This window comes from Prosthecobacter sp. (genome assembly GCF_034366625.1).
Lineage (GTDB): Bacteria > Verrucomicrobiota > Verrucomicrobiia > Verrucomicrobiales > Verrucomicrobiaceae > Prosthecobacter.
In genome coordinates, this window is the sequence record NZ_JAXMIH010000014.1 from 57,672 (window position 1) to 115,342 (window position 57,671).

General features: G+C 60.9%; 22 protein-coding genes and 1 tRNA gene (2 of these 23 cut by a window edge). 11 read left to right on the forward strand and 12 right to left on the reverse strand.

Annotated elements, in window-relative coordinates:
* The 3 genes from U1A53_RS16150 to U1A53_RS16160 all read left to right on the forward strand — a co-directional run.
* Positions 1 to 724, forward strand: the 3' portion of a protein-coding gene (locus U1A53_RS16150) for a phosphoenolpyruvate hydrolase family protein (RefSeq protein ID WP_322282516.1). It extends 140 nt beyond the left edge of the window; 724 of the gene's 864 nt are visible here — the last part of the coding sequence; its start codon lies beyond the left edge, outside the window; the stop codon is at positions 722 to 724.
* A 123-nt stretch (positions 725 to 847) separates the two neighbouring features.
* Complete coding sequence (ftsH, locus tag U1A53_RS16155) at positions 848 to 2,992, forward strand: ATP-dependent zinc metalloprotease FtsH (protein ID WP_322282517.1); 2,145 nt, start codon at positions 848 to 850, stop codon at positions 2,990 to 2,992.
* 157 nt (positions 2,993 to 3,149) lie between these two features.
* Entirely contained in the window at positions 3,150 to 4,241 is a 1,092-nt protein-coding gene (locus U1A53_RS16160) for a DUF3592 domain-containing protein (RefSeq protein WP_322282519.1), read from the forward strand.
* 69 nt (positions 4,242 to 4,310) lie between these two features.
* On the opposite strand, the gene U1A53_RS16165 is transcribed toward U1A53_RS16160, so the two are convergent.
* The gene (locus U1A53_RS16165; RefSeq protein ID WP_322282520.1) at positions 4,311 to 7,046 is read right to left on the reverse strand and encodes a helicase-related protein; all 2,736 of its coding nucleotides are present in this window, start codon (positions 7,044 to 7,046) and stop codon (positions 4,311 to 4,313) included.
* 12 nt (positions 7,047 to 7,058) lie between these two features.
* Positions 7,059 to 7,646 carry a hypothetical protein gene (locus tag U1A53_RS16170; protein ID WP_322282521.1) on the reverse strand — a complete coding sequence of 196 codons (588 nt, stop codon included), beginning with the start codon at positions 7,644 to 7,646 and terminating at the stop codon, positions 7,059 to 7,061.
* A gap of 83 nt (positions 7,647 to 7,729) precedes the next feature.
* Here U1A53_RS16170 and U1A53_RS16175 point away from each other — a divergent pair, with 83 nt between their 5' ends.
* The gene (locus tag U1A53_RS16175; protein ID WP_322282523.1) at positions 7,730 to 8,167 is read left to right on the forward strand and encodes a GAF domain-containing protein; all 438 of its coding nucleotides are present in this window, start codon (positions 7,730 to 7,732) and stop codon (positions 8,165 to 8,167) included.
* 72 nt (positions 8,168 to 8,239) lie between these two features.
* Here the strand turns inward: U1A53_RS16175 and U1A53_RS16180 are convergent, their stop codons facing one another.
* Positions 8,240 to 44,050 carry an autotransporter-associated beta strand repeat-containing protein gene (locus U1A53_RS16180; RefSeq protein ID WP_322282525.1) on the reverse strand — a complete coding sequence of 11,937 codons (35,811 nt, stop codon included), beginning with the start codon at positions 44,048 to 44,050 and terminating at the stop codon, positions 8,240 to 8,242.
* Positions 44,051 to 44,542: 492 nt separating this feature from the next.
* Positions 44,543 to 44,614: transfer RNA gene (locus U1A53_RS16185), tRNA-Arg, on the reverse strand.
* A gap of 134 nt (positions 44,615 to 44,748) precedes the next feature.
* Between U1A53_RS16185 and U1A53_RS16190 the strand changes: the two genes are divergently transcribed.
* Entirely contained in the window at positions 44,749 to 46,194 is a 1,446-nt protein-coding gene (locus U1A53_RS16190) for a Gfo/Idh/MocA family oxidoreductase (protein ID WP_322282526.1), read from the forward strand.
* 48 nt (positions 46,195 to 46,242) lie between these two features.
* On the opposite strand, the gene U1A53_RS16195 is transcribed toward U1A53_RS16190, so the two are convergent.
* A complete protein-coding gene (locus tag U1A53_RS16195; protein WP_322282528.1) occupies positions 46,243 to 47,016 on the reverse strand; it encodes a glucose 1-dehydrogenase in 774 nt (257 codons plus the stop codon).
* 33 nt (positions 47,017 to 47,049) lie between these two features.
* On the reverse strand, positions 47,050 to 48,381 hold the full coding sequence (hflX, locus tag U1A53_RS16200; RefSeq protein WP_322282530.1) for a GTPase HflX: 1,332 nt from the start codon (positions 48,379 to 48,381) through the stop codon (positions 47,050 to 47,052).
* A gap of 63 nt (positions 48,382 to 48,444) precedes the next feature.
* Between hflX and U1A53_RS16205 the strand changes: the two genes are divergently transcribed.
* Positions 48,445 to 48,933: a hypothetical protein gene (locus U1A53_RS16205; RefSeq protein WP_322282531.1), complete on the forward strand. Its 489-nt coding sequence runs from the start codon at positions 48,445 to 48,447 to the stop codon at positions 48,931 to 48,933.
* A 25-nt stretch (positions 48,934 to 48,958) separates the two neighbouring features.
* On the opposite strand, the gene U1A53_RS16210 is transcribed toward U1A53_RS16205, so the two are convergent.
* From U1A53_RS16210 to U1A53_RS16225, 4 genes are all read right to left on the reverse strand, one after another.
* The gene (locus U1A53_RS16210) at positions 48,959 to 49,492 is read right to left on the reverse strand and encodes a PH domain-containing protein (protein ID WP_322282533.1); all 534 of its coding nucleotides are present in this window, start codon (positions 49,490 to 49,492) and stop codon (positions 48,959 to 48,961) included.
* A gap of 39 nt (positions 49,493 to 49,531) precedes the next feature.
* Positions 49,532 to 50,497 carry a sugar phosphate isomerase/epimerase family protein gene (locus tag U1A53_RS16215; protein WP_322282535.1) on the reverse strand — a complete coding sequence of 322 codons (966 nt, stop codon included), beginning with the start codon at positions 50,495 to 50,497 and terminating at the stop codon, positions 49,532 to 49,534.
* Positions 50,498 to 50,575: 78 nt separating this feature from the next.
* Entirely contained in the window at positions 50,576 to 51,868 is a 1,293-nt protein-coding gene (gene clpX, locus U1A53_RS16220) for an ATP-dependent Clp protease ATP-binding subunit ClpX (protein WP_322282537.1), read from the reverse strand.
* A 47-nt stretch (positions 51,869 to 51,915) separates the two neighbouring features.
* Positions 51,916 to 52,554, reverse strand: coding sequence for a hypothetical protein (locus tag U1A53_RS16225; protein ID WP_322282538.1), 639 nt, complete (start codon positions 52,552 to 52,554; stop codon positions 51,916 to 51,918).
* Positions 52,555 to 52,636: 82 nt separating this feature from the next.
* On the opposite strand from U1A53_RS16225, the gene U1A53_RS16230 reads away from it, so the two are divergent.
* A complete protein-coding gene (locus U1A53_RS16230; RefSeq protein ID WP_322282540.1) occupies positions 52,637 to 53,065 on the forward strand; it encodes a hypothetical protein in 429 nt (142 codons plus the stop codon).
* Between the two features lie 5 nt (positions 53,066 to 53,070).
* On the opposite strand, the gene U1A53_RS16235 is transcribed toward U1A53_RS16230, so the two are convergent.
* Positions 53,071 to 53,847, reverse strand: a complete 777-nt coding sequence (locus U1A53_RS16235) for a hypothetical protein (protein WP_322282542.1) — start codon at positions 53,845 to 53,847, stop codon at positions 53,071 to 53,073.
* 120 nt (positions 53,848 to 53,967) lie between these two features.
* Here U1A53_RS16235 and U1A53_RS16240 point away from each other — a divergent pair, with 120 nt between their 5' ends.
* Both U1A53_RS16240 and U1A53_RS16245 read left to right on the forward strand, forming a co-directional pair.
* The gene (locus tag U1A53_RS16240) at positions 53,968 to 54,879 is read left to right on the forward strand and encodes a DUF2167 domain-containing protein (protein WP_322282543.1); all 912 of its coding nucleotides are present in this window, start codon (positions 53,968 to 53,970) and stop codon (positions 54,877 to 54,879) included.
* 3 nt (positions 54,880 to 54,882) lie between these two features.
* Positions 54,883 to 55,959 (forward strand): hypothetical protein, encoded by a 1,077-nt coding sequence (locus tag U1A53_RS16245; protein WP_322282544.1) that lies wholly within the window; start codon positions 54,883 to 54,885, stop codon positions 55,957 to 55,959.
* A 7-nt stretch (positions 55,960 to 55,966) separates the two neighbouring features.
* Here U1A53_RS16245 and U1A53_RS16250 read toward each other — a convergent pair whose 3' ends face one another.
* Positions 55,967 to 56,938 carry an alpha/beta fold hydrolase gene (locus tag U1A53_RS16250; protein WP_322282545.1) on the reverse strand — a complete coding sequence of 324 codons (972 nt, stop codon included), beginning with the start codon at positions 56,936 to 56,938 and terminating at the stop codon, positions 55,967 to 55,969.
* A gap of 62 nt (positions 56,939 to 57,000) precedes the next feature.
* Here U1A53_RS16250 and U1A53_RS16255 point away from each other — a divergent pair, with 62 nt between their 5' ends.
* Both U1A53_RS16255 and U1A53_RS16260 read left to right on the forward strand, forming a co-directional pair.
* Complete coding sequence (locus U1A53_RS16255) at positions 57,001 to 57,567, forward strand: septal ring lytic transglycosylase RlpA family protein (RefSeq protein WP_322282547.1); 567 nt, start codon at positions 57,001 to 57,003, stop codon at positions 57,565 to 57,567.
* 70 nt (positions 57,568 to 57,637) lie between these two features.
* Positions 57,638 to 57,671: the 5' end (the start) of an RNA polymerase sigma factor gene (locus U1A53_RS16260; RefSeq protein WP_322282548.1), read on the forward strand. 542 nt of this gene lie beyond the right edge of the window; 34 of the gene's 576 nt are visible here — the first part of the coding sequence; its start codon is at positions 57,638 to 57,640; its stop codon lies off the right edge, out of view.

Sequence of the window (57,671 nt, forward strand, 5' to 3'; positions counted from 1 at the left end):
GGGCGGTGCGGATTTGATCATCATTTACAACAGCGGTCGCTTCCGCATGATGGGGCACGGCAGCACCTGCGGCCTCATGGCTTATGGAGATGCGAACGCCATCGCCATGGAGATCGGCGAGTATGAAGTGCTGCCGGTGGTCAAAGAAATCCCGGTCATCTGCGGCGTGCATGCCACCGACCCCCGCCGCCGCATGTGGCACTGGCTGGGCAAGGTCAAGGAGATGGGCTTCAGCGGGGTGAACAACTTTCCCACTCACACCATCGTGGACGGTCACTTCCGTGGTGTGCTGGAAGAAACCGGCATGAGCGTGGAGAAGGAATTTGAGATGGTCGGCCTGGCCACACGCATGGACCTGTTCAGCATCGTCTATGTGGCGACGCCGGAAGAAGCGATCAAGATGGCCAAAAACGGCGCGGACGCGATCATCGCGCATGTCGGCACGACTGTCGGCGGCAGCATCGGCGTGACCAACGCCGTGGTAAGCTGGGATCACACGGTCAAAGTGACGCAGGACATCATTGATGCCGCGAAGAGCGTGAACCCGAATGTCTTCACCCTCACCCATGGCGGCCCCATCAACACGCCGAAGGACGCGGAATACATCCTCAGCAAGACCACCGCGGACGGCTTCGTCGGCGCCAGCAGCCTGGAGCGCATGGGCGTGGAGGATTCACTGACGAGTCTGACGCGGGAATTCAAGCGCGTGCCACTGGGTCGATGACCCCTTCCCTGTCGCTGTAAAGGCCGGTTTAAGGCTGCTTAGGCCCGCTGGAATCGCATTTTGCAAAAAAATTACCGGCATGTATGCTCGGACTCGCGTTACTAAGCTGTAACACCCCCGCTCATGTCCGACGACCCCTTCAACAACCGCCCCGAGGGCCCAAACCGCCGCAATCAAGATCCGCAGTTCAACTGGCGCGGTTTCATGCTCTTCGCGCTCGCGATCACCCTGCTGATCTCGGGCTTCATGATGAACAAGGGGATGGCCGGCAGCCGCAAAGTCTTCAACTACGCCGAATTCAAAATCGAGGTCGAAGCCGGCAATATTGACGCCAGCAAAAAACTCGAACTCGTCAATCTCGACACCACCTCCGAGCAGACCATCCGTGGTTATTATTTCCCGTCGCCTGCCATCAAGGCCTCGGCTGGCAAAGCGGGTGAACCCGAGGTTCCCGCGCCTGATTTGAGCAAACCGGTCCTTTCTGAACCCGTCAAGGACGCTACCGGCAAAACACCAGCCTTCGGCGCTGGTAAGGGCGATTCCAAGCCGTTCTCCGTCGCCGTGAACATCGAGTTCCAAAAAGAGGAGCTGCGGGATCTCCTCAAAGCGCACAACTTGGTGCTTATCCCGGTCTATGAAAACGAGATGTGGTCCTCACTGCTCGGCTTCCTGCTGCCACTGCTGATCATCCTCGCGTTCTTCTACTTCCTCGTGCGCCAGCAGCTCCGCAGCGCCGGTCGTGGGGCGATGAGCTTTGGCAAGAGCAAGGCCAAGATGCTCGCGCAAGATCGCAACAAGGTCACCTTCAAGGATGTGGCCGGTGTGGAAGAAGCGAAGGAAGAAGTGCAGGAAATCGTCGAGTTCCTCAAGGATCCGAAGAAGTTCCAGCGCCTCGGTGGCAAGATCCCCAAGGGCGTGCTCATGACCGGCCCTCCCGGCACCGGCAAGACTCTGCTGGCAAAAGCCATCGCTGGTGAGGCCGATGTGCCGTTCTTCAGCATCAGCGGTTCGGACTTCGTCGAAATGTTCGTCGGTGTCGGTGCCAGCCGCGTGCGCGACATGTTCGAGCAGGGCAAGAAAAACGCCCCCTGCCTAATCTTCATTGATGAAATCGACGCCGTCGGTCGTCATCGCGGTCACGGCATGGGCGGTGGTCACGATGAACGCGAACAGACGCTCAATGCGCTGCTCGTTGAGATGGATGGCTTCGACACTCAGGAAGGCATCATCATCATCGCCGCCACGAACCGTCCCGACGTGCTCGATCCCGCCTTGCTGCGCCCCGGTCGCTTCGACCGTCAGGTCACCGTCAATCTGCCCGACGTGAAAGGCCGCGAGGAAATCCTCCGCGTACATGCCAAGAAAGTGAAGCTGGCCGATAGCGCCGACCTTTCCAAGATCGCCCGTGGCACGCCCGGATTCTCCGGTGCAGAACTCGCCAACTTGCTCAACGAGGCCGCGCTGCTCGCCGCTCGCAAGAACATGAAGTCCATCACCAATCCCGAGTTGGAAGAAGCCCGTGACAAGGTGCGCTGGGGCCGCGAACGCCGCAGCATGGCCCTCAGCGAGAAGGAAAAGGAAAACACCGCTTATCATGAGGCCGGTCACGCCATCCTCATCGAGGTTCTTGAGCACACCGATCCGCTGCACAAAGTCACCATCATCCCCCGCGGCCCTTCACTCGGCTCCACCATGTGGTTGCCGGAGGAAGACAAGCACAACGACCGCAAAAGCGAACTCATCGACGACCTCGTTGTCGCCATGGGTGGTCGTGTGGCCGAGGAAATCCAGTTTGGCGACGTCACCAACGGCGCCAGCGGCGACATCCGCATGGCCTCCCGCATCGCCCGCAGCATGGTCTGCTCCTGGGGCATGAGCACGAAGCTCGGCATGATCGAATACGGTGAAAATGAAAGCACCGCCTTCATGGGCCGTGGCAGCAGCAACTACAGCCAGGACACCGCCAAGAAGATCGACGAGGAGGTGAAACGTCTCATCGACGAATCTTACGCCCAGGCCAAGGAGATACTCCTCAAGTACAAGGACAAGCTCGACGCCATCGCCCACGCGTTGCTCGAATATGAAACCCTCGACGGTGCCCACATCAAAGAAATCATGGAGCACGGCCGCCTCATCAATCCGCCCGAAAACAAGAGCAAGCCCCCGCCCCCGCCCCCCCTTCCCAAAGCTCCCGATCCACGTCCCGTGCAGCGCGAAGACGAGGATGAAGGCGGGCTGGCTCCCGGTTTGACCGGCGTGCCCGCTTAACGCTCCAATGATTCACCCAAGGCCGGAGTCGCAAGACTCCGGCTTTTTCATGCCTGCTCGGTCCGGTCTCTAGGCGAGGTGACGAAACAGCGCTTCCGTCCCGCTGAAGCGTCCTGCATCGCGGACAGCTTTTTCACGGCTGCCCGCAAAACTCCCCATGCAACGACCGACTGGCGTGCGATCTCTGAGCAGCCGCCACACGAGGGTCACTACCATGCAGCCGGACACCTCCGCATCGCCCCCGTCTCTCGCGCCTTGGCGACTGAAATTCGTGCGCTGTATTTTCGGCGTCGTGGGCCTGGGTGTAGGCATCCTGCTGGTCAGCGCTGGGTACTACCATCAGCGTGCCAAGCATGAAAAGGTGGACGCGTGGGTGAAGACGCCCTGTCGCATTGTGACGTGGAGCGTGGACATCTCGCGCAGCTCCTTCGGCGACCGCGTACAGCCCACGATGACGTATCAATACGACTTCGCCGGGAAGACCCACACCTCCTCCAACTACGACGAGGCCACCGACTGGATCGTGGACCTGCGCGACTTCGAGGAGGAAGGCGACGCCGCGCGCCGGGGGCCCGCATATTGTTACGTCAATCCTGCCGATCCCAGCGAGGCCTCATTTCGTGCCGCACGCCTGTGGTTTCCGTATTCGCTCATCGGAGGTGGTGGGCTGCTGGCGCTGGTGAGTTTTGTCTTCCTGGTGCGCACCTTTCTGCCGTCGCGCCGGTTGCGGAGCCTGTCCGTCCCAGAGCGTCAGCGTCTTTTCTTCCGCCATCTGCTGGTGGGCGCGGGAGTGGGGCTGCTGGCGCTGGGCGTCCACTTGATGCACGAGCAGCATGTGCTGGATGCCATCCACGGCCAGTTCATCCGCTCCCAGCTCATCGCGGTGCCTGCGCGGGTGGAGGCGAACGGCATCACCGAAGAACGCGGCTCGGGCAGGCGCAGCCACATGATCTACAACATGGTACATCTCGTATATTCCTACGAGCAGAACGGTCGCCGCTGGTTTTCCAACCGCTGGTACTTCGATGCCTCCAAGGTGGACGGCGGGATGAAGCAGGAGGCGCAGGCCCTGGTACGCGCCCATCCCATCGGCCATGAACTGACCGCCTGGATCCATCCGCAGAAGCCCTGGCTAGCCACGCTGGAAACCAGGTGGCAGTGGCATCATGTGTGGTTGCTGATTCCGATTTCGGTGTTGATGGGGGCACTGTGGATGGTGGCGGTGGGATTGAAGAGGCCGAGGGCGTAGGGAGTGTAAGGAGGACTGCCTGCACCTCTATCCAGCGTCTAGTACTGCGGCGGCAAGCTTGGCCGCCTCTCACTTCAGCCGCACTACCAGCCGCGCAGCGTCCAGCCTAAGCCCCGTCGAGGCAATCACAGTACCCAGAGCCTCGCGCTGCTCCTGCAACGCACGGATCTCCTCCGGCCGCACCTGGGGATTGCGCGACTGCAAATCCTCAAGCCGGGCAATCTCTTCATCGAGGTGTTTGCGCATGGCTTTGAGGCTCCGTTCCTTCAGTTCCTTGAGTTGCGCCTCCGCGAGCTGCTGCGCCTTGCAGAGCATCGTGGGCAGGAACTTGTGGCGGACGGTTTCGTTTTCGACGGTGCGAGTGGGATCGCCGGGAGTGAGTTTGGCGCGGGTGAAGGCCGGATCGGCGGTGAGATCACGGCCTTGATGATCGATGGCGATGCGAATCGGTGTGGCTGGCAGGAAGCGTGAGGCATGCAACGCGGGCGGGGCGATGCATTCGGCGATGAAACTGACTTGAAGCACCAAGCCTTCTCCACCAGAGGCTTTCCAGAAAGCGAAACCCGCGTTGCCATCATGGGAGCCGAGCAGGACATCAAGCGCACCACACACGAGCGGGTGATCCCAGGTGAGGAAGGCTTCGTGCTCGCGGGAGAGGGCGCGTTCGCGGTCGAAGGTGAAGGTGAGGCCTTCATCGGGCAGCGCGGGCAAGGCGTCGGTGATGAGGTTGTCGGGACGGATGAACCAGGTGCGGTTGGTCATCTCCTCGACGTGCATGCCGAAGTGATCGAGCAGGCGGATGAAGAAGCGCTCGAAGTCGAGACCGGCATCGACATCGCGGATTCGCTCAATCAGACGTGCGGCAAGACGTGGCTTGCAGGAGTTGAGTTCGAGGAGGCGGTTGTGGCCGCGTTCGAGCTTCTTCCGCACTTCGAGGCGCAGTTTGGCGGTGCGCTTGATGAGATCGTCGAGTTTGGCGGCGTCAAAGCTGGTGCAGAGGGCTTCTATTTCAGCGGCGAAGCTATGGAGGAGCTGCGTGGCCCCTTGCAGGCTGTGTTCAAAGGCATCGAGGCCTTCGTGATACCAGCGGGCGAGGATTTCGCCTTCGGAACCTGCAATGAAGGGCACATGGATGTTGATCGTGCCTTTCTGGCCGATGCGATCGAGGCGGCCGATGCGTTGTTCGAGGAGTTCAGGATCGCGCGGCAGATCAAACAACACGAGATGCTGGGCGAACTGGAAGTTGCGGCCTTCACTGCCGATTTCGGAGCATATGAGCAGGCGTGCGCCTTCAGGATCGGCAAAGGCGGCGGCGTGGCGGTCGCGCTGCATCAAATTCAGACCTTCGTGGAATAGAACGGCATGCACGTTGATCTCGCGCAGGAGGCGCTCGTGGATGTCTTCGGCGAGTTTGCGCGTGCGACAGATGAGCAGGACTTTGGCCTCGCCAAGTTCACGCAGAGTGGCAGCGAGCCAGCGAATGAGCGTATCTTCGGGAGTCGAATTTGGCTCGATGCCAAGCAGCCGGGTATGGCATTGGCGCGGCGGGAAGCCCTGGATGACGGCACGGGTGTTCCGAAACATGACGCGTCCGGTGCCAAATTCGTCGAGGAGATCGCTGACAAGACGCTGGCGGGCGGATTCATCGCCTGCGGTGAGTTCCGTGATGTGTTGCTGCACTCGTGGGGAGTGACTGGCGAAGAGTTCGCGGTCTTGTTCGCTCATGCTGCCGCCTTGCAGGATGAGATCGACCACACGAGCGACTTGCTCGTAGCGATCTGATTCGGCGAGGAACTCGTGCAGATCGCCATAGCGGTCGGGATCGAGGAGACGGAGGCGGGCGAAATGGCCTTCGGCACCGAGTTGCTGCGGGGTGGCGGTGAGGAGAAGGACGCCGGGGACGCGGCTAGCGATGGCTTCGACGACTTGATAGGCGATGCCGGGAGATTCGACGGTCCATTCGAGGTGATGGGCTTCATCGACAATTAGAAGATCCCAACCGGCGTCGGCGGCCTGTTGCGCTCGCTTTGACGAGCCGCTGAGCAAGGACAGCGGGCAGAGCACGATCTGGCTGTCGAGGAAGGGATTGCCTTCGGGATCGCCGGCTTCGATGGCGGCGCAGCGTTCTTCGTCGAAGAGGCTGAACATCAGATTGAAGCGGCGCAGGAGTTCGACGAACCACTGGTGCGGCAAGGCGTCGGGCACGAGGACGAGGATGCGTGAGGCGCGGCCGGTGAGGTGAAGGCGATGCAGGATGAGGCCGGCTTCGATGGTCTTGCCGAGGCCGACTTCATCGGCGAGCAGAACGCGCGGCAGGAGGCGACCGGTGACATCGGCGGCAATGGACATCTGATGCGGGATGGGATCGACGCGACCGCCGATGAAACCGCGCACGGGCGAGGCCTGCATGCGGCAGCGCCATTCGACGGCTTCAGCACGGAGGGCGAAGGTGGGCAAATCGTCGATGTTCGCGGCGAGGAGGCGCTCCTGCGGGCCCCCAAGGCTGAGGGTGTCGGCGAGTTCGGACTCAGGGATGCTGCGGGGGCCGCAGTGGTAGGTCAGAACGCCGTCCTGCGAGGTGACGGAGTCGATGGAGTGCTTTGAACCGTCGCGATGCGTGAGGGTGTCGCCTGCGTGGAAGCTGGCGCGGCGCAATGGAGCACCGTTGCGTGCGTAGCGGCGCTTTTCACCTGCGGCGGGGAAGCGCAGGTCGATGAAGCTGCCTTCCACGGCCGTGACGATGCCGAGACCGAGTTCGGGCTCGCTTTGACTGATCCAGCGCTGGCCGGGTGCGGGGGATTCCATCCGGGCGTGACGCTACTTGTCCTTTTTGCCAAAGAGGCGGCCAAAGAAGGATTTTTTCTTGGGTGGCTCGGGGGCGGCTGCCTGGGGCTGTGCCTGCTGGACTTGTGGTTGCGCATACTGGCCGGGGGCTGGCGTGCTTTGCGTGAAGTCGATGACACCGGGCTTGATGGAGGGGGCGGCGTTGGGGTTGACGTTGATGACCTTGGGCGACTTGGCTTTGCCGTCGGCACCGTATTCGTAGATCACCTGCTGGTAGCACTGGCCCTGGAGATTGAAGGAGCGCATTTCCTTGGCGCGGCCGAATTCATCGAAGTACACCTGGGAACGGGCGACGAGGTTGCCGCGCCCGTCGTAGATGTGGCCCTGGGTGGGGAGACCGCGCTCGTTGAGAAGGTAGTGTTTCTTGCTGATCAAGGCACCGCCGGCGTTGTAGGTGGCCTCGGTGAGTTCGTTGGTGGTCTTGTCCACGATGGTCTCGGAATGCGAGTTGTCGGGATGATAGGTGCTCTTGGCCAAAATGGGCGTGGTGGCCGGAGCAGATGGCTGCGCGGAGGCAGATGTCAGCCAAAGAAGGACAAGAAAGGCAGAGCAGGATTTCATGACACAAACGAAGATGGCCGGAGAATAACGCCCACAATCCGACTCGACAACGATAAATCCCAATTCCCAAACCTCTCTCCGCCATGAGTTCCTCCACTGATTTTTCCTGGGCTGATTTTCTCACCCGAACCATTGCCGATTTCGGCTGCACGACAGGCACGCTGCACCGGCTGGATCCAGCGGACAAGCACCTCAAGCTGGTGGCCCATCAAGGCATTCCAGAGGCGCTGATGCCCATTATCCAGTCGATCCCGGTGGGCAAGGGCATCGCAGGCGTGGCAGCCGAACGGCGGGAGCCCGTGGAGATGTGCAATTTACAGACTGACACCTCTGGTGTGGCCAAGCCCGGTGCCAAGCAAACGCAGGTGCAGGGCACGCTGGCCGTGCCGGTGATGGATGGGAACCGCCTATGCGGCACCTTGGGCATCGGCAAGCTGGTCCCGTATGATTTTACGGTGGAGGAGAAGGAGCGGCTGCTGGGAGTCGCCAGCGGCGTCGCGGCCCGGCTGCTGCCGGGTTGATCTAAGAGCATCAAAAAGCCCGGTCGCGCCACAAGAGGCGGACCGGGCTTTTTTGTTAAATCTGGATTCCGATCAAAGGGAACCGATACGGCGACGGCGGCGGAAGAAGAGGCCAAGGAGGCCGAACATCAACAGCAGCATGCGGGAAGGCTCGGGGACGACGACCAAGATACCGTAGGCACCGAAGGCGGTGGTGTCCCAAACGAGACCGAAGCTGGAGATGTCCACCAAATCGAGATTGCCAGCCGTCGGGTTGGCACCGCCAATGAAGCCGCTGGTGTAGCTGAAGTTCATATTGGTATTCGCAGTCCAGTCGATCAGGTTGAAAACTTGGCCGTAGGAAACACTGGCCAATCCGGAATTCACCACGCGGATGGAACCGTCGCCATAGGTGGCCGAAGCACGGGTGCCGACGGTCAGATTCGAGCCAGCCCCAGTGAGATTGATGAAGTCATGGTTTGTCGTCGCCGTCGGGGCCTGGTTCCAAGTTGCCAAGGCTTCCGCACCATCGGCACCCGCTGCACCGCCATTATCCTCAAGACTGGTAAAGAGGGACAAGGCATTGGCATAAGTGCCGCCATTGTACTCATACTGTCCGTTGACGAAAGTGGCTGCTGGAGTCACGGCATTGGACGGACTGTTGATGCCGATTTGGATCTGGGAGCCGTTGGCAACGGTGAGCGCGGTGCTGCCGACAGCGGCGATGGTCAGGGTGCCTCTGTCAGCCGTTAGGGAGGTGGCACCTGGGGCGAGTATGCCGACGCTGGTCGGGCTGCCGACGGTGATCGCGCCGGCAATGGTGCCGGTAGCTGCCAGAGTTGCTGCATTGGTCAATGTTCCGCCAGTTTCACCGACAGTCACCGCGCTGGTGCCGGACAGGCCGATGACGCGGAGTTCACCATTGCTGACAGTCGTGGCACCAGTGTAGTCGTTGTTCGCGGCGGAGAGGGTGGTAGTGCCCGCTCCAGCCTGCTCAAATGAACCCGAGCCGGTGATCTGCTGGGAGGTGCTGAAGGGATTGCTGCGGTTCACGATCAACGCACCGTTGTTGGTGATGGCCCCGGTCGTACTGATGGTGCCGGTGGTGCCGCCAGTGCCGACCTGCAGGGTGCCACCAGTAATGGTGGTCGTTCCGGTGTAGGTGTTGTCAACCGAGAGGATCACCTTGCCGGCGCCGACTTTCTCCAAGTTCATGCCCGTGCCGGAAACCACACCACCGAGTGTCAGAACTGCTCCTGTGCCTGCTCCAATGGAGCTGTTGGAAGCCATGGTGACCGTTCCTGTGACGGTGGCAATGCCCGTGCCGACAAGAGCGCCCGTGGATGAGACGCCAGTGCCGTTGGTGGTCACGTTTTCACCAACAGTGACTCCACTGATGTTCAGCGCACCACCAGAGTTCACTGTGGTGGCACCGGCCGTGGTTCCAAGGCCGGTGGCGTTGGAAACGATCACCGTGCCGCCATTGGCACTGATCGTGGTGGCACCCGTGTAGGTGTTGGCGTTGGCGAGAGTCAGAGTGCCGGAGTCACTCTTGATGAGAGTGCCGGCGCCTGTGCCGACGATGCCGTTGAGAACTGTGTTGCCAGCGCCTTCCACGGTCAGGGCGAAGGCGCCCGAGATGCCACCAAGAATGGTCAGAGTGTCCGCATCGGACTGGATGGTTGCATTGCTACCGAGAGCGACAGCACCATTGTAGATGTTATTGCCACTGAGATTACGAAGAGCGCCACTGCTTGCAGCACCGACTCCATTGATGGTCAGTGCTTCACCAGCAATATTGACACCGCCCTGAAGTTCCAGAGAAGCTCCAGCAGCCACGCTGGTGGCACCTGCGGCGGTGCCCAAGGCCAAGTTGTTGGCAGCGCTCAGAACGCCCCCGGTGACGAGGGTGGTGCCCGCGTAGATATTGGCACCGCTGAGCACCAAGGTTCCTGTGCCGGTTTTAGTGAGCGAGGTGGCCGCACCGCTAACCTGACCGGCGAGCGTCAGCACATTGGCGCTGTTCACGGTGATGGCTGGTGTAGCGTTGGTCAGGGCGATCATGTTATTGAAGGTGGCTGCGCCAGACCCCACATCCGTGGTGATTGCTCCGGCACCGCCGATGGTCAGCGTGTAGCCGCCATCGTTCTGGAGGACCACCGGGGTTCCACTCGTGTTGTTGAGCGCCACGCTGTTGATGCTCATGTCGGCTCCGAGCACCATATTGTTCTGGTCGGTCGGTGAGGTGACCGAGATGAAAACAGCCGTGCCCGATCCGGGGACCAGACCCGTATCCGTGCCCGCGAGATCCGTCGCCCAGTTGCTCAGGGTCGAGCCATTGGAAACCGCCCACACATTGGTGTTGCCTGTGAACCCGCCCTTCCAGAAAGCGGAGGACAGCTCGGTCTGGGCGGTGGTGCCCAATGTCACCAAGGTGTCCGTCTGGTTGACGCCAGTGACGGTGAAGTTGGTGTTGTTGTAAACATTGCCGAGCACGTAGGAGCCGGAGCTGCCGTTCGTGGTGAGGAGACCGCCGGAAGGCGCGCTGATCACGGTGTGAGTACCAGACGGTGCCGAGCCGGTGATGCCATAGACATCGATCGACGTCGTGCCGGAGTGGAAGGCCAGAGCTCCCGTGTTAAGCGCAATCTGGCTGCTCACGGTACCGGTGCCGACTTCCATGCCGATCCGGCTGGTGCCGGTCAGATTGAGAGCCACTCCCTGCCAGGCGGCGATGGTTAGAATCTGGTTGGCGTCGAACCCGGTGCGCATGTTAAAGGTGGCACCCGTGCCCACAGTCAATTTGCTGGTACCGCTGATGCCGTCAATGACACCGCCGGTGGCATGCGTGACTTCCAAGGTGCCGCCGTTTACCGTGGTTTCGCCCTGGTAGGTGTTGGCGTTGGTGAAGACGAGCTTCGTGGTGCCGTTCTTGGTGACGTTGATGTTGTTCTGAATGACACCGCCATAGGAACCATCGTCCGTCGGGGTGACGGTGAGGGTCTTCATCACAGTAGCGCTGTTGGTGATGAAGCCACCGGAGCTGGAGAAGGCCGCACCGGTGATCAGCGAGGTGGTGAGATTGCCAATCGAGGCATTCCAGCCGCCGAGGTCGAGGACACCACGAGCGGTGGTGGTGAGATGGGTGCCGGTCGGCAGCGCGGTGGCGGAACCGAGGCGCAGGGTGCCGTTGGCAATGTTTGTGTCACCGAGGTAGCTGTTGCTGCCGGAGATGATCACGGTGTCGATGCTCTGCTTGGTCAGGCCGCCAACCCCGCTGATGTTGCCCTTGATTTCAAGGATCGCGCCGCGGGCGGTGTCCGTGAGGTTACTGCTGTTGTTGACATCCGAACTGACACCGGTCGAGAGCTCGGTGGTGCGGCCACTGTCGGTGCCGTTCGGGCCATCGGTGAAGGCATTCTGACCGACGAAGGAGTTGCCGAGGAGGTTGATGCTCACGCCGGAGCCCAAGGTGCGGAAGACCGTTCCCGTGTTGCCGCTCGAAGGATCGTCGGTGCGGAGGAAGCCTTCAATGGCACCGCCGTTGATCTGAATGGTGGCCACCGTGGTGTTCTGGTCCGCGTTCACCTGGAGGGTGCCGGCACCGAGGTTGATCGTTCCGCTGCGGGCGTTGTCCACGCTCCAGCGCTCGATGGAGCCAGCCTCGTAGGTGACGGCCTTGGTGAAGCCGGTGGTGAGGATGTCCAGCACGCCGTAGCGGCGGGCGGTGATGCTGGTGCCGGCATTGGCGAAGGCGTTGGCATCGGTCACGCCGATGGCACCCTGCTCGATATAAACATCCCCGGTGAAGCTCGTGCTATTGTTGCCGCCAACCCAGAGGTAGCCGTTGCCCCACTTGATGAGGTCTCGGCTGCCGTTCAGACCCGTGACGTTCAGACCGGAGCCCGTCGCGCCGGAGGTGATCTGGTTGTTTACGGCACCTGCGTTGATGTCGAGGATGGAATTGCCCGTGCCGGTGAGGAAGAGGGTTCCGGCATTGAGCACGGAACGGGTGTTGCCGGTTTGCACACGGAGGCGGGCCGGTGAGAGACCGGTCGTGTCGGTCGAGAAGGACTCCAAGTCATTGATGCCGACGACGCTGTCCGTGAGGTTCGGTGTCGAGACGATGATGGTGTTGTCCACCGCGATGATCCGGCCCATGGTGTATTGGCCTTCGAGTGAACTGCCGGGCTGTGCGAGGAGGTTCAGGGTCGTGCCCGCAGCGGTGGCAGTGCTGCTGGAGTTTAGGGTGATCGTGCCACCATCGCCGGAAGCACCGAAGGTGTTCAAAGTAAGAGCACCTCCATTGACGACCCAGTTGCCGGCGAAACCGGTGCCGTTGGCGGCGGCGGTCTGGTCCTTGCCAATCACGAGCGCACCAGCACCGAACTTGGTGATGCTGCCCGCGTAGATGTCGCCGGTGAGCGTCGTGGTGCCGGTGTTGAAGATGATGCCTTCCTTGGTGCCGGTGGTGCCGAACTTGAGGTTGGTGGCAATCGTTGGCGTGCCGGTGGTGATCAGACCGCCGCGATCCGCATCGGTGGCTCCGTCAGCGAAGGTGAGGGTGTTATACTGGCCGACGCCGCTGCTGATGTTCTGATTGGTGCGCAGGGCATAGACGGACTGGTCTTGAGTCAGCACCATGGCGGCTGTCGTGATGTCCACGACGCTGGAGGCCGTCGTGTTGGTGCTGAAAACGCCACCGGCGAAGATGTTGCTGTAAGCGACCTGATTGGTGGCGGGAGTCAGCGTGCTCAGCACGGACTGGAAGCCGCTGGTGCTGTTGTAGCTGAGGAAGGTGTTGCTGGTGGCATCGATGTAGTAGGCAGGGAGAATGCCGTTGTTGGCAAAGCCGGGCGTCACGTTGCGGTTCACGGTGCCAGACAGCGTCGGGAGGGTGGTGTTCCAAGCGGTGACCATGATGCGTTCCACTTCATCATTGCCAGCATTGAGGCCCAGGAAGGCACCGTTGGTCACGATGGCCAGGGTGCTACCCACCCCGGCGCGCGTCAGATCCGCCATGGTCAACTGCACGGCACCATTGGTGATGCGACGGTCAACGCGCAACGAGGAACCGCGTGAGTAACCCACAGCACCGATGACTTCGTTGGTGGTCGTCGCCGCGTTGTTTTCCGCACGCAGGTAGAGTTGCCCGCCATTCAGGTTGAAAGCGGTGGCATCGTCGTAACGGTTCTGGATTCCGCCTTCATTGTCGAACCACAACACCGATCCGGGGTGAAGGTTGACGGTGTATTGGTTGGCGGTGCCGGCGAAGTTGCGCATCGTTGCACCGCTATAGAGGCGCAGTTGTCCAAAGATGTCCACGGCACCGCCATTACCAAGAGGACCATTGGCACCCGATGTCGCGGTGCGGGTCAGCAGGCTGGAGGAACGGCTGATGATGGTTCCGCCGGTGTAGGTATGAAGGTCGAAGGTGTCCGTCTCACCGCTATTGCCGTTGCCCGCCTGGTTGCCATATAGAACCCGTGTGCCCGGAGTCGCTCCTTCGACGAAGACCCCCATGTTCCCCGCTTCCGTTGAGTTGAAGTTCACACGAGCACCACCGCCGCCGATGCGATAGAGATTGTCGGCCCCAACACCCAGCGTCTGGGCGGTGTAGTCGGAGTTTGCGGTAGCACCAAGGAAGGAGCGACCATTGCCAATGAGGGCGAGATTCAAAGCATTGGCGTTGGAGACCTGAAGCGCCAGCACGCCGTTGGAGTTGCTGCTCAACGCATTCTGAATGTAGCCCTGGTTGAATGCCGCATTTGACATGCGGAAGAGAGACATCTGCGACCCGGAACTGAGCAGTTCCACCTGGCCCGTGCCAAAGGCGATATTGGCCGGATTGGTGAGGAAGATACCGCCGGTCGGGTTGATGCGGATGGTGCTGCCGCGCAGGATCGCGTTCAGGTTCATCGCGGTGGCATTTTCAGTGGCCGCATCGCCGAAGCGGAGGAGACCGCCGTTGACGACGATGCCGAGGCCGTTGGCACCAGCAGTGCCCGCATACATGCCACCAAAGCTGCTGGTGGTGCTGTTCAACCAGAGGTCGCCGCCACCGCCCTTGATGATGGCCTGGCCGAGGGTGCCGGGTGTGGAACCAGCGCCGTCGTTGATGGCTCCGTTCAGGAGCACGGTGCCGCTGGACACATTGAGCAGCGGGGTGCCGGTCAGATTGGTGGCACCGTTGATTTCAAGAGTGTAGCTGCCCGAGGTGGTGGTGAGGGTCGAACTGCCGATGGTGAGATCCTTGAAGGCCAGATGCTTGTTGGTGCCGCCCAGACCTGTGTTGCGATCAATGGTGAGGGTCGAGCCGCCATTGACGATGAGGCTGTTGCCCGTGGCATTGCTGCCGATCCAGAAGCGCTGACGGGTGGTGTCGTTGGCACCAGCACCGACATCCATGCGGATGTTGGTCGTGCCGCTGTAGAGGGTGAGAGCGCCGTCGCCGATGCCACCATTGACCCGAGTCGTCGTGGCACCGATCACACTGGTGTTGGCCATGCTGTTCGGGTTGCCGCTGGCAAAGGTGTTCAGTGTGGCGGGGTCGTAGAAGGCCAGCGTCACCGTCCCGGTCTGGGCTGTGGAGGCGGCGCTGATGGTGAAGGTGGTGGCGGTAATGCCACCTGTGATGGTGGCACCTGAAGGGATGCCCGCGCCGGAAACCAACATGCCAACGGTGAGGCCGGTGGTGTCTGCAACCGTGATGGTCGTTGTCGCCCCGACCGTCGCGCCGGTCATTGGCACGCCGGTGCTGGTGCCGCGGATGTTCAGGGTGCCCTGGACGACCTGGATGCCGCCGGAGTTGGTGTTCAGCAGGCCGGTGTTGATGTTGTTCAAATCAAGGGTTGCTCCCCCGGTTTTGATCAGAGTAGCTGCACCGGTTGTTTGTCCGTCGATCCTCAAGGTTACACCGTTCGAAGTGTTGATGAAGGCGTTGCCAGCAGGGCCCAGATTCAGTCCACCGGACACTACCAAGCTCATGTTATTCGCGAAGCCTGCATTCAGCGTCTGTCCTTGTTCGCCGGGTGCGCCGCCGAAGGTGATGCCGCCGTTCATGACAAAGGTCTGGCCCGTGGCCGTAACAGAGGTTCGATCGGTCGAGAGCGTCGCGATGTGGTTGCCTTCCGCAATCATGAGGCCGGTGTTGAAGGCCGAGGTGCCGAGGACGGCGGCGATTTGTCCGACACCAGAGAGCGTTGCCGGAGCACCACTGAGGGTGAAAGTGGTGGCGCTGGTGATCTGGGCGATGGTCAGGCCGTTCACGCCTGGTCCATAGAGAGGCATGCCAGGAACAAGACCTGCGGTGCTCGCGACCGTGACCGTACTGTTCGTGCCATTGGCGGTCACTGAACTTGCGACCAAGTTCACGGTGGCACCGACGTTGGAGGTGAAGGCGTTGTTTGTATTCGTGCCCTGGGTGACTGTGGCGAGCACCGGCGCGCCAGCGGCGTTTACGAGCCCCACGTTCAGAGTGGCTATCGAACCGATGAAGGTGCCGACTGGAATGCCGTTGCCGGAAATCGGCATACCCACAGCGAGACCGGTGGCAGAGGCGACCGCGATGGTCGCGCTGCCTGAAGTGCTGGTGAAGACACCGTTGACCCGGCCGACGTTGTCGGAGCGGAAGCCGAGCTGGGTGAATGCGTTGTTCAGCACCACAAGACCGCCCAAGCCCGTCGTCATGTCCCCCAAAGTTGCCACGCCACCGAGGTTGGGCTGGGCAAGCGTATTTTCACGGAAGAAGATGCCGCCTTGATTGATGATGTAGTTGCCGTTGAAGGTGTTCTGACGGGCGTCAATGAACAGGTTACCACCACCATGTTTCAGGACGTTGCTGGCATTGATGAGCTGGCCGGTGGTGGAAGGGCGGGCAAGATCACCGACGACCAGGTTGTTGTTGTTGTAGATCACCGCTTCCGCCTCACCGCTGCCGGCCAGGCCAAATTCAATGCCCGGATGGATGGTGCGAGCACCGTTGATGATGAGGCCGCCGCTGCGGATGCGGATACGGTCCGTGGCTGCCGCCGTTCCGGAGGCAAAAGTCATGTCGCCGGTTTCCAGACGCAGGGCGTAGGTGTCGAGGGCCAATCCAGCTCCGCCGATCATGGAGGAAGCGGCGTTGATGATCGTGCGCTCATTCGGAACACTGGTAGCGCCGAGAGCACCGCCGCGAATGCCGTCAAAGCCGGCGCTCACGAAGCCGTTTTCAGCCGTGTAGGTGAGGAACTGGGCATTGCCATCGACAGTCTGCGGATTCATGATCCAAGGTGCCACCATGCCGTTGAAGATGGTGACGGGACCACCGGTGACACCTGGAATGCTGAAGGTGGGCAGGGAAGCCACACCACCGACGAGCTTCACGCGCTCATCAGTGCCGAGCTGGAGAGCCGTGATGGGGTTGATCTGGAGCGTGGCGTTGTTCCCGGCGATGCTGAGACCGCCGACTGAATTGTCAGTGGTGCGCGTGAGATCGGTGCCGCCACCGCCACCGAGGACCAACGTCACGGTGCGGTTGAGGTAGTCACGCTGAACGACAAGCTGACCAAAGCCCTCGAGAACCACGTCACCGACGGTTTCGGTGACTTCGACGTCACGATTGCCCTGAAGGCGGATGGTGGCGTTGTCGAGCGTGATGGCAGCGTCATTCATCCAACGACCCTGGCCGCCATAGCCTTCCATTTTGCTGGTGGCCAGCAAGCCGGTGGAGTAGTCGAAGCGCAGTTCGGAACCGGCGAGGAGGGTGACTGGGGCGATGTTGGCCGTCTGTCCGACGTTGACGAACGTGCCGCCGAGACCGCCGGCGACCAGGATGCCGTAGTTGTCGAAGGCGCTGGTGGCCAGCGTGCCACGGAACTCCAGCGTGCTGCCACGGTTCACCACGGTGGTACCGGCGTAGTTGTTGTTGGTCATCAGCACCACGGTGCCACGACCGTTGCCACCGGTGATGTTGTCCACGTTCAAGCCGCTGTCGATCATGCCGACGATGAGGTTGGTGTTGCCGCCCAAACCATTGGTCAGCACATTGCTGAACGCCATGTCACTGGAGACGTAGAGTGTGCTGCCACCTGCGCCGAGGCGGTAGGTGTTGCCTGCGCCTGCGCCCAAGGTGGCGGCGTTGTAGCTGCCGACCTGACCGACTGCATTGCTTGTAGATCCGAGGAAGGCGGTGCCGTCACCGATCCTGGCGAGGTCGATGGCCTGGGTATAGACGGTGTTCAGGGCGATGATGGAGGAACCAGCGTTCTTGCCGCCGCCATTGAGGCCGTTGCCGCCAGCCAGACCAAAGTAGGTCGCATCCTGCGGACCACCGAGGTTGCCAATGAGGAGGTTGAAGGCGGAGAGCGGCGCATCAGCGGCCATGCGGAGGATGCCGTAGTTGCCCATGGCGTTGCTGCGCAGATCGACGCTGCCAGCGCCGGTGGCAATGTTGCCGGTGCTGTTGAACTGGATGGCCTGTCCCGGCTGGATGAGCGCGTTGCCCGTGCCGTAGTTGGCGGTGTTGCTCAGAGTGATGACGTTGCCTTCAAAGGTGCCGAAGAAGGTGGTGCCGCCCTGGTTGACGTAGCCGCCGGCGAAGGTGGCTGTGTTGTCACTGTTGATGAACAGGCTGCCACCGGCCTTGAGGAGCGTGCCGTTGCCGCTGATGTTGCCAAGGATGGTGGTGTTGGCGTTGGGGATGAACTCCGCATCCTTGATCATGGTCAGGTTGTTGAACTCAAAGCTGTAGCCGTTGGCGGAGTTTAGCGTCAGCACGGGCGAGCCCAGCGGACCGCCGAACGCGAGGTTGCCGAGCTTGATGGTCTTGTTGTTGCCGCCATTGATGGTGCGGGCGTCGATGGCGACCGCACCGCTGCCGATGTAGCTACCGCTGCCGATGCCCGCTGTGGAACCAATCGTCAGATTGTTGTTCTGGAAGGTGGTGAGCACCTGCATGACCGAGGTGTTGTCGCCGTCGTGGCGGATATTGAGGTTCGCGCCATTGAGGGTGATCGGAGCGGAAGCGCCGAGCGGATTGGAAGCGCCATTGGAGAGACGGACTTCGGTGGTGCCCGCCATGAGTTTCCAAGCACCCACATCGTTCGCACCTGCGCCCGTGTCACCGTTCGTGAGGAACAGGTTGCTGGCACCGGTCTTGACCAAGGTCTTGCCAGCGGCGGAAATCTTGCCGCTGATCACACCTTGGTTGAGGGTGTTGAGGAAGGTTTCACCCGTGGCATTGACAAGCAACGTGCCATTGATCTGGACATTGGTGTTCTGACCACCAGTCCAAGTAAGAGCATTGGCATTAAGGGTGACGTTATTGATCAGATTCCAGGCCACTGGAGCCGCGCCGGTGGCGAGGGCGGAGGTGGTGTTGGCGTAGGTCGCGCCATTGCCGAAGCTGTTGTACTGATCAATGGTGACGTTGTAGCCGCTGCCGGAGCCGAACTGGATGGTGGGGATGCCGTCGGTGAGCTCACCTGCGGCGTAACCGTTGCCAGCGATGGCGGCGAGATCGAGGATACCGCCCTTGAGAGTGACGGGACCGGTGCCGAGGGCGAGCGTGTTGCGCACCGCGAGGGTGCCGGTGCTGACCGGAGCGATGGCGTTAGCGCTGGTGACGCGGCCCGCATTGACGGTGGTGCCGCCCGTGTAGGTGTTGGCCAGAGGCGCGCCGTCCTTGTTGAGCGGCTGGTTCAGGGTCAGTGTGCCGTTGCCCGTCTTGGTCAGGCTGAGATTGCCATTGAGTGTGCCGGTGTAGGTGGTGGCCTGGCCGATGCCCGTGTTGACAGTCAGGGTGGAGGAGGAGCCGCTGTTCATCACACTGCCATAACCGGAAAGGCCGCCGATGGTGATGTTCTGGCCATTGAGGTCAAAGCTATTGGAACTGTTGACCACAAGGTTGATCAGGCCGCCTTGGGGGACGCTGCTCTGGCCGGCAAACTTCACCGTACCTTCCTGAATGGTCATGTTGCGCAGGCCGCCTGCCGCCGTGTTGAGCGGCACCATAAGATTGTTCGTGCCGGAGATCAGGAGAGTGCCCGCACCGGCTTTGGTGAAGTCGGTGGCTTCAAAGTTGCCGGAGAGGGTGGCGTCACCGGTCTGACCACCGCTGACCCAGACGAGGGCTTCCTGCGCGGTGGCACCCGTGCCAAAGCGGAGGTTGCTGCTGATGTTGGCGGCCGTCGTGCCGTTCATGATGAGACCACCACTGGCAAGGCGAAGGAGCGAAGAGCCATCGAACGCCGTGACATTGGCGCTGGTGCGGAGAGCGAGGATGTCGATGGTGCCTGCGGCTACCTGCTGAGTGGTGGCGAAATCTCCCAAGGACGTCGCGGCGGATACGGTCAGATCCGTAGCAAGCGTGGCATTGTTCAGCAGGAAGCCGTTGGTCACGTCGTAGCGCAGGAAGTTGAGATCCTGACCGGTGGAGTCACGGCCCACGATGGAGGGCAGGGTGAGGATGCCGCTCGCATTGGTTGGCACGGTGCCGCCGACCTTGAAGAACTCGTTGGCTCCGAGATCCGTGGTCAGGTTCGATGAGATGACCGTCAACATGCCGTTGGTGCCACGGCTCAGCGTGCCGGTGGAGGTCAAGGTGGTGGTCGTGGGCGAGGTGCCCTTGATCAGTTGCACGTTGCCAGCGTTGTAAGTCATGGAAGCCACTGTGAGGGCTTGGTTCACCACGCCGAAGGTCAGCGGAGTCGCCGCGCCGACGATGACGGTGGACGGGGCGCTGAGTGTCACTGTGGTGCCGTTCACATTGGTGACGACTGCGCCAGCAGGGATGTTGGTGCCGGTGACCGTCATGCCGGGCACAATGCCGACGGCGCTGCTGACAGTGACATTGTATCCCGTCGTTGCTTGGACGCCCGTAACTCCCACGGGGGCCGTGCCAAGGGTGCCCTGAAGCTGCAGGGTGCCGTTGGTGAGGGTGATCGCGCCCGTGCCGAACGGCGTGCCGCTGGTCATCTGAGTCATCACCGTGCCGCCGCCACCATTGAAGTTGCCGATGGTGAGGCTGGTGTTGGCGTTCGTGGTGGAGTTGAGCACCAAGGTGCCGCCGCCGATCTTCGTCAGGCCGAAGGCTCCGGTGATGGGCAGAGCCTGACCGAAGGTGAAGCCGCTGGATACTTCAATCGTGCTGGCCGCCGTCTGGATGAACTGGTGGGAAGTGGTGAACGAACCACCGACGGAGAGCATGCCGCCGCGCAGACGCACATCCGTGGCCAGGCCTGCGACCAAGTGCGCACCACCAGTTCCAACAGCGATCGGAGCGGTATCACCAAGATTGACATCTCTGGTCACCCGCAGGACACCAGCGTCAATGAACCAGGAGGTGCCGTAGTTAGTGTTGGCCACGTCCTTGTTGTAGGCACCGTTGGTGCCGGTGATGACCAAGACACCAGCACCGACTGAGGCACCGCTGTTGACGAGCAAGTTCGTACCCAAGGCTCCGCTGGAGATCAGGTTGGCATCGAACTGGATCACCCCCTGGGTTGTTCTGATGATGAAGTTGCGGTTTTGCAGCGTGGCGGCGCTGTTGAGATCCCAGGCACCAGCAGTTCCTGCATTAATGGTGTTGTTGAAGGTCAGGTTACCGCGGCCTTCAAAGGTGATCGGCAAGACGCCTGCAGCAGCGATGGTGCCGAGCGCGTTTGGTATGACGCGGTTGGCTCCATCCGAGCCGATGAAGGTGCCGGTCAGGGCGGTGGCGGCTCCGGTACCGCTGCCGAATGTCAGCGTGCCAGTGCCAAACGGACCGCTGATGATCGTGAGGGCATTGGAACCTCCCGTGTAGAGAGAATCGGCACCCACGACGACGCGGGCGTTCTGCAGGGCCGTATTGCCCTGATAAGTGTTGGACGAGTAACCGTTGGCGTCCGCGCCGAAGTACACCACACCCGCGCGGGTCACGGTAATATTGCCGGTTTCACCCACGAGGATGTTGTGCGCGGCACCATTGCTGGTAATCGGGCCGAGCAACTCCAGGCGACCGGTGTTGATGGCCTGAAGCATCGTCGTGCGACCGGAACCGGCGGAAACGATTCCGATACCGCCAGTGACCTTCGAGGTGTAAAGGCTGTTGCCAAAGATACTGACCAAGTGGTTGTCAGTTGGGATCTGGACGATGATGTCACGTCCGAAGGTCACCTGACCGCTGAGGCCAAGACCGACGATGTTTGCCGAGTCATCAGCCACGTTGATGAGCAGCGGGGTGTCACTGATGCCCAAGGCACCTGCGGTGTTTGGCAACACATCGGTACCAACCAGGATGCCGGCGAAGGTCGATCCCGTCGAAGGCAGCGTGCCCGTGGCCGAGATGGTGGTGGTGCCGGTGTAGGTGTTCAGGCCATTCAGCACCAAGGGCTGGTTGCCGGACTTGACCAGGTTGCTGCCGACACCGCTGAGGATGCCGTTGATGCCGAAGGCCGAGGGCTGGCCGCCGATGCCGATTTCAAAGACATGGGTGCCGGCCACGCCGCCTGGAGCGAGATTCACGTTGCCACGGAGGACGAGGTCGCCATTGCCCTGCCAGCGCAGGTCGGCCGCGATGTCCACGTTATTGCCTGGGCTGACCGCGCCGTTGAAGGTCTGAAGAGCACCGCCACCGCCGCCGGCCACGCTGCCGGAGAGGCTGCCGCCGGTCCCGGTCGAGTGATTGACCACGAGCTTGCCGGTGCCGAGGGCGAAGGAGTTGCCGATGTTGAGCACCGAGTTGCGGTTGGAGGAGATGTCGCCGGTGAAGTTCTGGCGGGTGTTCAGGGTGATGTTGGTGTTGCCGTTGATCAGCGCCGCGTCGGCGTTGGCGTTGCCGCTGGCCGCGCCGATCTGGACGCTGTTGGCACCCGTCAGCACGTTTTCGAAGGCGTTGAAGCCAATCCACAGCGTGCCCTGATTGCCGCCGCCGCCGAGGCGATAAACGCCGTCGGTGGAAGCACCGAGAGTCGGGGCGAAATAGAGCTGATTGTTCACACCGCTCATCATGGAGCCGAGCCAGAGCCGCTCCACTGCTCCACCCTGGTTGAGGGCGGTTTCCATCGCGCCCATGTCGAGAGCGCCGTACTGCCAGGAGTTGTCGAGCGAGATGACACCGAGGTTGGAGCCCGTGGTGGTCAACTGGACCACGCCATTGGCTGCCGCACCTGTGGTGAGGCGTGCCAGGATGCCGGCCTGTGTCAGCGCGACGCCGTTGTTGTTGTAACCGAAGGACACACCGGAGAGCGCCCAATCATCACTTGCGGCCATGACTTTCTGGCCGGCGATATTGAGCGCATCAGCCAGACGGATCTGCGTGCCGGGCAGCAGGTTGATGTCGCCCACGCCAAAGGGGGTTCCCGCACCCAGCACCGTGGTGCCGATGAGGCTGGAAGCAGTGTTCTGGGTGGAGGCCCAGACTTCGAGGCCGATGGAAGCGGCGGTGCCGAAGGTGTTGGTGGCGTTGTTGAAGAACAGGCCGCCGTTGCCGACTTTGATGAGCTTGCCGCTGGCACCGCCGACGACCTGACCTTCAAGGATGGTCTGGTTGGCCGCTCCGAAGCTGGAACCAATGATGTTACTGTTGGCTCCGAGGGTGGTGGTGCCGGTGACAGTGATGCCGTTCTGCACAAAGTTCAGGTAGATGGGCGAGTTGGCCCCCAGATCAGCAAAGGTGAGATTGTTGATCCGCTGCATCCAACCCTGGTTGTTGTTGGTGATCGTGGAATCGGCGTTGACGGTGACATTGCTGCCAATGTTGCCGGTGAGGCGGATGCCGCTGGCGATGTTTGAGTCACGTCCGGCGTCGTTGGAAAGCAGGCTGTCGATGATGAGCGTGCCGCCGTTCATGACGATGTTTTGACTGTTGGTCGTGCTGGCGATGGCGGTGCCGGAGTTCGAGACCGGGTTCTGGAGGAACAGATTGCCTTCGTTGAGGGTGATGGTGCCAGTCAGGAACGGGTTGCTCGAGGTCAGCGACAATTGGTTCGGGCCGAACTTGGTCAGGCCATTGCTGCCGGTGATCTGGGCGTTGATCTGGGAGGTGCCGACGCCGACGTAGATGACCGCTTCGTTGGCACCGAAGGCCAAAGTCATCGGCAGGGTGACCGGCGACACCGTGGCAGCCGCCGCCTGGACCGGGTTGATGATCGGCGGGGTGGTGGTGTTGCCGGTCAGAAGCAAACCGCCACCGATGTTACCCGCACCGCTGTCGAAGGTGATGGTATTGAAGCTGGCCGTCGGGCTGATGTTGAAGCCGCTGCGCAGAGCATAGACTGTGGAATTGGCCGACAAGGTGGCTGCCGCACGCACATCCAAGGTGGTACCAGCACCAAGCGCGGCGATCGCACCACCAGTGCTGACTGAGCTGTAACCCAACTGACCGGTGCCCAAGGTGGCGGAGCCAGGGGCAATCAGGGTTTGGAAGCCTGTCGTAGCCGCCGTCGGATTGTATCCCACATAGGAGTTGCTGGTCCGGTCCACGATCCACACAGGGGCAATGCCGCCGTTGACCACGGTGGCTCCATTGCTGGTCGTGCCTGCGCGGGTTACGCCAGCCGTTACGAGCAAGCGGTCAAACGAGGTGGCCGGAATGCCCGCCGTGATCACGCCCGAACCAACGACCGCTGCGGCGCTGATCGTAAGGCTGGTCGCGCTGGCGATGGCCGTGATGGTGGCACTGGCAGGGATGCCGGCACCGGAGATCGGCTGGCCAATGAACATCCCGGCAGTGGAGGCCACGGTGACCGTCGTGCTGGCCGTCGTGGTGCCGATGCTTTGATTGAAGTTTGGAATGCCGAGCGTGCCTGCGGCGGATGTGGCAAGACCGAGGGTGCCATTGGAACCGCGAGTCAGAGCTGCGGTTTCAAGAGTGGCGGAGCCTGCGCCGCCCACGCGAACCACGGTGGCGGTAGAACCTTTGTTCACCCCGAGCGCGCCCACGAGTTCATAGGACTGTTCGTTGGCAATGCCATCGAAACGGAGTTGACCGCCATTGAGATCCTGTCCGGTGGCATCTGCCCAACTGCCCTGGCCGTCAGCCACGGAACCGAGCTGGTCAAAGATTTGGACCAAGCTGCCCGGACGCATGAGGATGAGGTTGTTGTTGGCGTTGGTGACGGAGTTGTAGAAAGATGCACTGTTCAGACCGCCAGGAACACCGGTGCGGAGGGTTCCGAACACTTCCACTGTGCCGCTGCCCAAGGGGGTGGCACCCGACGCCCCGGTGTCGATGATGACCTGGGAACCCCTGTTGATGGTGGTGCCGCCGGAGTAGTCGTTGGAATTGCGAATGATGACCGTGCCGCTGCCTGCCGTGGTGCCGGCGATGTTGCCGAGTGGTGATCCGATGACGACACGAGCCGTGCCAGCGCCACTGGCGGAGCCGAGGACGTTGTCCGAGCCGACGAAGGCGAAGTTCGGGCCGGTGTTGGCACCAAGGCGGTAAACTCCCACACCGGCGGAGATGCTAGTGCCGCCCGCAGTGGCGGGTGCGGAGATGACGATGCTTGTATTCGCAGCGATGCTGAGAATGGTCGCACCCGCTGGAATGCCGGTCCCAGATACCTGCTGTCCGACCACCAAGCCCGTGGTGTTCGCGACCGCAATCGTTGCGCTGCTCGCGGTGACCGTTACTCCCGAACTGATGGTGATCGTAGAGTCGGGGGCGCCTGCAACGAGGGTCGGGGCGAGGTATTGGATTTCGGTCGCACCGTAGCCACCGAGGAAGAGCCTGCCATTTCCGATGCTGGCCATGTTGAGGGCTGAGTTGAACTCAGGCACGGCCAGTTGCAGGACTGCACCAAATCCGCCATTCAGCTTGGCAGAGTTCAGGCCGGTGCCGGGGTTGTAGTCGGTGTCGAGGACAATGGCGGGCAGGCTGCTGATGTTGCTGTTCAGATTCAGGCCGCTGATGCCACCAATGCTGCCATTGCCAGCAATGCGGAGAACCCCGCCGGGATTGACATTGACCAGACCGGCGCCGAGGGGCGTGCCTGAGGTGCCGGTGACCTGGACAGCACCCGCGTGGATATTCACACCGCCCGTGAAGGTGTTGGCAGTGCCCGAGATGCGGAGTGTGCCGTAGCCGGTGGTGCCCTGGCCGAATTTGTTGAGGTCAGCCGCGCCGCTGACAACACCAGCCAGCTCCAGGAAGGTGGCGCCAGCTGTGGCTGTGTTCACATTGGCATAACCGCCGTTGAGGGTGGTCGTGCCAGCCGCCTTGAGCGAGTAGCTGTTGCCGCCCGTGAGGGAGAGGGTGTTGTTGGCGATGGACAGGTTGCCGATCTGGATCTGGTTGCCCGTGTTGGCTCCAACACGATCCACGTTGATGGTGGCCGTGCCGGTGACGGCGACGTTAAGGCCGTTTGGTGTTCCTGCGGACTGGCCATAGATGATGGTGCCGTTCGGGCCGCCACCGTTGCTGTTGAGAGCGAGGATACCGCCGTTGAGGGTCACGGTGCCGGGGGTGGAACCGTTGGCACCGCCGAGACCAAGCGGGTCTTGAACGGTCAACTGGCCTTGATTGATGATCACGCCACCAGTGAAGCTGTTCTGGTTCGCATAAGTGTTGTTGGCCGTGATATTGCCGAGAATCAGGGTGTTGATGCCGTTCTTGATCAGGCCGGTGGTCTTGTTGCCGCCATTGATGGCATCGACGATGTTGCCGAGGAAGGTGGTGTTGGTCAGGCCGCTGATGGTCAGCGTGCCGTTCGCGGCGGTGGAGGCGTTGCCCACAATGCCTGCCGTGCCGGCCAGACTTGCAAAGGTGACATTGCCGCCGTTGACGTTGAGTTTGGCGGTGTCGTTAAGCACGAGGGCGGTGGTCAGCTTGGTGGAAGCGGAGGAATTACCCAGAGTCAGGGTGCCATTGTTCACCGTGAGAGCACCATAGATGCCGTTGCTGCCGGAGAGGATCAATTCGCCCGCACCGGTCTTGGTGATCGTCCTGGCGGAAATGCCGCCGCTGATCGTGGCGGCGACGCCTGCATTGCCACTGACGTAAATGATGCCTTCGCTCGCACCGGTGGTGGCCGGGTTGACGGCGAGGGTGAGCCCGCTGGCGGTGGCGGTGGCGGCGACGCTGATGGTGATGGTCGTGCCGCTGGCGATGGTGGCGATGGTGGCGCCCACAGGGATGCCGGGGCCGGAGATCGGCATGCCCACCACAAGGCCGGCAGTACTCTGCACCGTGACGGTGGTTGTCGCGTTGGTGGAAGCACCCGTGAGGTTCACAGACGGCGTCAGGCCATTGACGACGAGGTTGGAACTCAGGTTGCTGGTGCCGTTGAAGATGAGGGCACCCATGTCGTTGGTGTTCATGCTCCGGAGACGAAGGGTGCCGCCTGAGATGTTGGCCGTGGTCGTGATGCCGAAGACATCAGCCGTGCCGGTGATGCCGGTGGCGGAGGTGATGTTGGCGATCGTGGCTGCCGTGGAACCCGTGAAGGTGTTGGTCAGCGCGGAGATCGGACTGGCGGAGATGAAGCCGATAACGGGGTCGTAACTGACGAAGCTCGCGGATGCATCCGTGCTGGAAGCCAAGCGCAGGATGGAACCAGCGACAGCATTCACGTTCAAGCCGTTGAATCCGCCGATATTGTTGAGGGTGGCGAGCTGCTGGGGAGTGGTGGTGACCTGACCGAGGACCGTGCCGCTGAGGACTCGGGCGTCAGCGCCAACGGTGTTGCCGAGGTTGCCGTCCACGCCGGGAACGATGGACAAGGTGCCGTTTCCGACGCGGGCGAGGGTGGTGGCGGTGAGCTGGATGTCATTGCCCATCTGCGCGTCGAGGCGGATGAAGGAACCACCCGCGTAGTTGACGGTCGGGATCACGAAGACGGCACCGGGGCCGTTGGTGTTCACGCGGAGGGAGCCGCCGTTGATGGTGACCGCCACGTCGCCGAATGGCGTGCCGAGGGCGGACTGGGTCATCAAGGTAGCGCCGTTGCTGATGGCGGTGTTGTCGTGGACATTGGCACCCGTGACGTTGCCGTTCAAAATCACCGTGCCAGGGCCGTTGATGGTAAGCAGGCCGGTGCTGTTGACGGTGAGCCCGCTGTTGGTGTAGGTCTGGCCCGCCGCCACATTGATGCTGCCGGCACCCGTCATGGTGAGGGCGCGGTTGGAGGTGCTCGTGGCGGTGACGGCAAGGTGGCCGCCGTTGAAGGTGAGGCCGCCAGGAGTGACGTTCAAGCCGCCGACGCTGCCGAGGTTGTTGTCAGCGCTGATGCTCAGGACACCGGCGTTGATGCTGGTGACACCGAGGTAGGTGTTGCTGTTGGAGAGAACCAAGGTGCCGAGGCCGGTCTTGGTGAGGCCTGTCTGCGCGCCGACGAAGGTGAAGTCGCCGCTGATGATGCCGGAAGCCGTGAGAGTGGTCGCCGCGCCCACGTCAATCACGCTGGTCTGGATCAACTGCATGCTGTTGGCGACGGTGAAGTTCTGGTCCCAACCTGCGAGAGTGCCGGAGTTGAGGAGAATGCTGCCAGGAAGGTTGCCCGTGCTGCTGAGGGCCAGGATGCCCTGGCTGATGGCGGTGTTGGTGTAGGTGTTCGCGCCGTTGGAGAGGCGCAGAATGCCGACGCCGGTCTTCACGAGGGTCGAAGCACCGGAGATCGGGCCGGAGAGAGTGACGATGCGAGTCGCATCGGCGACGCTCAGGGCGCGATAGGTCGCACCAGCGAGGTTCACGGCACCGCTGAGGGTGAGATCGATCTGGGTCTGCGCACCGCCGCCGATGAAGGCGTCAGCGGCAAAGGCGCCGATGGTGTTGCCGGAGCCCGCCAGCGCACTGAGGACGCCGGTGCCGGAGAAGTTGATGGCGTTGGTGATGTTCATCGGCTGGAGCAAGCCGACGGTGCCAGTGACGCCGAGGCCGGTCTGGTTGACTTCAAGTGTGCCGCTGTTGAACGAGATCGCGCCGGAACCGAGCGCGCCAGGGTTGCCGAGACGGACGACGGCATTGCCGTTGATGGTGGTGCCGCCTGTGTAGGCATTCGGGGTATTGAGGATCACCGTTCCACCGTTGCCGATGAGGTTGGCTCCCGGTGTGCCGGAAACCGCGCCGACGACGACCGAATTGCCAGCACCATTGACCAGCACGGGGCTGTTGATTTGGAGGGTGCTGCCACCTGTGCCGAGACGATAGACGTTGCCTGCGCCCACACCGAGGGTGGTGGCGGTGTAGTTACCACCAGCGGTGGAACCGAGGAAGACGCGATTGTTCGGTCCGAGGGCTCCGAGGTCAACAGCGGTGCTATAGCCGACGACGTCAATGCCGAGCGTGCCATCCACCGTTCCGCTCGTCGTTGCGAAGGTCACACTGCCAGGAAGTGCCCCGTTGTAACCCAAACCGATGGCACCAATACCGTCGTTGTTGGTGTTCACCGTGGTGACGGTAGTGCCGATGTTGGCGGCGCTCAGGATGCGGAGAGCTGCGCCTGCGTTGACCGTGATGGTGCCAGCAGAAGTGAGCTGCTCATTGGCAGGAGTGGTGCTGCCGACGCGAGCCTCAAGAGCGCCCTGATCAATGATGATGTTGCCTGCGTAGGTGGAGGCCCCGCCGAGAATGAGATTGGCAACACCCTGCTTGGTGACAGAAGCCGTGCTCCCAGCGAAGGTGCCGAGGACGTTCAACTGGTTGAACGTGTGCAGCGTGCTGCCCGTGCTGCCGTTCATCGTCAGGGCGCCGAAGATGGTATTGGTCTGGCCGCCCTGGATGCCGAGGGCGGTGCTGCCAGAGGCCATGGTGACAGCGCCGATGGCGGTGTTGCCGACCGAGGCGTGCAGGATGCCGTTGGCACCGAAGTTGACGGCGTTCTGGACGAAGACGTTGGTGGCACCATTGAGATAGGAACCCCCATTGAAGCCAAGGGCAGGACCTGCGGTGTAGAGCGATCCGCCCAGACCATACTGGGTGGTGATTGTGAGCCAGCCATCGTTGATGGTGATCGCGCCGGTCAGGTTCGGATTGCTCAGCGCGCTGATGGCGAGCTGGCCCGGACCCGCCTTGGTGAAGCCGCTGAAGCCGCCCGCACTAGCGAACGGAGCGCCGAGGGTCATGACGATGCCGCCGTTGCCCGCGAAGTTGTTTTCGACCGTGATGGTCGGAGTGGGGGTGCCAAAGCTGACGACCCCGTTCAAGGTCAGGCTCTGCGCCGACGTGCCGAAGGTGAGCTGGGTGTTGGCCGTGATGTTGTTGGCAATGGTGCGGGTGGCACCACCGGCGAGGATCTTGGCTCCGTCGGTGATGGTCAGCGCGCCTGTGCCGATCGGGCCGGCCGTCACCGTGGCTCCCAAGGCGGTCGGCGTGCTGTCCACACCGAAGATGATCGAACCTGCCGTCAGGGCGACACCACCGGTGAAGGTGCTGGCACCCGTGAGGATGAGGGAACCATTGCCAGTCTTGCTGATGGAACCACCCGCACCGGTGTTGATGCCGCTGAGGATGAGGCCGTCTGGCGACAGACCGCTGACGTTGATCGTGCGGGCTGCAGCACCGAGGTTGAGGATGCTGGCGATGGTAGGCGTGGTGCTGAAGCTGTCATTCACCGAGGTGATGCTGCCGGTGATCGTGAGAGCGGTACCACCGGTGATTGTCGGGGTGAGCGCACCGCCGGTGTTGTTGAAGGTGATGTTGCCCGCGACGGTATTTGCACCTGTGTAAGTAAGTGTGCTGCCACCATTCAGGATGATGTTGGCGCTATTATGAATAGTTCCAGCCACCGTCTGTGTGACCGCCGCGTTGTTAATGATGAGGGTGCCGTTCGGGATGGAAACCGTGGTGGTGCCGTTCGCGCTGGCGGTGCTCAAGGTAAGGGTGCCCGCATCGACATAAGTGTTTGCCGCGCCACCACCGTAGCTGTTATTGCCGGTCAGGACAAGGCCGCCCGCACCGCTCTTGACCAATGCAACGCCAGCACCAATGATTGGCGTGGCGATGGTGTTGACGCCCGCGCCGGTGTTGGTGTGGATGAAGAGCTCAGAGCCACCGCTGGTCAGGCCTGTGCCGCCGGAAATGGTCAGGGCATTGGCACCCGAGTTGATGAGCAAGCCGCCGGTGCCCAAAGTCAGCGTGCCGCTCACAGTCAAGGTCGTCGCGGCAGCGGCAGCGACGGTTAGGGAGTTGAAGGTAGGGCTGGCCGCCGAGGTCGCCGTGGCGAACACTCTGATGTTGTTGGCTGCCACGCCGTTGGTGAAGTTATTGGTCGAATATGCCGGATAACCCGACATGCCGAGCGCGCCAACACCGCCAGATGTGCCGCTCGGGGCAATGTAGCTCGCGAAGTCAGTGCCGTTCACCGTGGCCCAACCGCCGAGGATGCCGTCGTCCAAGGTGATGGCCGCAGTATTGACTTGTGTGAGAATGACCTGGCTGTTGTTGGTGCCGCCAAGGCCGAGATTATTGCCGGTGAAGTTGATGGTTGTGCCCGCCGTGGAGCGGATCAGATCCGCTATGGTCAGCGTGGACGGAGTGACCGTGCCGGTGGCAGGAGTCACCGTAATCGTGTTGGCACCGCCCAGTCCCGCGCCACCGTTGAGGGTGATGGCACCAACCGTGGCACCACTCTGCACGCCAATGTAGGTGAGCGTGCCTCCCTGCATGGTGATCGGTGTCGCGCCGACGCGGTTGGAGACAACGTAAAGACCACTGTCGTTGAGGGTCAATCCACCAAAGTAGTTGGTGATGCTGGTTGTGCCGGAGAGCTGTCCTTGATCCTGCAGGGCCAGCACGCCGTTTCGGACTGAGGTCACGCCGCTAAAGGTATTGTTGCTGGTGAGGGTGGTCGTGCTGTTGCCGGAACGGGTGTAGTTCAGATTGCCGGTGATGCTGCCGCCAAAGGTCGTGGAACCCGCGTCAGCCACGGTCAAGGTCGCCGCCGTGCCGCTGCTATTAGTGACGATGCCGGCGGAACCTGGCAGCGAAGTGGTGCTGTCGATGCGGGAAACCACCTGATTCTTGCCGTTGAGATCAAGGGTGCCTCCTCCATTGACGCGGACGGTCTGAAGCGTCGGAATCGCGTTGGTTGGAATCACCGTGAGGGTATTGTCCACGCCGCTGTTCAGGGTGAGCAGACCGTTGTTGATGGTGGTCTGGCTGCTGTTGGTGAAGAACTGCTGCTTGTCGATGCTCATGGCACCCGCACCGGTCTTGATGAAACCGTTGCTACCAAGGACTTGAGCGTTGAAGTTCAGGGTGTTCACCGTGTCGAGCTGGTGGATGATCATCTGATTGCCGCCGGACTGGATGAGACCACCGGTGAAGTCGGCGCCGCTGGCGTCGAGGACTAGGATGCCGCCGCTACCGATGTTCAGGATGGCCTCATCGCCGATGGCGTTCAGTGCGGTGGCACCGGAGAAGGTGAGGCTGTTCGTGGTTACCGAGCCGTAGAGCTGGGTGCTGTTGAGTGCGACGTTGGATGCCGTGGAAACGGCGCGGAACAGGCCGGGGGCCAGTTCGGTGGACGCGAGCGGACGGACACCACCAATGGCGGAGTAGGTGGCGAAGGCGATGCCGTTGCCAGTGGCGCTGGTATCCGCGATGATGTCAGGACGAATGCTGATGGTGTTGCTGCCATCGCCAGTGGCACCGCCAAGTAAGTTCACAACCGCAGGGGCGAAGAGATTGGCGACACCGGCACCGGGAGCGGCACCGAGGTTGTCACCGCGAATCAGCAAGGCACCACCACCCGACAAGGCGGCTAGATTTCCTGCACTCAGGATCAAGGACTGGGATGCATTCGCATCCAAAGTGATGATCGAGGAGCCAGACTGAACGCCAATCGCCCCAACGGTGCCGAGGTTCAAGGTTTCCACGGTGGCTGCACCCGCATTGCCGATGATTTTGAACTCGCCGCCCTGCATGGTGATGTTGCGCACCAAGCCGGAGCCGATGGCGAAGTTGGTGCCACCGAGGCGGTCGTTGAGATTTGCACCGCTGTTGTCGAGGATGAGCGTGCCGCCCTCAGGGAGGGTATAGGTCTGGAATTTCGTGCTGCCTGCTGCACCGCTGAGAACTGAGGTGCCTTGAGAGGTGGTGAAGGTGCCGATGCCCATGGTGCCCGTGCCCGCCGCGCTGTCGATGGTCATGGTGCCCGTGCCGATCTTGTTCAGGTTGAAGCTGGTGCTGGTCTGATTGGCGGAGCCGAAGCGGCCGGAGAATGTGAAGGTGCTGTTGTCGAAACCGGTAGCCAAGGTCGCGCCAGTGCCCGAGTTGTTGGTGACCAATCCAGTGCCAGTGATGGAGCCGGTGACGACGTTGATACCCGCGATGTCCAGGGTGCCTCCCGTGGCGAGGTTGACGTTGGAGAAGCGAGACAGACCGTTCGTGTTACCAGGGCGGAGGGTGCCATTGTTGACCTGGGTGATCCCGGTGTAATCGTTGGCGATGTTACCGAGGGAAAGGATGCCGGGGCCCTCCTTGGTGAGGTTGAAGGCACCGGTGTATTTCGCGCCGAGGGTGCCGATGACGGCAGGGCTTTCGACATTCACGATCGGGGTGCCGCCGCTGAACGTCACGAGGCCGTTGAGAGCCAGATTGTTGCCGGAGATGCCATTGAAAGTGAGTGTGTTGCTCGGATTGGAGACGGTGACGGGATTGTAGATCGTGGTGGCCACACCGGTGATTTTCACGCCGTCATTAGGGATGCTCAACGTCCCCAAGCCGAGAGGACCGGCAGCAACGACCCCAAAGTTAAACTGGTCGCTGGCACCCACAATCAGGAGGCCCTGATTAAGGGTGATGCCACCAGCGAAGGTGCTGTTGTTCGAGGAGAGTGAGAGCGCACCGGCACCTTCCTTAATGAGCGAACCGTTCTGGATGATGCCGGAGATGACGAGCGAGTTGAGCGATAAGCCGCTGGTGGTGATGGTCTTGGAACCGCCGCCCAAATTCAGAGCGCTACTGATGGTCGGAGTGGTGCCGAAGGCATCGTTCACCGCGACAATCGGACTGGCGTTGCTCAGATTGACGACGCCCGGGACGGTGAGGGTGTTGGTGCCGTTGGTAGTGGCCGGGGCGGAGAGGGTGATCGTGGTGCCATTCACGATGGAAGCGATCGTCGAGCCAGCTTGAATGCCCGTGCCCGTGATGGGTTGACCCACGGCGAGACCCGCAGAGGCAGCGACCGTGACGGTGCTGCTGCCGATCACGGTGACCGCTCCGGCCAGCGAGAAGCCAGTAGCTGCGAGGGTCGGTCCGGCTGTGCCGCCCTGGTTGTTGAGGGTGATGGTGCCTGCCACGGTATTGTTGGCTCCGAAGTAAGTCAGAGAACCGCCGCCGTTGATGATGATGTTGTTGTTGGCACCGATCTGGCCGGCATTCAGCGTCATCGTGACTGCCGCATTGTTGATGGTCAGCGTGTTGCCGCCGACGGCACCCGGATTCGGGATCGTGACAATACCCACACCGCCGTTGAGGCTGAGGGCGGAGTTGACGACGGTGTCGCCCGTGTAGGTGTTCGGGGCCGTAAAGGCCGTCGTGCCTGCTCCCGCGACGACCACGCGAGTCTGGCCGACGCCGTTGTCGATGATGCGGGAGTTCACAGTCAGGGTGTTCTGGTTGTTCATGAGGAACAACTCACTGATCCCCGCAGCCGTGCCGCCTGCGGTCAGACGACCGCTGTCGGCCGCTGCACCGATGGTGTTGTCATTGGCACCGCTCTTGATCAAACCACCGGAGACAAGGTTCAACGTGTTGGTGGCTGTGGCGAAGGTCAGATTGATGTTACCCACCATGTTCAAGCTGTTCAATGTGTCTGCGGCACCAACGGCACCCGTGGCGATGAGGCGAATATTTTGGGTGGGATTGTTACCGGCGGTGATGGTCGTGCCGGTGTAGCCCGCGTAACCCGCGTTATTCAGCGGGCCGACGCCCTTGCCAGCAGTCCAGGAGGCAAACTCAGTGCCATTGGTGACGGCCCAGCCGCCAAGAATATTGTTGGTCAGGGCAGGGGTGCCTCCATTGAGGCTGGTCAAAAGGATCTGCGAGCTGCCGATGTCCGCAAAGCCGAGGTTGGTGCCGGTAAAGTTCACACGGGAACCACTGCCAGCGGTGCGAAGCAAGTCTGTGATGGTCAAGACCGAGCGACCCGTATTGCCGGGGTTTGCGCTGATGGTGCTGTTACCACCCAGCACGGTGATGGTGCCAAGCGTTTCGGTGACGGTCTGGCCCTGCACACCGTTCAAGGTGATGGTGCCGCCGCGCGTGCTGATGGCGTTGGCGTCGGCAATGCGATTGCCCGAGATGGCGAGGTTGCCGTTGTCCATGTTCAACGTGCCAAACTCCAGATTTAATCCGGCGGTGCTGGCAAGTGTGCCGCTGTCACGCAGTTGCAGGGTGCCGCCGCGGACGTTGGTGGCTCCGGTGTAGGTCTGTGCGCTGGTGAGCAGGGTCGTGTTGTTGCCGGAACGGGTGAAGGCGAGGCTGCCGCCGATCACGCCGCCGAAGTTGCCGCCGCCGGTCGAGGTCAGGGTTGCCGCCGAGCTACTGGTGATGAGGCCGCCGGTGCCGGGGAGCAGGTTGTTGTTCGAGATCGTCGAGAAGGCCTGGTTCTGCCCGTTAAGATCGACCGTGCCAGCGTTGGCGACCAGTCCAATCGTGGTCACGGCGGCAGCGGTGGGAGCCACGAGGATCGTATTGGCCGCTCCACTGTTGAGCGTGATGGTGCCCTCGTTGTTCGTGATCGAACCGGTGAAATACTGGGAGACATTGAACGAGAGATTGCCCGCGCCGTCCTTGGTAATGCCAGCGCCGGAGATGTAGCTGCCAACCGCAAGGTCACCGAGCGCGTGGATGAACAGCGAACTGCCACCCGTTGCCACCTGACCACCGGTGAAGCCCAAGTTGCCCGTCTTGGCAAGGATGCCGATTGAGCCGGGTGCCAGGATGCTGCCTGTGTTGAAGCCCGTGAGTCCACCGCCGGCATTCAGGGTGATGGTGGCCACCGTGTTCGTGGTGAAGGTTTCGTTGCTGCTCAAGCTCAGGTTCGCCGTGGTGGTGAACATGTTGTTGATGCTGCCGAGCGTCTCATTCGCCGCGAGCAACCGGAAACCCGATCCCGCAGCGTAGGTGAGGAAGCCGGCGCCGGTGCCAGTGGCCGAAGTGTCGCCAATCATGTCCGGGCGGGTGCTGATGTTGGCGAGACCGGCGATGGCATTGCCGCCGGACAAACCAAGAGCTCCACTGGCAAGTATAGTGGCTACGCCAGCACCGGGCGTGGAGCCGAGCGAGTCGCCGCGGACCAAGTAGGTGGAGCCGGTGCTGAGGCCATGCACGCTGGCGAAGTTCAGAACCGTGGATCCGGCTCCGGGCACGAGGGTGATGACGCCGCCACCGCTTGGCGCGGTCAAGGCGCCCACGGACTCGGAGGAACCGCCCGCCGCACCCAGGATTTTCAACTCACCACCGGCCAGAGTCACCCCCTTGAGCAGGCCACCGAGGCGGTTGTTCGTGTTCGTGGTGGTGTTGTCGAGGATGAGGGAGCCGGTCTGGTTGATCACGTTGCTGGTGAAGGCCGTCTGCGCATTGCCTGAGTAGGTAACCGCGCCACCCTGGATGGTCTGGGTACCAGTGGAGGTGCTAACACCGCCGGTGAGGCCGAAGGAACCGGAGCCGATCTTCTGCACATTCAGGGTGGCCAGGACGCTGTCGTTGTAACCGAGGAAGCGGCCATCGAAGCTGGTGGCGGCATTGTTAAGACCAAAAGTCAGCGTGCGGCCCGTGCCGGAGTTGTTCGTGATGTCGCCACCGCCGCTCAACTGACTGAGGATCTGGTCAACATTGTTCAGGTCAAGACGAGTGCCGGCAACCATCGAATAGGTGGACGCATACGGAATGGTGTTGGTGGCACCGAGGAAGATCGTGCCTGCACTGAGGGTGGTGGCACCCGTGTAGTAATTGACACCGTCAAGACGGAGACCGCCATTACCCAGCTTGGTGATGCCGCCGGTGGTGCCAATCATGGTCGGCATGGCCAAGGCCAGCGGTGCATTGGCCGTGCTCGTGGCGGTGATGTTGTGGTTGGTCGCTCCGATGTCGATCTTCCCGCTGGTGCTAACGGTGAAAATCGGAGTGACGTTTGATGTGCCGATGGTGGAACTGATGTTTCCGGTGAGGGTCAGCGTGCTGCCGAAGGTGACGGCGGTATTCGTGGCGGCTCCGGTTGCTGGCTGGGAGAGTTGAACCGTTGTGCCAGACAAAATGGCGGCAATCGTGGTGCCAGCAGGGATGTTGGTGCCGGTGACAGGCATGCCGACGGCCAAACCATTTGTAGAGTTAGCTCCACTCAGCGTAAGGGTGGAGTTATTGGTCGCCGTGGTGGAGTTGCCACCGGTAACGCTGGCCGTGCGGACGGTCGCGGCGGCATTGGCGCTGGTGGAATCAAAGGTGAAGTCACCAAAGCTGGAGTTGCCCCAGAGGTTCAATACGCCACCACCATTGATGGCGATGTTCGCACCCGTAGCGATCTTGCCGCTCTGGCCGGTGGCATAGACGAGGAGGGCGTTGTTGATCGTGATGCCGCCGGTGGCGGGGAGGACGGCCTGGGCGTTGGTGCCGGAGAGCGTGGTCGTCGTGTTGATCACCGTGCCTCCCGTGTGACTGTTCAGACCATTAGTCACAATGAACGCACCCGCGCCACTGAGAACCAATCGAGTGGCTCCACCACCGGCGTTGTTCACAATGCGAGAGTTCACCGTCAAAGTGTTCGCCATGTTGGTGAGGAACAGTTCTTTGGTGCCCGCGCCGACACCGGCGCTCAGACGTCCGCTGTCCACCGTGGCACCGATGTTTCCGTCGAAAGCACCCGATTTCAAGAAGCCGCCTGAGGTCAGGTTCAAGGTGTCCGTGCCGGTCGTGAAATTGATGCTCTGAGCGGCTGTGTTGGTGAAGAAGTTCAGGGAGTTCAATGAATAGACACCGGCCGTGGCGGGAACGGAGAAGCTGTTGTTCGTCACCCTAATATTCTGCGCCGCGTTGCCTGGAGCGGCAGGGAATGCCGAGCCCGAATATCCCGGGAAACCCGTCTGATTCAGGATGCCTACACCCGTGCCTGGGAGGTAGCTGGCAAATTCGTTGCCGTTAGCGATAGCCCAGCCGCCGATGATGTTGTTCGTGAGTGTGGGTGCAGTATCGAACTTGATCTCGGCGTTGCCTGCGTTGAGTGAGATACCCAAGTTGGTGCCGGTGAAATTCACGATGGAATCTGTATTCCGGGTGAGGCTGTCAAAGGTCAGCAGCGCCGAACCGCCGGAACCAACCGAGGAGTTGATGGTCGAGAAACCACCATTCACGGTCAGTGCACCTAGATTCTGAACTGAATCAATACCGTTGCCACCGAAGTAGTTGAAGGCACCGGCCTGGAGCGTGACGGGAACCTCGCCCAGGCGGGTAAGACCAACAAGGCCGCGGTTGTCAACGTTGAAGGTGCTGCCGGTCAGAACTTCCACCGAGGTGGTGTTGGCGAAGGTGCCACTGTCGATCAGGGTGGTGGTGCCGCCGCGCAGGCTGGTGGTGCCAGTGAAGGTGTTGGCGTTGGTGAAGATGGCGGTGTTGTTGCCGGACTTGACCAAGTTGATGTTGCCATTGATCGAACCGCCGAAGCCCGCGCCATTGACTGCGGTCGTGGTGCCGCCTGCGACGGTGAAGAGGGCGGCGATGCCACTGGTGTTGGTGATCGTGCCGCCGGTGCCAGCGAGGTTGCTGGCGCTGCCAAGGATGGCGACGGCCTGATTGTTGCCGTTGAGATCCACCGTGCCGGAGTTGACCTGGAGGTTGTTGGTGCCACCGATGGCGTTCACAAACAGGGTGTTGGCACCGCCATTGAGAGTCAGCGTGCCGTTGTTCACTGTTGTCACACCGGTGTAGAATTGGGGCCGGTTGAGGGTCAGCGTACCTGCCCCGGCCTTTGTCACGCCCGCTGTGCCTGTGATGCCGGCGGAGAAATTGAGATTGCCGTTGGTGTGGATGAAACCAGGAACGGCCGCCAGCGCAATCAGGCCGCCGCTGATTCCTGAATTACCCGCCTGCGCGATGATGCCGCCGCTGGTGAGGGTCAATATCGTGTTCTGCGGAATCGGCCCCGCAGCCTGCGTGCCGCCAAACTGATTCAGAGTCAGGCTGTTGATCGTGGTGGCGGCAATATACGCACCCCCGTGAGTATAGCCCATTCCCACGTTGGTGGTGGCACCGGAACTGAGGAATGGAGCGAGTTCCGCAGCGGTGAGCGCGCGGAAGCCGGGGCCGCCGGCGGTATTAACGCCAGCAGCACCGACGTAGGTGGCGAAGGATGTGCCGGCACCGGTCAAGGAAGTATCCACGAGGATGTCAGGCCGGATTGACATGGTCGTCGTACCAACCGCTCCGTTAGCACCGACTTGGACAGGCGCTGTTCCAGTCAGTGTGAAGTTGGCCACGCCAGCGCCCGCTGTCGATCCGAGGTTCGGGCCACGCAGCAAGAGGGTGGAACCGCCGACCACCCCGCCCATGACGCCCGCGTTCAGGACAGTACCCTGAGTGCTGGTTGGCGAGAGATTGATGACGCTGGCACCAGAAGCCATGGTGACCAGACCGCCCTGAACCGTCAGGGCTGAAGCGGCCGGAACAGTGGCGGCCACACTGAGAGTGAGCGTGTTGGTGGCCTGATTGATGGCGGTGATGGTCGTGTTTGCCGCGAAACCGGGACCCGAGATACCCATGCCGACGACGAGATTGTCAACGTTGGTGACAAGCAGCGTGGTTGATGCTGAGGAAGCGACACCAGATGTCTTTGGAATGACGATGCCCAGCGACTCAGTCGTTGGGGCTGCGGAGTTGCCGAGAATCGTGAGCGTGCCGCCGTTCAAGGTGAGGCCGACGCTGTCGGTGGCGGTGTCCACCTGGCCGCCGAGGCGGCTGTTGACGTTGGTGCCGGAGTTGTCGAGGACGAGGGTGCCGCCGTCGAGGACGTTGTTGGTGGCGAAGAGGCTGTTGGCCGTGCCACTATAAGTCAGAGTTCCCTGCCCCGCGATGAGGATGCCGGTGGAGGTGCTCGTTCCGCTAAGGGTGAGGTTGCCGGTGCCGATCTTCGTCACGTTCAGGGTATTCGGAGCCGCCGCACTGAAGCGGGCGAAGGAACCGTCGAAGGTGGAGTTGGTGTTGTCATAACCGACGAGCAGGGCACCGGCGGTGCTGGAGGCATTGGTGACCACACCGGTGCCGGTGAGGGAACCGAAGAGGGCGCTGGCACCGTTCAAGTTCAGGTAAGAAGTGGCGCTGGCGAGGTCGAGTCGGGAGTTGCGTGCACCGGCGAAGGCTCCCGCCGGGTTGGCGACAATGGCGATGGTGCCCGCGCTGACGGTGGTATTGCCGGTGTAGGGGTTCTGAGCCTGGAGACCGAGGACGCCCGCGCCGGTCTTGGTGAGACCTGCGGTGCCGAGCATGGCGGCCTGGATGTCCACGGAAGGCAGGAGGGCGGAAACATCCTGGCCATTCCAGAGGGTGGACGCGACGTTGAAGGTCCGATTGCTGGCCCCGAGATCGACCCGACCGGCGATACGGGCGATGGCTCCGGGGTTGCTGGAGGTGACGTTGACGTTGCCGTTCAAGAACAAGGTGCCGCCAAAGTCGGCTCCATTGGGCACCACGTCGCCCTGGAAGGAACTGATGAGCGCGCCCTGATTCCCGCCGTTATTATTAATGTTGAGGCCAGCCAGGGTGTTGTTGCCCGCGAGGAGGAGGAAGCCGGGGCCGTTGACCGTGACGATGTTGGCCGGATCAATCTGGCCGCCGTTCACTTCCATGGTGATGCGGGCGTCCACACCATTGATCCCACCGTTGATGACGACGCCGTTGGTGGAGTAAGGAATGGTGACCACACCGACACCGCCATTCAGGCGCAGGTTGCCCTGATTCACAATCGTGCCGCCGGTGTAGGTATTCGCAGCGGTCAGAGCGAGGGCGGAGGCGCCAGATTTCACGAGCGACACAGTGCCGGTGCCAGCTCCGGTGGCGAGGGCGTCGGAGGTATCAACGATGACCGAGTTGATGGTGATCGTGTTTTGATTGTTGAAGGTGATCAGCTCGGTGTTGCCGGAGAGGGCGGTGCCGCCGGCGGTGAGGATACCGCGGTTGGCGGCGGTGCCGAAGTTGACCGCGCCGTTTTCATTGCTCTTCAGAATGCCGCCCAAGGCGAGGTTGAGGAAATCCGGGCCACCCGTGGTGGTGCCGTTGGTGAAGGTGTAATTGAGGGTTGCCGTTCCGGTGGAGCGCAGACTGCCGATGGTGGTGTCCGCCGCAAGGGTGACGCTGGCGCTGTTCGTGGAGATGTTGGTGGGCAGATTGTTACCGCTGGCGAGCCCCGCGGCATAGGTCGGGAAGCCAGCTTGACCGATGGCACCGACGCCCAGATCGACCGAGTAGGCGGCATAATCATGTGAGTTGATGATCGCCCAGGGTCCGAGAGCGGCGGTGTTGGCCTGGCCGGTGATGAGGATGCGCGGGAAACTACCCAAAGTGCCGAGGCTGGTGCCGGCGAAGTTCAAGGTGGCTCCGGCGGTGCGGCTGAGGCTGGTGAGGGTGAGTTCGGCGGAGTTGATGCCGGTGCCGCCGATGGTGAGGGCGATGGTGGAGGCGCCTTCGGCGGCAGTGACCGCGCCGAGGGTTTCGGTCGAGGCCGTCTGGGCGCGTCCGATGTAGTTCAGCGTGGCACCACGCAGGTCAATGGCCGCTGCATTGTTGATGCGGTCATCGTGATTGATCGTGCCGACGTTGTTGTCCAGCGTGAGGATGCTGTAGTTGATGTCGAGATTGGTGGTGCCGGAGAAACGGGCGGAATCGCGCATCAAAGTGGTGCCGGCGGCGATGAGGATGTCACCGGTGGTGTTGCTGTCGGAGAACATCGACAGCGCGACGTTCGCCCCCGTCTTCTGGAAGGCGGCGGAACCGGTGATGGTCCCGGCAAAGTTTCGGGCAGCGTCCAAGTTCTGGACAAAGGTGGAACCAGCGGAGCCGGTGATCGTTCCACCGGCGTTGGCGACACCAGCATCGGTGAAGAGGCGGGAAGTCTGGGCGTTGCCATTGAGGTCGAGGGTGCCTCCAGCGCTCAGGTGCAGGAAATTATTGAAGAAAAGCGTGTTGTTGCCACCGGCCATCTTCAATGTGCCCTGATTGATGACCGTCTGACCGCCGGCGATGTTGCCATTCACGCCAGTAATCACGCTCGCTGTCGGCTGGAGCGTCAGGATACCGTCGCCTGCCTTGATGAAAGAGACATTGCCGTTGCCCTGGCCGTTGCCACCCTGGAGCAGGCTGGTCAACGTCGTGTTGTCCGTGGCAAGGCCGACAGTGTGAATGATGAGCGGAGTGCCGCCAGCCGTGTAGGAGAGCACACCACCGCTGATGCCGGCATTGCCCGCCTTGGTGAGGATACCGCCGCTCTGGATGGTAAGGAGGTCAAGCGGCTTCATGGTGACTCCACCGCCGCTTTCCAGCGTGAGGGAGTTGAGCCTGCGTGTATCGATCGCCGCGATAGTCGTGAGCATGCGGACGTTGGTGTCCACAGTGAGCAGACTGGTCACCATTTCCGTGCCGGTGTTCAGCGGGCGGAGGATGGCGGTGCTGGCGGTCGCGGCGGCAGCGGCATCGGCAGTGGCAAAGGACACACCAAGCCCCGAGGCGGTTGTGTCCACGAGCGCCCAAGGAATGATGGACTTGTTGGTCGTGCCCGTCGCTCCAGTCTGACCGGCAAAAGCAAAGCCAGTGGTGGTGGAGGCGATGGTGGCAACATTCGCAGCAGCGGCAGATCCGAGGCTCGTGCCGCGGAACAGAGCGGTCGCGCCCGACGGCGAAGTTGTGGCATTGATCGCAGGGGATGGATTGTTGGGAGCACCAAACACCAGATTTGACTGCTGGCCTGTGCCCGCCGTGACGGTGATGATGCTCTGCCCACGCGCAAAGGTAGGCGCGGCGAAAGTCTGGGTGGTGGTGCCGGCGGCGCTGCCGATGACATTGAGATTACCCTGGAGGGTGATCAGCCTGGTGGTGCCGAGGCGGTTGTTAGTGTTGGTGCCGCTGTTGTCGAGGGTCAAGGTGGCGCCCTGATTGACCAAAATCGGAATAGCGGCACCGCCAAGAATCGTGCCCGCGTCTTTCAAGGTCATGGTGCCTTGGAGCACCGTGATGTCAGTCGTGGGCACCACGGTGTTGGCCGTGGTGATGTTCAGCGTGCCGGCTCCGTATTTTCTGACGGCGAAGTATTGGTTGGCCGTGGTGGTGGCCGCGGTGAGGTTGCTGTTGAGGTTGATGACGCCCGTGCCTTCGGCGTTGAACAACAGCGCGCGCGCGGTCGTCGTGTTATTATTAACGGTGCCGTTGATGTTGAGGGTGGCACCGCTGGCAGCACCAATGGCTGCATCTGCATCCATCCTCAAGACCCCGGTCGTGGTGCTGGTTCCAGACACACCGCGCAACTGACCGCCAAAGTTAACGCCCCCCAACGCGACGTTGACCGTCGTGCTGGAGTTCAACGTGATCGCATTGCCAACTGATACACCATTCAAGTTGACGGCCGCTCCGAAGACACCCGGAACGGTGATCACCGAAGTGTCTAGCGCCGTGGCATGACTTAACTGGAGGGTTCCTGCATTCACCGTCACCGCGCCACCGAAGCCGGTATTGTCCGCCGCGATGTCGAGGAGGCCGTTATCGGCTTTGACAAAGCCATTGGCGGTGGTGCCAAACGCCGAATTCAACAGCAACATCTTGCCTTGAACCACTTCGAGAACGTTGTTCGCAGCGGTGGCGTTACTGAAATTGATGGTGCGCGAGGTGGTGATGTTGTCCGCCGCGCGGAAGGTCGCGGTGGTCCCGTTTAGCGTGATGGTGTTTAAGAGATCGCCGAGCGCCCCATCGCTGGTGGCAGCCAGCACACCACCAGTCACCGAGATGGCACCCGCGAAATCGTTGGTGTCATCTTCCAAAAGCAAAGAACCGGTTCCAGTCTTCGTTAAATCGGCCGCCCCAGACACCTTCCCGGCAAGCACGAGGCCCTGCACGATGTTGGATGCGGTGCCGCCGTTGACACTGAAGATAGGCGTGACATTGGAAAATGTGGTCGTGCCGGTAAACTCGAGCCCATAACCGTTTGTGTTGGTGACGGTGAGAGTATTGCTGCCGAGGGTGAGGGTGCCTAGCTGAATCGTCTTGTTCAGCGCCGTGGAACCCGGAAAACCCGCCACGCCCGTGCGATCCACCGAAATGGTGCTGTTGCCGGTGGCCGTCACATTGTCGCCGAAGACGATGTCCTGCCGGTTGCCGTAGCCAGTGCCGTTGTCGCGGAGAGCAAGTGTGCCTCCTGCCAGAGAAATTTCATTTGCAACGCTACTATTGAGAGAGCCCGCGCCCACGGCCGCCAAGGTGCCGCTGTTGACGGTGACACCGCCCGTGAAGCTGTTGTTACCTGCCAGAACCGTCACGCCGTTGGAGCTAGCAGCCACCCCGCTCACAGTGATGTTCCGCGGACCGCCTGTCTCAGTAATCGGACCACTGAGGATGAGCTGTCCGGTTAAATTGGCATTCAAGTTCGAGATGGCCAAGTCATCGTTCAAGACAATCCCGGCGGAAATGACATCAGTGGCCGTTGCTGCCGCCGCCTTGGCCATGATGGCTCCCAAACCTCCATTGTCGAAGGTCAGCGTGCTGCCATTGCCCGACTGCAACGTGTATCCAAAGAAGGCCGTGGTTGGATCTCCAATATTCAACGTGCCGGTCGTGGCGTTAATGTCGAGATTGATGATTTGCGCCGCCGTCAGGTTGGCCGTGAGATTGATAACGTCCCCTGGCGCATTGGCAGGCACACCACCCGTCCAGTTGCCAGCGGTGTTCCAAGTGAAGGGACCGGCACCAGTCTGATTCCATGTAAATGTCGCCCCCTGTGCGATTGGACCTGGGAGCCATGTTGCCATAAGGCAAATCATGAACCATCCAATGAGTTGGCGGTGGTGGCGTAGTGTCTTCATATGCATAAAATAAAATTAAATGGCACGATCAATCCCTCGGGGGAGGGAGCTTGGGATGCGTAAGATTCGATGAATGTTTGTGTCCTGCGGGAGAGGCAAAAAACTGCTCCAGGTCCTTCTGTGCACGAAAAACCTTCGCGACAAAATGGTCGCGAAAACAGCTTTGCGAGGGGCGCATGACTGCATCGGGCGTGGTGATTGGACATGAATGAATTGAACCTTATCAAACCACAGTGAACGCTCATCCGACAAACCTTTTTCTTCACTTTGAAAAAAAAGATTTAAATCATTGAAAAAGAACAGGTTAAATTAACACCAAGCTGCACTATCATGAATCAGAAAAAAACTTAGCGGCACCCCCTCTAAAAGAGGTTGTTTCCAATCCAAGATTTACGGAGTTTTTAACTAACCAAACTGCCAATTGTGCCAAATCGGCAGTATCCCCGACAGGAATCGAACCTGTATTTAGAGTTTAGGAAACCCTCGTTCTATCCATTGAACTACGGGGACGTGGTGAATTCAGAACCTCCATTTCTACCGGTTTTGGAACGGTTTCAACTTCCGTTTGCGGCTTGTGAATCAAGTCGCAACATCGCCTTCCCTGCCGCGTTTTCACGCTTCCACCACCCCAACCCACCCTCCCCATGCCCAGCGCCTCCCTTTCTCGCCGTCATTTCATCACCAGCAGTGCTGGCTTTACCGCCGGGGTTTTCACCGGCCCGAATCTCCTCCTGCGCGGCCAGGATGCGGCCGGAAAACGCCTGAATCTGGCTCAAATCGGTGCCAATGGCAAAGGCTTGGCTGATACGGGCATGGTCACGCTGAACCACAACATCGTGGCGATGGTCGATGTCGATACCAAGCGTCTCGATGAAGCTGCCAAGAAGCGTGAAAAGCACCACCTCGACTCCAGCCAGTCAGCACCGCCCGCGCCGAAGCTCTACCAGGACTTCCGCAAGATGTTCGATGAGATGGCCAAGGATATCGACGGCGTCATCGTCTCGACACCCGACCACACCCACTATCTGGCGGCCATGTGGGCCATCAAGCACGGCAAACACGTCTGCGTCCAAAAACCCCTCTGCAACTACATCTCCGAGGTGCGCGATCTGCATCGTGCTGCGAAAGAGGCTAAAATCGTCACCCAAATGGGCAATCAGGGCCGCACGATGGACGGCCAGCGCATGGCGAAAGAATGGATAGAGCAGGGCGTCATCGGCACACTCAAGGAAATCCGCCTGTGGACGAACCGCCCGATCTGGCCGCAGGGACCGATCAAAAAGAAGCTCATCGAGTGCCCGCCCAACCTGAACTGGGATCTCTGGCTCTCCTGCGAGCCGAGCGAGCCTTACTTTGAGTTCGACCTCGACGAGGTCGCCACGAAAAAGAACAAGCGCAGCCCCGGCCCGCATCACTTCAACTGGCGCGGCTGGTGGCAGTTCGGTTCAGGCGCGTTGGGCGACATGGGTTGCCACATCATGGACTCCACGTTCAGCATCCTCGGTCAGCTCATTCCTGAAAAAATCGACGCCGAAAGCGGCCCAATCAGCGATTTGAACGCCCCGACCTGGAGCAAACTCGTGTACCACATGCCCGCTGGGAAGCATGCCGCCATGACGGTTTCCTGGCACGATGGTGAGAAAGATGGCATGCCCAACAAGCCCGAGCGTCATCCAGACATCCCAGAGGAAACTTTCAAGAAGGCCCAGAGCGGCATGATGTTCATCGGCACCGATGGTGTCATCTTTGAAGGCGACGCCTACTGCAAGAGCCCGATCATTTATCCGCTGGAAAAATACACCCAGGTCCGCCTCGACATGAAGGCGGGCAAGATCAAGCAGACCGAAACCCGCAGCGTCATGCCGGACAATCCGCAGGGCGAGTGGGCGCACCACATCGTCAACGGCGGCCTGCCCAGCTCGAACTTCGACTACTCCGCCCCGCTCACCGAGTTCGTGCTGCTTGGCAATCTCGCCATTCGCGCCCAGCAGACCGTGCAGTGGGACAAGGGAGCGATGAAAGTCACCAACACCGAGGCTCCAAACAAGTTCATCACCCGCCCGTCGTATCGCGACGGCTGGAAGGTCTGAGTCGAGTCATGTCGTGAGGTGGTCCAGTTGCGGCGCAACTGGACTACTTTACCGCAGATTCACCGCACCACCGTCAATCGGATAAGAACTGCCGGTAACGAAGGATGCCTCGTCACTGCATAAATACAGCGCGAGTGCCGCGATCTCCTCCGGCTTGGCCATGCGGCCGATCGGCTGGGCTTCGCTGAGCTTTTGGAACATTTCTGCTTCCTGACCGGGATACGTTTTAGCCAGATAGCCATCGACGAACGGCGTGTGAACTCGCGCAGGCGCGATGCAGTTGCAGCGGATGCCCTGCTTGATGAAATCCTTCGCAATCGAGTAGGTCATCATCAAGACCGCCCCTTTCGTCATCGAATACGCAAAACGATCCGCGAGTCCCATCTGCGCCGCGATGGAACACATGTTCAGGATCACGCCCGCCTTCTTCTCGGTCATGTGAGCCAACGCGGCCTGCGCACAGGCATGCACTCCCTTGATGTTCACGCGATGCAAGCGGTCCATGTCCTCCTCGGCCGTGGTCAAAGCGGTGCCGATGTGAGCGATGCCTGCGTTGTTGACGAGAATGTCGATCTTGCCGTGCTGCTTCGCCACGTCGTCAAAGATGGTCTTCACTTCGCCATAGTTGCCCACATCACACGCAGAGCCACGCGCACTGCCGCCAGCGGCTTTGATCTGATCCACGGTGACCTGTGCCGAGTCCTGCTTGAGGTCCAGCACTTCGACATGCGCTCCTTGTTTGGCGAAAAGGACGGCGATGGCCTGGCCGATGCCTGATCCGGCTCCGGTAATGATGACGGTTTTATTGGCGAGTGAGAACATGAGTGGAGGGAAACAGCGATTGGCGGCTCTTTTTTACTTCTTTCCTTTTTTTCGGGCTTCGGACTCCACAAAACCGGGCACAAAGCCCGCGAACCGGCTTTCGAAGCGCTTCGGGATCACGCATTGAATCACCGCGCGACCACTTTCGTAGTCTTCGGTGAGCACCTTGCCTTCCTGATGCGCCAGCGCCACGAGATCCATGCGGTCCAGCGGCAGATCCAGTTCCAGGCGCACCACGCGGTCGATCAAAAACTCATCCAAACGGTGCAGCAGGTCGTCCATTCCCTGCCCGGTCTTCACGGAAATCGCCAGCGCTTCAGGAAACTCGCGTTGCAACTCCATCAGCCGCGCATCATCCACCAAATCGACTTTGTTCAGCACCAGCAACACGCGTTTGTCGCCCGCACCGAGCTCACCGAGCACCTTCGTGGTGGTTTTATAAAACTCGACGGCCTGCATGGAACTGGCGTCGATGACATGGATGAGGAAATCCGCCTGCGTAGCTTCTTCCAGCGTCGCACGGAAGGATTGCACCAGATCGTGCGGCAGATTGCGAATGAACCCAACGGTGTCTGTGACAAGCAGCGACTGACCATCCGGCAGTTCCATGCGCCGCGTGGTCGTATCGAGCGTGGCAAAAAGCTTGTTCTCCACATAAGCATCGGCGGCGGTGAGTTTGTTCAGCAGCGATGATTTGCCCGCGTTCGTGTAGCCGACGATGGCCACATGCGGCACAAACACCCGCGTGCGATCCTTGCGCATTGTGTCTCGCTGCTTTTTCACGTCTTCAAGATCGGCACGCAGTTTGTCGAGCCGCTTGCTCGCGAGACGACGGTCCACTTCGAGCTGCGTTTCACCTTCACCACGCGCCGCACCGGCTCCACCCACGCCACCACCAGCGCCGCCGCCTTGACGATCCAAGTGCGCCCACATGCGGGTGAGTCGCGGGATGGAATACTCCATCCGTGCCAGTTCCACCTGCAAGCGCGCTTCACGCGTCTTTGCCCGCATGTTGAAAATATCGAGAATGACCTCATGGCGGTCGATCACGCAGATGTTGCCCTCGCTTTCCCACGCCCGCTGCTGTCCTGGACTGAGTTCGTTGTCCCACACGATGCAGTCAGCGCCGATGTCCTTCGCCTGCTTCATCAGCTCCGCCGCCTTGCCGCTGCCGATCAGATAGCGGGCCGTGTGCTCACGGGAAAAAACGAGTTCCTTGCCGATGATGTTGATGCCCAGCGTTGTCACCAGCTCGGCCAGCTCTTCGAGCAAATCGAAGCCCTCCTGCTTGTGACGGCGATCAAAGTAGGCCCCGATGAGAAAGGCGCTCTCGACCATGTTGGGTTTTTCGCGGATGTCGAACATGAGGCGAGCATGGCGAGCGACGCTACATTGCCAAGCTGCGTATTCCATGCCATGAACACGCACATGACACGCCGCCTTCTTCTGATCAGCCTCTGCCTCGGTCTCGCTGCCTGCGACTCCTCGGACACGGCCGCCCTGCCGCTCAACCTCTACGAATGCGATGCCGGAGAAGCCGCGCTGCGGCATCTCATCACCAAGCTGCCCGACCTGAATCCCGGCGTCGCTAAAAGCTACGCCATCGTCCTCGGCGAAATCAACCGCGACGGCATGACGCCCGCCACCGATGTCTTCACCAAGCGCTTTGCCGATTTGAAGCTCAAGTTCATCAACGCGCAAAACCTCAAGGACACCGATCCCGACCACACCATCGTCGATGCCGAAACGCGCCTCGCCGCCTTCATCCTTCAGCTCCGCAAACTCCAGCAGACCAGCGCCACCACCTGGGACGCCGAAGTCGGCTGGAGCTACAAGAAGGAATTTGAGCGCATGAAGCTGCGCATCGAGGTCAAGGATGGCAAAGCGAGTGTGGTTGACCAAGCACCTGCGCGGTAACGCCTGCCTTGACCTTTGACCCGCCCTATTTCAGCGCGCCCTCGTCCTGGCTGTCCACATCAAGCTGGCGCACGCGTTTGCGGTCGCGTTCGTTTTGAACTGCGGTGCGGAGTTTTTCGCGGACAGCTTCCACGCCGGGAATGGCGCGCATGGGAACGGTGGGGGTGGTAGCGTCGGAGGTGACCATGGTGAGGTTGCCAAGGCCAACGAGGCGCAGAAGCAGGGGCTGCTCAATGGCGTAGTCTTTGACGCGGTAGAGTTCGAGTTCGTCGACCCGCTTGTTCAAGATGCCGCTGCGGATACGCAGCCGCTGCGAGGTCAGTTCATAAAAGGTGCATTTCGTGACCCACCAACGCACAAGCCACATTACCAGCGGAATGATCAGCGCGAGATAAGCCAGGCCGCCGGTGAACAGGGCGGGGATGGTGGCCGCGAAGGCGATGCCGACGGCGATCACGATGCAGAACAGATAATACCAAAAGTGAACCCACTGGGAGGTGTGGCCGCTCCAGAGAACGGTTTCGGCGGAGGGCGGGACGGAAGAATCGTCGTTATTCATGATGATGGATGTTTGAGGTGCTGCTGCGCGGTTGGAAAATCAGAGTGTGGACGCAATCTCATCAAGCGCCTGCTTCGTACGTTTGATGCCTTCGATCTCAGGGTGCTTGTCGCCTTCGTATTCGATGCCGATGTAGCCCTTGTATCCGGCTTTGATGACGATGTCGATGAGGCGCTGGAAATCGAGGGTCATCTCGCGGCCTTCACGGCGGTCTTCGGTGTAGAATTTACCGGCGCCGGTGTCCCAGTCATACGCCTTGGCGCTGACGCCCTGCTTTACCCACGGCATGAATTCGCGCAGGCCTTTGTAGGGGTTGTACAGCTCGCCCTTGTTGCGGTCGGTGTAGAAGTTGCCGAAGTCGGGCAAAATGCCGACGCGGGCGTGATCGGCGGCTTTCATGACACCAGTGAGCCAGAGACCGTTGCTGGAGAGACCGCCGTGATTTTCGACGACAATGAAGAGGCCGCGCTTGTCGCCCTCGACGCACAGACGGTGCAATCCATCAGCAGCGAGCTTCATCTGCTCGTCCCAGCTCAAGTTAGGATCGCTGGCGGCATTCACGCGGATGCTGTGGCAGCCGAGCGTAGCGGCGGCATCAAGCCACTTGATGTGATTCTCGATGGTCTTGGCGCGTTTGGACTCATCAGGATCGCCGAGATTGCCTTCACGGTCGCACATGATGAGCAGACCTTTCACGCCTTCGCCTTCCTGGCGTTTCTTCATCTCGCCGAGGTAGGCGGCATCGGTGGCCTTGTCGAAGAACATCTGGTTCACGTACTCGACGCCTTCGATGCCGAGGCTGCGGGCGATTTTGGCAAAGTCGAGATGCTCATGACGCTCCGCGTTGCCTTTGCCAAAGATGCCCTTGTTCAGCGACCATTCGGCGAGCGATATTTTGAATGGCGGCTCCTTGTCAGCCGCGATGACGTTACGTGAACCCACAGCGGCAATGGCGGCGGTGGCGATCTGAAGAAAATGGCGGCGGGAGGAGGCGCGATGGGGCATGGGCATGATAGCCAGCATTATGGCGTGCGGTGCCGCCAAAGCTCCAGAAGAATTTTCGTCCCAGCTTTGTAACAAAGCCTACGCCGCCTTGCGCTCGACTCGCTTGCGCATCAGCGCAGCGCGCTCGCCTTTGACGACGCTCTCGTTGATGGTGACACCGCGCACGTCCATGCGGCTGGGCACGTCGTACATGACATCAAGCATGATGCGCTCAAAGATGCTGCGCAGACCGCGGGCGCCGGTGCCGCGTGAGACGGCCTCCTTGGACATGGCGAGCATCGCGTCACGCGTGATGGACAGCTCCACACCATCCATGTTCATGAGCTTGGCGTACTGCTTGATAAGGGCGTTTTTCGGTTCAGTGAGCACTCGCATCAGCTCTTGCTCGGTCAGAGCCTCCAGCGGGCAGACGACGGGCAGACGGCCGATGAACTCGGGAATCAGGCCGAACGACAGCAGATCCTCCGGCTCCACACCCTGGCGGATTTTCGTGGATTCGGCGGTCTCCGCCTCGTGCGCCCCGACAAACCCCATCGTCTTGCGGCCACGGCGGCGCTCGGTGATTTTATCGAGGCCCACAAACGCTCCGCCGCAGATGAACAGGATATTCTCCGTGTTCACCTGGATGTACTCCTGCTGCGGGTGCTTGCGCCCGCCCTGCGGCGGCACGTTGCACACCGTGCCTTCGATGATTTTCAGCAGCGCCTGCTGCACCCCCTCACCAGACACGTCACGGGTGATGCTGACGTTCTCGGTCTTGCGGCCGATCTTGTCGATCTCGTCGATGTACACGATGCCCATCTCGGCACGCGAGACATCGTAATCGGCGGCCTGCAAGAGGCGCAGAATGATGTTTTCCACGTCTTCGCCGACGTAGCCGGCCTCCGTCAACGTGGTGGCGTCGGCAATGCTGAACGGCACGTTGAGAATGCGTGCGAGTGTCTTGGCCAGCAGCGTCTTGCCGCAGCCGGTGGGACCAAGGAGCAGGACATTGCTCTTTTCGATCTCGACATCATGCGGGTCAGGCAACGCGGCGGTGATTTTTTTCTGCGCCCCGCTGTTCCGTGCGGCCTGCTGCTGGGTGTGCAGGATGCGCTTGTAATGGTTGTGGACGGCCACGCTGAGCACCTTCTTCGCCTGCGGCTGGCCGATGACGTGCAGGTCAAGCAACGCGGCGATGTCCGCCGGGCGCGGCACCAGCAGAGAGGGTCCGCCCTCGGAATCCACCGACGCCTCCTTGTCGAGGATGTTTTTACAGACGTGAATGCAGTTGTCGCAAATATACACCCCCGGACCCGCAATGAGCTTTTTGACTTCTGCATGGCTTTTGCCGCAGAAGGAACAGAGGGTGACGTTGGAGCCGCGTGCCATGATGTTTGATTGGATTGGGAGAATGTCGCACGGAAGCGTGATACACGTCAAGGTGACGCTTCAACAGAACGCAACACAACCTGATCTTTGTCATTACGCTCATACCAGGCGTTGAGTTTTGCTCCAGCAAGAGTGCGTGAGGTCAAAAAACTGTCCCGTGAGGCTAGGGCAGCGGGCAAATCCTCGCGAACACGGCCTGTTTTATCCCGGATTTCCAAGGTGCGGCTGTTCATCCGGTCCAATCGTTCCCATGAGGTAATGCCGAGTCCTTGAATCTCCGCGCCGGGTGGAACCGCTGCGGCATCCAGCAGCCACGCCTGCGGCACGATGAATTTCAACGCCTCAAAATGCTGCTGGCGCAGTTCCTGGCTCCAAAAAGGGCGCAAGGCCGGCAAATGCAGCAACGCACGCTCCAAAGGCGAAGTGACAAGCGATTCCCCACCACCGACGAGCCGCACATGATCTGGTATCCCATCAAACGTCAGCCAGAGTTCGTTCGAAACCGCACGCAGCGGAGCAAGAGACAGCCAATGTGCCAAAAAAGCGCCCAAACCACCGGTAATACGGCCTTTTGCGATGCGTGCCTGCAACACCTTGCGGGCAGCTGCCCAGCGCACCACACGATACCCGGCGGATTCGATCGCTTCGCGCAGCGCTCGAGGCAGTTGTGTGAGTAAGTCTTCCATGCGTCGAATGTCCTAGATGCAGACAGCCATCCGTCAAAACGAGAGATTGCCTCGAATAGAGACTTATGGTAATTATAAACCTGTGTTACGCATCTCCACCTGCTCCTTCCGTCCGCAAGCCTGCTCTCGAAGCTGGACAGCACCTGCCTTTTCGCTGCTGGAAATGCTCATGGTCATCTGTTTCATCGGCATCGTCTGCGGTGTGGCCATCGGCTGGTATGCTGGCATACACAAAGATGTGCTTGAACGCGTGACCGACCAGCGCAACGCCCAGGAAATCGTCTCCCTCGGCGTCTGTGCCACGGTCAGCGGAGCCGACTTCGTCGTGAGTGACAGCAAGCAGGCCACGGTTGAAAACCTCATTGTGGGCACGGTGGGTAGGCACGGCCTATGGAAGGACAAGACCTTCCGCCTCACCTGTCTGCAACCCGAAGCTCTGCCCGGAGCGCTCACCTTCGTGAAATTCGAGGCGGGTCTGCTGCTCTATGATCCTGCGGGCGGTCAGCTTTGATGCGGTCAGTCTGCCTTGACCTCCAGATGAAGCGTGACGGGCTGCTGCATCGCTTCCGCCGCACTCTTCGCCGCAGGTTCGTCAGGAAAAATCACCACAATCTCGCGAATGCCGCCTTGATCGCGCTCTTTCTGCTCTTTGAGCACCCACTGCTGGACAAACTTCGCCACTGACTGACGCGCAGCCTCGCGCACGTGCCTGATCTTGCCCGGCGTCGCGGCACGCCGTTCCAGGATCGACGTCAATCCTTTCTCCAACTCGGCCAGATTCGCCTCTGCATTAAAGCGCAGCCAGCCCGCCTCGGATTTTTTCTCCATCGTCTCCGTGCGAATCGCAGGCGGCAGAGATGGACGGATGGCAGGCGCAATCACCACACAGCGCCCATCCTGTACATTCAGGCTCCAGTCGTCCGACAGCTTCAGATGGTAGCGATAAACCACCATCGCACGAATTTCCGACACCGTGGTGCCGAGGTAAACCAGTTCATTGAACAACGACTTGGTGTCGAACTTCGTCACCATCTCCTCGGTGTCCACCGTGGCCAGTTCCAGCACATCTCCATTCGTCGAGACGATGCGTTTCACGTTCTCGCGAAACACCTCGGTGATGGTCTGTTTTTGAAAGTGCTCCGCCAGCCACTTCATGCCAAACCCGGAGTCCACGACCTTCCAGGCCACGATGCCTCCAATGATCAGCACCGCTAGCAACGTCAGCGTCAGCAAAGCAAAACATCCCGGCCCGCGACGCGGAGCGGAAGTGGGGGCGGCATTCGGTTCAGACATGCGGTGCGGGTAAACTTGATGACATGCGAACATGCCGCGTCCCTTTCCTGCTGCCAAACACGAATCTGCTGAAAACCATGCCTTGACGTTCGCAGGCTGCCCCCGCCAGATTGGAGGCGCATGAAGCGCCCACTTATCCCGCACGTTGTCCTGCTGGCCTGCCTGGCAGTTTTTTCCGATCTCCACGCCCAACAACCTGCCGAGCAGGCCATGAGCGAAGAGGACAAAAAACTGCTCTCCGAAATGGAGAAAGTCGGCTGGGTTCGGGAGGGCACGGGAGATCTCGGCGGCATGGCCAAAATCGCGATTCCGAAGGGCTACCGCTTCACGCACGGAAGCGCCACCAGCAAGGTGTTGGAATTGTTTGGCAACCTGCCGATGTCTTCCGCCTCCGGCATGCTCACCACCGAGGGATTCGGCCCGTGGATCATCTTCAGCTATGACGACTCCGGTCACGTGAAGGACGATGAGAAAGACAAGATCGACGCCGATGCCCTGCTGCAAACCAAGCGCGAGCAGGTGGCCGAATCCAACAAGGTCCGTAAAGAACGCGGCCTCACTGAACTCGCCCTCGAAGGCTGGGCCATCCCGCCACGCTACAACGACAAGACCCACACTCTGGAATGGGCCCTTCAGGTCAGAAGCTTGAAGTCGGGCGGCGTCTCCATCAATTATGAAACACGTCTGCTCGGCAGAACGGGTGTCATGGAAGTCCAATTGGTCTGCGCTCCGGAGGAATTGCAGCCCCTTCTCAATGAGTTCCAGCAGACCATGGGCGGCTTTAGTTATGTGGAAGGCCAGCGTTACGCCGAGTTCCGCGAGGGCGACAAGGTCGCGCAATACGGCCTCACCGCCCTCATCGCCGGCACCGGAGCCTTTGCGGCGGCCAAGATGGGCCTGTTTGCGAAGCTCGGCGCGTTCTTCGCCAAACTCGGCAAGGCCGCCATCCTGGTCGTCATCGCCGTGCTCGCCGGTTTGAAGAAACTGCTCGGCAAGCTCTTCGGCGCGCGCCAGCAGCCGCCCGGAGTCTAGCGCATGACCGACGGCCAGACGCTCTTCGCAGTCTTCGCGCTGCTCTATCTCATCGAATGCCTGCGCCTCATGCCATCCACCGCATGGATGGCCGCAGGCTCGGTCAAATCACGTTGGAGCACGATCCGTCCCTGGATGCGGTTTCAAATCGCAGGCGGCTCCCCGTTGCTGCTTTCCGCATGGCCGCCGCTGCAAGCCCACACCCTCGCACTGCCTTGGTTGTTCATTCCCGAACACGAGGTGCTGCGTGTACGGCTCACCGACCGCATGATCGTGAACATCTCCTGGGAAAAACTGGCCCTGCGTGTTGAGGAAGCCACGCTCCACCTCGATTCCGCCACCAGCGTGCGTCTGGCCTCGTCTGCACAGGCACAAACCTGGCTGCAACGTCTTGCCGAATGGCGGGATCTGGCTCCTGAGAAACGCCGCGATGCCTTTCTCCAGCACGCACGTGCCTCACTCGACACCCAAGCAGCAAAGCAGACCGCCGCTGAAGCGGCCAAACGCACTCGTTCATTGCGAAGACTCGCCACCCTCCACTTCATCTGGTGCTTCGGCGTCATCAGCGTGATTTATCATCGGTTTGGCGACAGCCTGCTGGTACTCGGCGGCGCCGCGGTCCTGCTGGTGCTGCAAATCATCCAGTCCTGGCTCTTCCTGTGCACCACACGCCAGATGAAAGCCCTCATTCCGTACCGTCGCTGGCGTGCGCTCGGCATCGCGTTTCTGCCGCAACTTGCCATGCGCGCAGCGGATGTCGTGAGCCTCGCCACCAACCATGAACCGCCGCATCCACTCGCCTGGCGTGTTTTGTTGGATGAAAAATTCTGGCTTCAAACCGCGCGTCAGTTCTGGCGCGAAGCACGCTACGTTCCCGGCTGGTCGCACAATGATTCCATGCCGCCTGAAGCCGAGGCGCTGCAAACCTTCTTCCGTCACGAAAACATCGCCGAAGCCGATTACGATCCTCCCTCCGCCGCGAAACTGCCCGTGTGCCCGCGCTGCGGAGCCGAATTTCAGACTGGCATCGCGACCTGCAAAGACTGCGGTGGCGTGGAACTACGAAACCCGGCTGCCTGAGCTGATTTCAATTTGGAACGTGGCGCAGCATCCACTCGACCATCTCGGCATAGATCGGAAAGTCGGTGATCAACACGTTGTCGTGATCGGCTCCGGGGATTTCAATCCAGCGTTTTTCGATGCTTGATGGCAGTGCAGCATAGAGACGGCGGCCACATTCGATGGGAATCACGTGATCCGTCGTGCCATGGGCGATCAGAGTCGGGCAATGCAACGTGGGAACAAGTGCGATGGAGTTCGCGGTGTTGAGCAGCATGCCCGTTTTCCATGCAAACAGCCGGCCGGTGATGTTTTGCCAAACTGAGCCGCACATTTCGCCAACAAGACCCGACGCTTGATGCTGCACGACGTTTTCCAGCATATCGAACGTCGAAACCAATACGGCGGCACGCCACGGCGCATCCTTGTTGGAAGCAGCGCGAATGCTGACGGCTCCGCCCATCGAAATGCCCATGATCCCTGCCGGTGTTGCCTCAAAACCAAACTCCGCCGCCGCTCTCTGCAGCGCCATCGCCGGGAGGTGCGACTCCTTCACGCCATAGCAGGCGATCTGTCCCGGATGATCGCCATGCGCAGGCAGATCGAGCAGGATGCAGCGGAAGCCAACGGAACAGAATCGTTCCGCGATGAGCAGGTAGTCCTCTTTCCGACCACGGCGCCCATGTACGAGCACGAGATTGCCAATGATGCTGCCCGAGGGGGGCAGTGTGATGTTTTTTCTCAGCAACTGCTCACGCACTGCCTGACCTCGCTTGCCCAGCACTCCAGATGGAGCGGGCTCGCACACGATGACGGGCGTGTTGTCGGCACAGGTGAAAAATTTCAACACCACGCCATGCGCCGATGAATCAGCGAGAAATTCATGATGGAAGTCCTGCAACGGCCTGCGGGACGGATGCGCGAGCTGGTCGGCAGCCCACCAAATAGCCGCAAGCGGCAGCAACACGAGAATGCCGGTGATGATATAACGTCTTTTCACTGACGAATCATTGCCGGGATTGTGCCGCGTGCCAATCTGCTTATGCTCGACCGCAGCCGATCATGAACATCCTTCTTCGATTCCTTGTCATCGCGCTGCCGGTCCTGCTGGCAAACTGCGCCAAACCCGCGTACGAGGCGCGTGGACTCGCCTCCTACGTGGCGGATCACTATGCGGGGCATTACACCAGTTCCGGCGAGATTTACAATCCACAGGGCTGGACCGCCGCGCACAACTCGCTGCCCTTCGGCACGCAGGTGAAGGTGAAGAATCACTACAACGGCCGCACGGTGAACGTGACGGTGAACGACCGCTTCCCGTATTATCCGAACCGCGTCATCAACCTCTCCCGCGCCGCCGCCGAGTACATTCAGATCCCCTATCATCAGCTTGGTGATGTGACGGTGACGGCCAAGACGATTCCGGGCGGCACCGCACCAGCCGCCAGCTACGGCTCACCACCTCCAGCGGGCTACGGCGCACCGCCACCATCTAACTACACTGCTCCACCGGCCGGTTACGGAGCGCCGCCACCCACAAATTATGGTGCTCCGCCACCCGGTTACGGCACCACCACCCCGCCCTCAGGCCTGCCACCGCCACCGGCTGGCTATCCAGGCGCCAGATAACTTGGCTTAAAAAGGAGTGGCGTGAAATTTCCCGCCACACTTCCATCGTGGCCGTCCATATCATCAGCGTATGCCACTTTCTCCCGATTCCGAGCCCCCTGCCG

Coding starts and splice junctions, on each gene's coding strand:
- ftsH (WP_322282517.1), top strand. CDS start 848: ATGTCCGACGACCCCTTCAACAACCGCCCCGAGGGCCCAAACCGCCGC.
- U1A53_RS16160 (WP_322282519.1), top strand. CDS start 3,150: ATGCAACGACCGACTGGCGTGCGATCTCTGAGCAGCCGCCACACGAGG.
- U1A53_RS16165 (WP_322282520.1), bottom strand. CDS start 7,046: ATGGAATCCCCCGCACCCGGCCAGCGCTGGATCAGTCAAAGCGAGCCC.
- U1A53_RS16170 (WP_322282521.1), bottom strand. CDS start 7,646: ATGAAATCCTGCTCTGCCTTTCTTGTCCTTCTTTGGCTGACATCTGCC.
- U1A53_RS16175 (WP_322282523.1), top strand. CDS start 7,730: ATGAGTTCCTCCACTGATTTTTCCTGGGCTGATTTTCTCACCCGAACC.
- U1A53_RS16180 (WP_322282525.1), bottom strand. CDS start 44,050: ATGGCAACATGGCTCCCAGGTCCAATCGCACAGGGGGCGACATTTACA.
- U1A53_RS16190 (WP_322282526.1), top strand. CDS start 44,749: ATGCCCAGCGCCTCCCTTTCTCGCCGTCATTTCATCACCAGCAGTGCT.
- U1A53_RS16195 (WP_322282528.1), bottom strand. CDS start 47,016: ATGTTCTCACTCGCCAATAAAACCGTCATCATTACCGGAGCCGGATCA.
- hflX (WP_322282530.1), bottom strand. CDS start 48,381: ATGTTCGACATCCGCGAAAAACCCAACATGGTCGAGAGCGCCTTTCTC.
- U1A53_RS16205 (WP_322282531.1), top strand. CDS start 48,445: ATGACACGCCGCCTTCTTCTGATCAGCCTCTGCCTCGGTCTCGCTGCC.
- U1A53_RS16210 (WP_322282533.1), bottom strand. CDS start 49,492: ATGAATAACGACGATTCTTCCGTCCCGCCCTCCGCCGAAACCGTTCTC.
- U1A53_RS16215 (WP_322282535.1), bottom strand. CDS start 50,497: ATGCCCCATCGCGCCTCCTCCCGCCGCCATTTTCTTCAGATCGCCACC.
- clpX (WP_322282537.1), bottom strand. CDS start 51,868: ATGGCACGCGGCTCCAACGTCACCCTCTGTTCCTTCTGCGGCAAAAGC.
- U1A53_RS16225 (WP_322282538.1), bottom strand. CDS start 52,554: ATGGAAGACTTACTCACACAACTGCCTCGAGCGCTGCGCGAAGCGATC.
- U1A53_RS16235 (WP_322282542.1), bottom strand. CDS start 53,847: ATGTCTGAACCGAATGCCGCCCCCACTTCCGCTCCGCGTCGCGGGCCG.
- U1A53_RS16240 (WP_322282543.1), top strand. CDS start 53,968: ATGAAGCGCCCACTTATCCCGCACGTTGTCCTGCTGGCCTGCCTGGCA.
- U1A53_RS16245 (WP_322282544.1), top strand. CDS start 54,883: ATGACCGACGGCCAGACGCTCTTCGCAGTCTTCGCGCTGCTCTATCTC.
- U1A53_RS16255 (WP_322282547.1), top strand. CDS start 57,001: ATGAACATCCTTCTTCGATTCCTTGTCATCGCGCTGCCGGTCCTGCTG.